The organism is Burkholderia catarinensis, assembly GCF_001883705.2.
GTDB classification, from domain to species: domain Bacteria; phylum Pseudomonadota; class Gammaproteobacteria; order Burkholderiales; family Burkholderiaceae; genus Burkholderia; species Burkholderia catarinensis.
In genome coordinates this window covers 57,672-115,342 of sequence record NZ_MDEQ02000020.1, presented here as the reverse complement: position 1 = coordinate 115,342, position 57,671 = coordinate 57,672, and the positions used below count along the sequence as shown (strand labels likewise).

Genomic DNA, 57,671 nt, shown 5'->3' with positions numbered 1-57,671 from the left:
CCGCGCCGCTTTCTTTCCGAACCTCGTGCTGACGGCGGACGGCGGGCTGAGCAGCAGCGCGCTGTCTCGCTTCCTGTCGAGCCCGTTCGCGAGCGTGGCCGCCGCGCTCGCCGCGCCGATCTTCGACGGCGGTGCGCTGCGCGGCCAGTTGCATGCGAGCGAGGCGGCGTCCGCGAAGGGCATCGCCGATTACCGCCAGACGGTCGTTGCCGCCCTCCAGGATGTGGAGGACATGCTGTCTGCCGCGTCGCAGCAGCAGCAGGTCGAGGCCGCCGATCAGGAGGCCGCCGACGCCGCCCGCAAGGCCGCGCAACTGGCCGATGCGCAATTCCGCAGCGGTACGGTCGATTTCCTCACGGTGCTCGATACGCAGCGCACGCACTATCAGTCCGAAGACGCGCTCGTGCAGACGCGGCTTGCCCGGTTGCAGGCGTCGGTCGGGCTGTTCCGCGCGTTCGGCGGCGGTTTCGGCGTGACGCAAACGCCGCCCGCCCTGGCGAGCGTGGCCGCTCCCGCTTCGTCGCCCATCACTCCATCGTCTTCCCTCGCGCCATGAATCACATCGCCGATCTTCCCCCGAGACAGCCGCCGCCGCGCGGCCGCCGATTTTCGTCGCGGCTCGTCGCCTGCGCCGCCGCCGCGCTTGCGCTGCTCGCGTGGTGGCAGTGGCCGAGGCACGCCGCACCGGCCTCCACGCCGGCGGTGCCCGTCGTCGCCGGGCATCCGGTGCTGGCCGATTTCCCGATCCGGGCCGTCGCGGTTGGCACCGTGCAGGCGCGCAATGCCGTTGACGTGAAAGTGCGCGTCGATGGCCAGCTCCAGAGCGTGCAGTTTGCCGAAGGGCAGGACGTCAAGGCCGGGCAAGTGCTCGCGCGGCTCGATCAGGGGCCGCTCACCGCGCAGCTGCGCCAGGCGGAGGCGACGCAGAACAAGGACCAGGCCAGCCTCGAGAATGCGAAACTCGATTTCGAGCGCTACTCGAAGCTGGTCGGAATCGGTGCGGCAACGACGCAGAGCGTCGATACGGCGCGTGCCCAGGTCAAGGCGCTGACGGCGACGGTGGCCGCCGATGCCGCAATCGTGCAGAACGATCGTCTGCAGCTCGGCTTCACGACGCTCACCGCGCCGTTCGCCGGGCGGGTCGGCGCGCGCGAGGCCGACGTCGGCGCGATCGTTCATCCGGGCGACTCGACAGGCATCGTGACCATCACGCAGATGGAGCCGATCGACGTACAGTTCTCGGTGCCGCAGGACGTGCTGCCCGAGCTGCTGAACGGACAGGGCCAGGCGCCGCTGCCCGTCACCATCACGGCACGTGCCGGTGGCGAGCCGCTCGCGCAGGGCACGTTGAGCTTCATCGATAGCCAGGTAGACCGGACCACCGGCCAGATCAAGCTGAAGGGTGCGTTCGCCAATACCGATCGCAGGTTGTGGCCGGGCGAGCTCGTCAACGCGCGGGTACTGCTGCGTACCGATCGCCAGCGTCTCGCCGTGCCGGGCCGCGCGATCGTCAACACCCAATCCGGCCCGCAGCTCTATGCGATCGATGCATCCGGCAAAGCGCGATTGCGCGCGGTGCAAACGGGGGTCACGGTCGACGGGATGACAGAAATTCGGAGCGGTGTCGTTGCCGGTGACCTCGTTGTGTTCGAGGGCCAGAGCCGCCTCAATCCGGGCACGCTGGTAGCCGCGAAGCTCGTCGGTGCACGCGAAGAGGCCGCCGCGCCCGCGCCGGTCGCGACGCTGGACACATCGTCATGAGCCTGCTCGAACTGTTCATCCGGCGTCGCGTCGCGACGTCGTTTCTTGCGATCGCCGTGCTGCTCGTCGGGCTGGTCGCGTATTTCATGCTGCCCGTCGCGCCGCTGCCGCAGGTCGATTTCCCGACCATCCAGGTGGTTGCGAAGCTGCCGGGCGCGAGCGCGGACACGATGGCGACCTCGGTGGCGACACCGCTCGAACGACAGTTGTCGAACATTTCCGGCATCACGCAGATGACGTCGTCGAGCTCGCTCGGCACGACGTCGATCGCGATCCAGTTCGACCTGTCGCGCGACATCAACAGCGCGGCGCAGGACGTCCAGACCGCGATCAACGCGGCGGGCGGCACGCTGCCGAAGAACCTGCCGAATCCGCCGACCTATGAAAAGGTCAATCCGGCAGACTTCACGTTGCTGTCGCTTGCGCTGACCTCGCCGTCGCTGACGCTGACGCAGCTCGACAGCTATGCGGAGAATTTCCTGGCGCAGCAGATCTCGCAGATGCCGGGCGTCGGTCTCGTCGATTTCCACGGGCAGCAGCGGCCTGCGGTGCGGATCCGTATCGATCCCGACAAGCTCGCGGCGCGCGGGCTCACGCTGGAGGACGTCCGTTCGATCGTCGGCGTGCAGACCGTGAACGCGCCGAAGGGCAACCTCAACGGCCCGGACCGCTCGGTCGTGCTCAACGCGACCGACCAGCTCACCTCGGCGGCGGGCTACCGCAATCTCGTTGTCGCCTACAAGAACGGCGCGCCGGTCAGGCTCGACGATCTCGGCACCGTGATCGACGCGGCGGAGGACACGCAGCAGGCGGCATGGCTGCAGCACGAGCGCGCGATCATCATCGACGTGCACAAGCAACCGGGCTACAACGTCGTCTCGACGATCCGCAACATCACGTCGCGCTTGCCGCAACTCGAGGCGTCGTTGCCCGCGGCTGCACACGTGCATGTCGTCGGCGACCGCACGCAGACCATCGACGCGTCGGTGCACGACGTGCAGTTCACACTGATGCTGACGATCGCGCTCGTCGTGATGGTGATCTTCTCGTTCCTGCGCAACGTCTGGGCCACCGTGATTCCGAGTCTGACTATCCCGTTGTCGCTGGTGGCGACGTTCGGCGTGATGTACCTGCTTGACTACAGTCTCGACAACCTGTCGCTGATGGGGCTCACGATCGCGGTTGGCTTCGTCGTCGACGATGCGATCGTCGTGATCGAGAACGTGATGCGCCACATCGAGGAAGGCGTGCCGAAACTGCGCGCCGCGCTGCTCGGCGCGCGCGAGGTGCGCTTCACGATCGTGTCGATGACGATCTCGCTGATCGCCGTATTCATTCCGATCCTGATGATGGGCGGCATCGTCGGCCGCTTGTTCCGCGAGTTCGCGGTGACGGTGAGCGTCGCGATCGTGATGTCGGCGCTGGTCTCGCTGACGATAACGCCGATGCTGTGCGGATGGCTGATCCGCCCGCCGGGCTCGGACGGCGGCAGGCTGCGCACGCTCGAGCGCTGGCTCGAGGTCGCGTTCGTCGCGGTCGAACGGCGTTACGAGCGTGGTCTCGACTGGGCGCTCGCCCATCGCAGGACGATGCTCGCTGTGACGCTCGGGACAGTCGCGCTCACCGCCGCGCTGTTCGTGTCCATGCCGAAAGGTTTTTTTCCGCAGGAGGATTCGGGGCTGATCCTGGGCGTCGCGCAGGCGGCGCCGGACATTTCGCCGCAGGCGATGGCAGCGAAGATGCAGCAGCTCGGCCGCATCGTCGAAGCAGATCCCGCCGTCGACAACGTGTATTACTGGATCGGCCCGAACCCGACGGTGAGCCAGGGCCGCATGATGATCAACCTGAAGCCGTTCGGCCAGCGCACGGCGGGCGCGACGCAGGTGCTCGCGCGATTGCGGCCGCAGGTCGCGAAGGTCATGGGCATCACGCTGTCGATGCAGGTCCGGCAGGACATCCAGGTCGGCGGGCGAATCAGCGCCGCTCAGTATCAGTACACGTTGCAGGACGCCGACGTGCAGGAGCTGAACCTGTGGGCGCAGCGCCTCACGAAGCGCTTCGCCACGCTGCCGCAACTGACCGACGTGACATCCGACCAGCAGGCGTCGGCGACGAGCGCGACGCTCGTGATCGACCGCAATACCGCGTCGCGCTTCGGCATCACCGCGCAGGCGATCGACGACACGCTCTACGACGCCTTCGGTCAGCGCCAGATCGCGACGCTGTTCACTTCGCTGAACCAGTATCACGTAGTGGTGGAGGTCGATCCGAAATTCCAGCTCACGACCGACGCGCTCGCGCACCTGTATGTGCGTTCGCCGCTGACCGGCGAACTCGTGCCGATGAACGTGCTGGTCGGCATCGAGAACAACGTGTCGCCGATATCGGTAAACCACCAGGGGCTGTTCCCGTCGGTGACGATTTCGTTCAACCTCGCGCCGGGGCAGTCGCTCGGCGATGCCGTGACCGCCATTCGCGCGGCCGAGGCGGCTGCGGCCAAGCCGGACACGCTCACGGGCACGTTCCAGGGTACGGCGCAGGCGTTCCAGGCGTCGCTCGCGAGCGAGCCATACCTGATTCTTGCCGCGCTCGTCGTCGTGTACCTCGTGCTCGGGATGCTCTACGAGAACCCGATCCATCCGCTCACGATCATCTCGACGCTGCCGTCCGCGGGCGTGGGCGCGCTGCTCGCGCTGCTGCTCTGCAAGCAGGACCTGTCGATCATGGGCATGATCGGCATCATCCTGCTGATCGGCATCGTCAAGAAGAACGCGATCATGATGATCGACTTCGCGCTGGTCGCGGAACGCGAGCAGGGCCTGCCGCCGGTCGCGGCGATCCGCCAGGCATGCGTGCTGCGCTTTCGGCCCATCATGATGACGACACTCGCCGCGTTGTTCGGCGCAATGCCGCTCGCGATCGGACACGGCGCGGGTGCCGAGCTGCGCGTGCCGCTGGGGATCGCGATCGTCGGCGGGCTGATTCTGTCGCAATTGCTGACGCTGTTCACGACGCCGGTTGTTTACCTGTATTTCGATCGGCTGGCGCGGCGCTTCGAGCGGGGTGCTCACAGCGATGATTCGCTGCTCGAGCCGGTTGCCGAATCGGAGCGGTCGCCGTGACGGTTGCGTAGGGTAATCGTCCTTTTCGCGCATGTATGGACTGACCATGGCTCATATAGTGGTCTGTGGCCGCCTTCCTTTGTTCTGCCGAATAGCGACGCCTCAAGCAAATACGTTCCCTCGTCAAATCTAGACATCGCTCGGACGTGTGATACCAACGTTCGAGAGATTTCGTTGTGGGGTAGCCTAATTGACGAACGGTCGCGGTAAGGCGCTTTCCAAGCTTCAAGTAGAGCTTGACCGCTCGGATACGGTCTTCGTACGAATACATGGACTAGCTCCCAAATAGTCCAAGGGCAGCACTGCTCTGATTCGCTCTGCAAGCAAGGGGCTGACGCACTCAGACGCTCGAGCATGCGTAGATTGGCCGGCACGGATATGTAACGATACATCGGAGTTTCAGTGTTGTGGATGCGGTTGCCGTCGGCTCCCACGGCATGTTACGGCGCTGTCATGCCGGAGCGGCACTGAGGCGGCAAGCAGCGTGGATTCTGGTCGGAAACGTGCGCACTTGCGTCATCGCTCGGAACGTCTCGCGTCCGTTTTTTTTGTCTATTTAGTGTTCGGACGGGATGGTGCAAATTTTGTTTACGGGGACGGAACGGAAAGCTTTTCAGGAATTGGCGTACAGCACCGGCACGATCCAAAATTAAATGAATTGTGATGGTTGTCCGGGTGGTGCGCCAAGGTCCGCTGAAATTCGCCCGAGCCCCGTCTAAAAATGGGTTTTTCGGGAAGTTGATGGTCCACCAACTTCCGCGGAAATCCTCTACGAGCCGCGGTGGTTCAATTGTGCGGGGCTATTGCGAAGGGGAGCGTTGACGGCAGCGAAAGCGGCTGCGGATGCATTCGACGCGGCTTTGCGCACGTACTCACCCGCATGTCGGCAACGAAATCGGTCGAGGGTTTTCGACCGACCGACCGCCCACTGGCTCTGCCTCGGACTCGCACCGTCAAGCCCGCACGCGGAAGAGCAATGCGCCTATCGGCGGTAAAGCCGAGATTCCCGGGTTACCCCGCACATGGCAGCGATCTGCCCCTCCCGGATACCGTCTATGGCTGACGCGCGTTACGGCGTGTCGTTACGTAACGTGTACGAACGCTGCCGTTGCGCAAACGTTGCACAGGATTATTTCGATTTATTCATACCTTTCCGTTTCCAGACCTAGGTCATTGGTTTATCGAGGATTTTCCGCGCTGCAGCAAGACAGCAGGCCTCGGTGGCACGGATCGTGCGATGAATGTCATATGCCGAAGTAGTTAATAACCAAAACATTAGACCGATCATGAATCAAATCCACATTCCGATATCCGGACGCGACGCGGGGGCGAAGCGGTCGATTCCGGGCATTCATTTGCTAAATCGCGTCCATGTGCCAACCCATTCAGCGTGGCTCGTGCGCGGCATTCCCATTGCCATACCGGACGGTGCAGATACGTCCTTGCGGCGCCCATGCATCGGCGCGGGGGCGCGCGCCCAAGCAACCGGCAGTTCGTCCATCGCCTGGATTCCCGGCGGGAATTGAACCGGTCGTTCGATAAAGGCGCGTTCCATTTCATATAGGAATGCGTAGTTATCAATTGATTCATCGATGGACGAATGACGTCCTGGATGAATGTTTTCGATGCATCGGGATACCGAGGGCGGAGCACGCCCGGTGTCAGCCGGGAATGTCCGTCCGCGAGGTGATTGGCGCGAAGCACCGAAAGCGGGGCAGTGCCGAGGGTTCATCGCGTGCGTAAAAATCGTGTGATTAGGAGTCCATGAAATGAGCGCAATCGAGTTCGTCGACGTTTCGTGCCGTGCCGAGCCTGGGGCGCAGGATCGCCGCCACGTCGCCGCATGCGCGGTTGTGCCGGTGGTCCTGGCCGGCGGAGCTGGAACCAGGCTGTGGCCCATGTCCCGCGAACAGCACCCGAAGCAACTCACGCACCTCGTCGGCGAGGAAACGCTGCTCGAATCGACGCTGCGCAGGGTGAGCGGGCTCGGTACGAAATTCGACCTGGCCCATGCGCAGGTCGTATGCGGCGATGGGCATCGGCACGTCACGGTGCGGCAGCTCGCGGCGAGCGAGCTTCGCGCGCGGGTGGTCGTCGAGCCGGCGCGTCGCGATACGGCGCCCGCGATGACCCTCGCGGCCGTGCTCGCGCGGGCCGAGCACGGGGACGCCGTACTGGTCGTGATGCCGGCCGATCACGCGATTCACGACACGTCCGGATTCGAACGCGCGATGGAAACGGCATTGCGCTACGCGCTACTGGGGTGCGTGGCGACGCTCGGCGTCCGCCCGACGCATGCCGATTCCGGTTTCGGCTATCTGCGTACCGGCTTTCCGCTTGCATTGGAGGGTGTCGCGGGCGGCTACCAGCTCGATGCGTTCGTGGAGAAGCCGGCACCGGAAATCGCGGCGCAATACGTCGCGTCGGGATCCCATTTGTGGAACAGCGGAATTTATGTGGTCCGCGCGAGTGTCTGGCTGCGCGCGATCGAAGGACTTGCACCGGATATCTACGCGGCGTGCGTTGCCGCGATCCGCGATGGCAATGCCGATGGCGGCTGCTTTCGCCCGGCCGCGGAGCCATTCGCCGCGTGCCCGTCGGATTCGATCGACTACGCGGTCATGGAGCGGCTGTCCTCGATGGCCGAACCGCCGGTGACCGTTGCCGTTCCGCTGGATGCGGGCTGGTCCGATCTCGGGTCGTGGGATGCCGTCTGGGCTGCCCTCGACAAGGATCGGGACGGCAACGCCGGGCGCGGCCGCGTGATGTTCGAGGACGCGGCCGGCTGCTTTGCCCATTCGGAAGGCCGACTTGTCGCGTGCGTCGGCGTCAGCAACCTCGCCGTGGTGGAGACCCCCGATGCCGTGCTGGTCGTGAACCGGCAGCACGTCCAGGGCGTCAAGTCGCTGGTATCCAGGATCAAGGCCGAGCATGGCGCGGAAGCCGAGACGCACCGGCTCGTGCGGCGCCCGTGGGGCTGGTACGACTCGGTCGACCGCGGCGAACGCTTTCAGGTCAAGCGGATCGTGGTGGACCCTGGCGCGCGATTGTCGCTGCAGATGCACCACCATCGCGCCGAACACTGGACCGTCGTGAAAGGCACCGCGACCGTCACGCGCGGCGACGAGCAATTCCTGCTCGGCGAAAACGAGTCGACCTACATCCCGATCGGCGTGCGGCATCGCCTTGAAAACCCGGGGCGGTTGCCGCTGGAAATCATCGAAGTGCAGACCGGCAGCTATCTCGGGGAAGACGACATCGTGCGCTTCGACGATGCATACGGACGCGTTTGACGGCAAATGCGGCGCCACCGTGCGCTGCCGGGAGAAGATCCATGTTCGGAGTTCAGTCGATTGTTGCGCGCCTGCTCGATGCCCTCGTCGTCGTGCTGGGAGCGGCTGCCGCATCGCATGTGCGGTTCGATGACGATTCGCTCGGCCGACCGGACCCGATGGTCGTCCCGTTTGTCGCGATGCTGACGCTCGCCGTCTTTCCGGCATTCCAGGTGTATCAGTCGTGGCGCGGGCGATCGTGGATCGCGATGATCAGCCGCATCAGTGCCGCATGGGTCACCGTGCAGGCATGCAACCTCGTGCTGCTGTTCGCGATGCATCGCGCCGATCAGGTGTCGCGGCTGTGGTTCGTCTACTGGACGGGCCTCGCGGGATGCGGATTCATCGTCATCCGCCTGGTCGCCTATTCGATGCTCGCGCACGTCAGGCATGCCGGCCTGAATCTTCGCAAGGTGGCGATCGTCGGAAGCGGCGCGCATGCGGTGCGTGTGATCGAAACGATCGCGCTGTCCCCCGCAAGCGGGTTTCGCCCGGTCGTGCTCCACGATCCCGCGGGGTCGTCCAACGGCATCATCCCGGCGATCGCGGATTTCGCCGAGTTCGCCGCAGCAGTGCGCGCCGAAGCCGCGACGGAAATCTGGCTCGCATTGCCGATCTCCGAGGAACGGACGATCCGGCGCGTGCTGAAGACGTTCGGCGACGATCTGATCAATATCCGTTTCATGCCGGACATGTGCAGTATCGCGTTGCTCGGCGGAACGATGATGGATCTCGTCGGCATGCCGGCGATCAACCTCGTTGCATCGCCGATGTCGCATCGCGCATTGATGCAGAAAGCGCTGTTCGACCGGGTATTCGCTGCGGCGGCGCTTGTCGCGCTGGCGCCGCTGCTTGGCGTGATCGCGCTGGCGGTCAAGCTGTCGTCCGCGGGCCCGGTGCTGTTCACGCAGCATCGGAAAGGTGCCGACGGCCGCGAGTTCACGATCTACAAGTTCCGCACGATGCGCGTGCACGCCGAACAGGCCGGCATCGTGCGCCAGGCAACACGCGGCGACGCGCGCATCACGCGCGTCGGCGCTTTCCTGCGTCGCACCAGCCTCGACGAGTTGCCGCAATTCTTCAACGTGCTGCGCGGCGACATGTCGGTCGTCGGGCCGAGACCGCACGCCATCGAGCACGACGATCTGTACCGGCCGCTCGTCGAGGGCTACATCCATCGTTACCGGATCAAGCCGGGCATCACCGGATGGGCGCAGGTCAACGGCTATCGCGGCGAGACGGATCACCTCGACAAGATGGTCGGCCGTGTCCAGCACGACCTCTATTACCTGCGCAACTGGTCCTTCGGGCTCGACATGAAGATTGTCGCCGCCACGGTGCTGAAGGGCTTCGTCCATCCGAACGCCTACTGAGCCCGGCCATGATCGAACGCATTCTGGTCGTCTGCGACGGCAACGCATGCCGCAGCCCGATGGCGAGCGTGATGCTGGCACGCGCACTGCCGTCCGTGCAGGTGCGGTGCGCGGGACTGATCGCGCTGGCCGGCCGTCCGGCCGCGCAGGCGGCAATCGACGTCATGCGCGAACGCGGCTTCGACATCACGTCGCATATCGCGCAACCGGTGCATCTCGGCCACGTGCGCACCTCGCAACTGATCCTCGCGATGACGCTCGTGCAATGCCGAGAGATCGAGCGCCGCTATCCGTTCGCGCGCGGTCGCGTATTCCAGCTCGACCACGCCGCGAAACGCGATATCGCGGATCCGGTCGGCAAGCCGGCGGAAGTGTTCGACGCCGTGGCGAGCCACATCCAGCACGCGGTGGCGCATTGGATCACGCGGATTCCCGCGGCTATCGCACGGGAGCACTGCTGATGCGACGCCACGTCGGTCAACTCGCCATGCTCATCGGCCTGTCGTGTGCGTCGGCTGCGCAGGGCAGTGCGCCGGCCGCGCGCCCTGCGACGAACGCGCCGCGGCGGATCGCGGATCTCGCGGATCTCGCGGATACCGCGTCCCGAACGTCGAATCCGTGGCGAGGGTCGACCGCGAAGCCGGCGATCGAGCCGGGCGTCTCGGCACCGTCGGCCGGCAACTACGCGCCGCTGCCGATCGAGCGGCAGATGCGCGCGCTGTCGATCGACGCGCTGGGCATGCCGGCGGTGCATCGCACGCATGGCGTGCCACGCGTCCGGATTCGGCAACGCGGCGGGAACGACACCGCGACAGGCGGTTGGCCGGGCATGGAGCCGCCCTGGTCGGGTGCGTCATGGTGATCGGTCGGGCAGCACGGGATGGGGGCGAAGCGAGCGGCCCCATCACGCGACGAAATGAAAACGGCCGTGCGCAGGGTGCCACGGACGGAATTGACGATAGCGCGACACACGAGGCAGCAATGGGCAACTTGTTTGACGACACATCGACCGGGAGCAGACGGGGCCGCACGCTGGCCCCGCTCGTGCTGTCCGTGTTCCTGACGGCATGTGCCGTCGCGCCCGGCATGCGGATGACCGGTTCGCAGGAATTGCCGGTGGCCAGTGCGCGCAACGGCGAACCGGCACAGTCGCTCGATGTGCCGATTCGGGAAATCGACGTCAACCTGCTGAAATCGCTGCGCGACGACAGCGAAGCGACCGGGCACGTCGACGCGCTGCTGCGCGAGCGCGCGAAGGTCGGCTATCGGATCGGCGCCGGCGACGTGTTGCAGATCACGGTGTGGGACCACCCCGAACTTTCCGCGGCGGCGCCGACGAGCCAGTCGTCGTCGACGCAACGGCAGAGCGACCCCGTCAGCGGCTTTGTCGTCGATGAAACCGGCAGCGTGCAGTTTCCCTATGTCGGCACGCTCCCGGTCTCCGGCAAAACGACGACCGAGGTGCGCGATGCGTTCCGTGTCGCGTTGACGAAAACCTTCCGCGACCCGCAAGTCACCGTGCGCGTCACGTCGTATCGCAGCCAGCAGGTCTACGTCGAAGGCGAGGTGCGCAGTCCGGGCGTCCAGCCGATCAACGACGTGCCGATGACGCTGATCGAGGCGATCGATCGCGCGGGCGGGCTTCAGCCCACGGCTGATCGAAGCCGCATCGAGCTGATGCGCGGCGACGAGCATTACGTACTGAACCTGTCCGAGCTCGTCGCACGACGTATCGACCCGAGCCGCATCCTGCTGCGCAACCGCGACGTGCTGAGAGTGCAGTCGCGCGAGGACAACGGTGCGTTCGTCATGGGCGAGGTCGCGAAGCCGACGCTCGCGCTGCCGCTCCGCGATGGCTCGTTGACGCTCGGCGATGCGTTGCAGCAAGCCGGCAGCTTCAACAACGGCACCGCCGACACGGCGCAGGTCTACGTGATTCGCGGGCGCGGTTCGAGTACCCCCGACGTGTTTCATCTCGATGCGAAGTCGCCGGTTGCGATGGTGCTCGCGAACGACTTCCGGCTGGCCCCGAAGGACGTCGTCTATGTCGACGGCAACGGGCTCGTCCGGCTCAGCCGCGTGCTGTCGCTGCTGTTGCCCGCCATCAATGCCGGCATGACCGGCGCGCTGGTCGCGAAATGAACCGCCGGACCCCGATAGACACTGGATTTGCCATGACCGACCTTTCCGAAGCACGGCTGTACGACGCGGCGTTGTATGACGAGGCGCCCCTTTCGTCCTACGTCGACATCGTGCTGGCCCGGTGGCGCATGGTGCTGGGCATCGCGGCAGGCGTGTTCCTGCTGGGGCTGCTGTATGTCGTATTCGCGACACCGGTCTATCGTGTCGACGCGACGATCCAGGTCAACGAATCGACGACGGCAGGCAATTCGCCGCTGCACGACATCGCTGCGTTGCTCGACAACGGAAGCACGACCGCGGCCGAACTCGAACTCGTGCGCGCGCGCATGGTGATCGACTCGGTCGTCACGAAGCAGCATCTCAACATCATTGCCGAGCCGCGCTATGTCCCGTTGATCGGCCGCTGGCTCGCCCGTCGCTATCGGGACGACGGCGTGGCGCAGCCGCTTTGGGGGCTGTCGCGGTTTGCCTGGGGCGGCGAGCGATTCAACGTCGTCACGTTCGAGACGGCCGGCAAGAAAAGCCACGACGGCATCGACGTGCTGGACGGGCTCTGGTTCGACGTGACCGCCGAAGGCGGGGGCCGCTACGTGGTCAGGGACGAGGACGGTGACGTCGTGCTGAAAGGCGAGGTCGGCGTGCCGGCGCACGGGCAGTACAAGGCGCAGCCGCTGACGCTGCTGGTTGCCGCCCTCGATGCCCGCCCGGGCACGGCGTTTCGGCTCAAGCGTATCCCGCAGCTCGAAGCGGTTTCCCAGCTACAGGATGATCTGACCGTCGAGGAAAAGGCCAAGCAATCCGGCATCCTGACCGTCACGCTCGAGGGCGACGACCGGACGCGCATCAGGGACATCCTGCGGGCCGTGGTGGACGGCTACGTTCAGCAGAACAAGGAGTATCGGAGCGAAGAGGCCGCCGCGACGCTGGAATCGCTCAAGAGCAGCATGCCGACGGTCATGAAAGCGCTGAAGGACGCCGAGGACAGATACGCGACGTTTCGCGCGCGCACGGGCACGGTCGACCTCGACGAACAGGGCAAGCTGCTGCTCGGTCAGGAAGTGGACCTCGAGACGCGCAAGCTCGAACTCCAGCAAAAGCGCGTCGACCTGATCGCGCGGTTTGCCGACGGCCATCCGGCCGTGCAGGCGCTCGACGAAAACCTGGCGGAGCTGGCGGGCAAGGCGAAGGAACTGAGGACACGCGAAGCCAGGTTGCCCGATACGGAGCGGGAAGGCCTCGGCGTGCTGCGTGACGTACGCGTCAACACCGAGCTGTATACGAACCTGCTGAACACGGGACAACAGCTCGAGATCGCCAAGCGAAGCGAGATCGGCAATGTCCGGGCCGTCGACTTGCCGGTCCTGCCGGTGAAGCCGGTCAAGCCCAAGCGCCTGCTGCTGGTCGCGCTGTCGTTGTGTCTCGGGATTGCCCTTGGCGTGGCCGCCCCGTTCGCGCAGCGGGCGGTGTGGGGCCGCGTCGAGCACTCCGAGCATCTCGAGCAGGCGCTAGGCGTGCCGGTCTATGCGGTGGTGCCGCATAGCCGGGAGCAGCAACGCCTCGTGCGAAACCGGCAACGGGCGGGACAGGGCGCGCATGTGCTCGCATCGGAAATTCCCGAGGATGTGACCGTCGACGCGATCCGCAGCCTGCGCACGACGCTGCAGTTCACGATGTCCGAGTCGGGGCATAACGCGATCATGGTGACGAGCCCGCAGCCCAATGCGGGCAAATCGTTCCTCTGCGCGAATCTGGCGTCGCTGTTCGCGTCGGGCGGCAAGCGCGTGCTGCTGATCGACGCCGATATCCGCCGCGGCCAGGCACATCGTCACTTCGGGCTGCCGGCGGCGCCGGGTCTGCCCGACGCGATCGCGAGCGGCGCGCTCGAGCGCGGCGTCCAGCGATCGGCGATCGCCGGCGTCGACGTGCTGGCGCGCGGTGCTGTCGCGCGCACGTCGGAGCTGTTCAACGACGGCCGCTTCAAGATGCTGCTCGACACGGCGTCGCGTCTCTACGACATCGTCATCGTCGATACGGCCCCGATCCTCGCGCTGCACGATGCGGCGACCATCGGCCGCCACGGCGCCACGACGCTGCTGTGCGTCCGGCATGGCCGCAGTTCGATGCCGGAGATCCGCGAGGCGGAGCGTCGCCTGCGCAACGCCGGTATCGCGATCAGCGGCGTCGTGCTGAACGACGTGCCGCGCCGTCAGGCCGTCTACGGGGCGTACGGCGAAGGGAAATACGCGTATGAAACCGAGCACTGAGCCCGCGATGCGCGACATCGTGCTGCGTGCCGCGACCGACGTCGCGCCGCACGGCGGCGAGCGGCTCGGTACGCGCACGGCGCGAAGCCTTGCGTGGGCCCTGGTGCAGGCATGGGGTGGCAAGCTGGTCACGCTCGTCACGTATCTGCTGGTCGCGCGCTGGCTCGGGCCGGCCGATGTCGGACTCGCGGCCGCGGTCACGCTGTCGCTGTCGCTGGTCCTGATGATCGCCGAGGGCGGCCTCAGCGACGCGCTGGTTCAGCGCGCGTCGCTCGACGACGACGATCTCGAATGGCCGTTCGTGTTCTCGATCGGCATGGCGGTCGTGCTCGCAGCCGCGCTGTTCGCCTTCGCCGGGCACGTTGAAACCTGGCTGGGCGTACCCGGCCTGGCGCCGTATCTGCGGGTGGCCTGCGCGTTCGTTCCGATCGGCTCGGCGAGTGCATTCCAGGAGGGGCTGTACAAGCGGCGGCTGGATTTCCGTACGTTGGCCATGCGTCAACTCGCTTCGGTGAGCGTCGCGGGCGCCGTCGCGGTCGCGCTGGCGATCGCGGGCGCCGGTGCGTGGAGCCTGATCGCGCAGGCGGGGGCCTTCATGACGATGTCCGCGCTCTGGCTCTGGCGCAGACCGGTCTGGCGTCCGTGCGGCCGCCGGAACGCGTCGACGTTCTGGCCCATTGCGCGTTTCGGCGGTCACGTCGTCGCGTCGAGGCTGCTCGACTGGTGTGCGACGCGAACCGTGGACCTGATCGTCGTCGCGCTGTACGGCGCGGCCGGGCTGGGCATCTACGCGATCGGCGCGAGACTCTACCAGACGGCGCTGGAACTGCTGTGCCGTGCCGCGACCGACGTCGCGCTCGCGGTGCTGTCGCGGGTCGCGCACGACGCCGGGAAGATGGCGTCCACCTACCTCGACGTCACGGGGCTTGCCGCGATGGCCGCGGCACCGCTGTTCGTCCTGATGGCGGTGTTGAGCCAAGACATCACGACCGCGCTGTTCGGCGCCCGATGGGCCGGCAGCGCCGCGATCATGACGCCCCTGATGGGGCTCGGCGCGATTCAGACGGTCCAGTTCGTCAACGGCGCATTCCTGTCGGCACGCGGCCGGCCGAACGTCACGATGTGGTTGACGGTCGTCAAGCTCGTCCTGGTGCTGGGCGCGATGGTCTGCCTGCCGTCGCACGACGTCGCCGGGCTGGCGTGGCTGTATGTCGGCGCCGTGCTGTTCGTCACGCCGCTCAGCTTCGGCGCCGTGGCCGTCGAGCTGTCGGTCGATCCCGGCCGCCTGCTGGGTCGGCTGGTGCCGCCGTATCTGATCGCGCTCGGCTGCGCGCTGATCGTCGCACGGCTTGGCGCGCACCTCGGCGGCGTGCCGGTCATGGTCAGGTTGCCGCTGCTGATCGTCTGCTTCGGCGCCGCCTATGTCGGCGCAACCTGGACGTTGCGTCGTCAGGCCGCCCGGCAGACCGTGTCGATACTGATCGCATTGCGTGACGCGAGGAAAGGGACATGAGCCGCCTCGTCCAGCAGGTGCCGCGGCAATGTGCGCCGTCGTCCGATTCGGCGGCTGTCGGACCGCATGTGCGCTTCGACCTCGCGGACAGCGTATTGCTCGCGCTGCTGCTGCTGAATTCGATCCAGTTCCTGAAGATCGGCGGCGCGCAACTCGGTCAGCTGTTCGCGGTGCTCGTGCTGCCGGTGCTGCTGGTGCGGCGCCGGATCCCCGTCGGCGCATGGGAAATCTGGACCTTTGCGCTGTTTGTCGGCGCCGCGCTGTCGACGACGTTCCTGTCCGGCTATCCGCACTTCAAGGCGGCCGAGCAGATCCTGAAATTCGTGTTCGTGATGCCGGCGTTCTATCTGATCGGCCGCTATTACGGCGCGCGGGCGCGCCTGCGGCCGTTGCCGTTCGGCTATGTCGCGATTACCGGGTTCCTGGCGTTTCAGTACGCGCTGCAGTATTTCGACGTTCCGGTGCTGTACGAGAAGGTCGATTTCATGCAGAACGCGATTCACGGTTCGTTCAAGGAGCGGAACTGGTTTGCCGCGTTTTTCTTCCTGACCGCGTACGCCTGCTTCCTTCAGTCGCCGCGCCGCATTCCCGACGTCGTGAAATTCGTTGCGCTCGCACTCGTCGTGACGCTGCTGAGCGAATCGAAGACGGTGTTGATCGCATGCGCGATCGTGATCCTGCTCCAGGTGCGCGGCCATTTTTTCGCGAAAGTGCTGACGATGGCCGCCGGGGCCGGGTTCTATCTGTACATGTTCACGCGCGAACTGACCGGCGACCAGCTTCAGGTCCGGCTGCAACAGGAGCGCGGGCTTGCGTTCACGGAATCGATCAAGCTGGTCGGCCGCGACTGGATCGGCCACGGCTTCGGCTTCGTCGAGCATTACTTCTCGCACTCGGCCGTCGCCGTCCGCGGGCTCGGCGAGGGCACGAGCGCCGTCTTCTGCGCACCGCTGGACCTGATGCTGGTCGCCGGCCCGATCGGGCTGCTCGCGTGGGCCGTGTTCTTCGCCGGTCTCGGCCAGGGCCGTCGCGCGATGGTCATGCTCGCGCCGATCGCGGCATGGTCGCTGATCAACCCGATGCACCAGAGCGAAACGTCGTACCTGTTCGTCGGCTATCTCGCGTCGTTCGCCTTCGCTCCGCGGGCGGCCCGCCGGACAGCGCGCACCGCGCCGTGCGTCCTGCGGCCCCGATCCTTCTTCCCGTCCGGACACACTCGATGAAATTCTCCCTCATCATGGCGACGCTCGGCCGTAGCGACGAGATCGAGCGCATGTTCGATTCGCTGCTGCTGCAGGCCTACGCCGACCTCGAAGTCATCGTCGTCGACCAGAACCCGGACGACCGGGTCGAGCGGATCGTCGACCGGTATCGCGACCGGCTGACGATCGTTCACCTGAGATCGGAGAAGGGGAAGTCGCGGGCGACGAACGTCGGGCTGAAGGCCGTGACGGGCGACGTGGTCGGGTTCCCCGACGACGATTGCTGGTATCGGCCCGGGACGCTCCATGCGGTCGCGGCGCGCCTGTCCGCCGACAGGATGCTCGACGGCGTGACCGGCATGAGCATCGACGCCGCGGGCCGGCCGTCGCAAGGGCGGTGGGCAACCTCGGCGCAGACCGTGAACCGCTTCAACGTATGGGTGTGCGCGACGTCGTACACGATCTTCCTGCGCCGGTCCGCCGTGAGTGCGGCGGGGCAGTTCGACGTCGATCTTGGCGTGGGCGCGACCAGCCGCTGGGGCGCGGGGGAAGAGGTGGACTTTCTCGTGCGCGCGCTGCAGGCGGGGTGCCGGATCGACTACGACCCGCATCTGCGCGTCCATCATCCTGAACCGCTCGCCGTGCTCGACGAGCATGCGTATGCACGCGGGCGGCGCTACAACCGCGGGTTCGGGCATGTGCTGCGCATCAATCGCTATCCGCTCGCGTACGTCCTTTACATGATCGCGCGGCCTGTCGCCGGCTGCGTGCTGTCGTGCGTGCGCCGCAATCCCCGGCGTGCGAAGTATTACTGGATCGCCGCGTCGCATCGGCTGCTTGGCTGGATGGACTGAACGATGAGCACGATCTTCTCCGCATCGACGGAACGTGACGAGCACGCCGACCGCGCTGAACGCGCGCCCCTCACGGTCTATGCCGACACGCGCTGGCCGGTCGGAACCGGCATTTACAACGTGATGGCGGCCTATGCCGAGCGCGCGCCTTCGACCGTCCGCATCGATCCGCTGCCGATCGGCGGCGGGGTCGCGCACCCGCTGTCGCCGCTCGCGTTGGGTCGCGCGCTGAGGCGGCTGCCGTCGCGCAACGCCGTGTTCTGGAATCCCGGGTTCGTCCCGGCCGCGTTGCCCGGCTGCCCGTCGGTCGTCGTGGTGCACGACCTCACGCATCGCCACTTCTACACGCGCGCGCACCGCTTGTACTACGACACGGTGCTCCGGCCGCTGTACCGGCGTTGCAGTGCGATCGTCTGCGTCTCCGCGTTCACGCGCGACGAATTCCTCCGCTGGTCGGGCATGCCGCCGGAGCGGGTTCACGTGATCCACAACGGCACCGACGCTGCGTACCGGCGCAACCGCGACACGCTCGGCTATCCGTTTCCGTACGTGCTCTACCCGGGCAACCGGCGCAACTACAAGAACCTGCATCGGCTGATCGAGGCGTTCGGCGCGAGCGGCCTGTTGCCGCTCGGCGTGCGTCTGATGCTGACCGGCGAACCCGATCCGTCGCTGCTTGCGCACGCCGCGCAGCACCGATGCGCTGACGGACTCGTATTCGCGGGGGTATTGCCGAACGATGCGATGCCGAAACTGTACCGGGGCGCGCTGTTCGTCTCGTTCGTATCGCAGTACGAAGGGTTCGGCCTGCCGATCCTTGAAGCCATGGCATCCGACGTGCCCGTGCTGACCTCGACCGTATCGGCGATGCCGGAAGTGGCGGGCGCCGCCGCGATGCTGGTCGACCCTTTGTCGGTCGTCGATATTGCGGTCGCCATGCGCCGGCTCGGCACGGAGGCCGTGTGGCGCGATGGGCTCGTCGCGCGAGGCCGGGAGCAGATCCGCCAGTTCGACTGGGACCAATCGGCACGAAAGTTCTGGCGACTCATCGAGCAGGTCGGCGCGTCGGCATGACGCGCACGCAACGCACAGAGCCGGGCAAACCGGCCGACACAATCCACCACGGCGCGGGGTATCACGATGGAAACCGAAGGAAGAATCAGCGTCATCGTCGTCAATTACGGCACGCCCGACCTGACGCTACGATGCGTGGCGTCATTGACGTCGTTGCGCATTGCGCTCGCCGATGACATCGTCGTCGTCGAGAATGCGTCGCCCGACGACTCGTACACGCGGTTGCGACGCGAATTGCCGCGCGGCGTCAGGCTGCTGCACGCCGCATGCAATCGCGGCTTCGGCTCCGGCGTGAACTTCGGCATGGCCGCCTGCCGATGCGACTACGTGCTGGTGGTCAATCCCGATACGCGCTTCAGCGAGAACGGGCTGGCGAAGGTGCTGGATCTGTTCGAGGCACGGCCGGAGGCCGGGCTCGTCGGGCTCGACCTGCAGTATCCCGACGGCCGGCGCCAGTACTCGGCACGACGGTTCTACAGCTGGCTCGACATCGTCGCGCGACGCACCGCGCTCGGCCGCTCGGATCGCTTTCGCGACCGGATGGCCCGGCACCTGATGATCGATGCATGGTCGTGCGGCAGCCCGTTCGATGCCGAATGGGTGATGGGAACGGGCTTCGTGGTGCGACGCGACCTGTTTGAATCGCTCGGCGGCATGGACGAATCGTATTTCCTCTACATGGAGGATGTCGATCTGTGCGCGCGGACCTGGCTTGCCGGCTATCACGTGCTCGGCATGCCCGGCGTCACGCTCGTGCACGAACATCAACGGCAGTCCGCGGCGAGCCCCGTCTCGCGCGTGGGACGACATCATCTGCGCAGCCTGTGGCGGTTCTACCGCAAGTTCCACGTGCCGCTGTCGTTGCCGCCCGGAATCTCCCGGATCGCGCGGTAATGAACCGTATCCGGTCGTATCGTGTCGCCGTGCGTGTCGCGACCGCCGCACTGTGTGCGATGGCCGCGCACGGTGGCGATTGCGCGCCGCCGGCGACGCCGTCGCACGATCGGCGCGCAGCCGACGGAAACCCGCCGGCAGCCGCGCCGCGCGTGCTGCTCGCGCAGGATGGCGTCGCGCGCTATGTCGTGCGGGCCGGTGCGGCGGATGCCGTGACGCGACATGCGGCGGACGAGATCGCAGACTACCTGTCGCGGATCAGCGGCGCGCCGTTTGCCGTGTCGGACGACGGGCAAGACCCGGCGCCCGCCATTGTCGTCGGCGGGGAGCATGCGGTGGAGCGATGCCGTTCGGCCGGCGCGGCGCCGCTCGGCAGCGACGGCTTCGTCATCTGCCGCAGCGGCGGCGATCTCGTCATTGCCGGCGAAGCCCCGCGCGGCACGCTGTTCGGCGCGTACTGGTGGCTCGACCGCAAGCTCGGCGTGAAGTGGCTCGCGCCCGATGCGACGGAGGTGCCGCAACAGGCCGAGCTGCGCGTCGACTCGGCGCCCGTCCGGCAGGTTCCCCGCTTCGCGTATCGGGAGGTGTTGAGCGCGGAAGGGGAGGACAAGGCGTTTCGCGCGCATAACCTTCTGAACGGCGAGTCGCACGGCACGTCGTATCGCGCGTCCCCGCCCGGTATCGACATGTGGGATCACGGCTGGCTCGCGCGGGACGGCGATGCCGATTTCTGGACCCTTGTGCCGCACGACCGTTATGCGGCCGCGCACCCCGCCTGGTACGCCGGCGGGCAACTCGCGATGATGTCGCCCGACGTTCGCGCCGTCATGGCGGCCGAGATCGTGAAGCGCCTGAAGCGGCGCCGCGACCCGGCCGGCATCTGGTTCGGCATCCGCGACATGGACTGGGGCTGGGACCTGGACGCCGCCAGCCGCGCGTTCGCCGATGCGCACGGCGGTGCGCCGTCGGCGGCGTTTCTCGATATGGTGCGGGACGTGTCGGCACGGGTCCGGGACGAGATTCCCGGCGCGCGTTTCGCGATGCCGGCCTATCACTGGGGTTTCACGCCACCGGACGGCATGCAGGTTCCGGATCACGTTCGCGTGTATCCGATGACGATCCAGGTCGATTACAGCGTCGCGTTGAACGAGGACCGTAACGCGTCGCTGCGCGACGGCCTGAAGCAATGGAACGACATCGCACGGCACGTCACCGTGTGGGATCACGTCGTGAACTTCGGCGGCTACATCCAGCCGACGCCGAATCTCTATCCGGTCGGCCGCAGCATCGCGTGGCTCGCCACGTTGCCGAACGTCGATGGCTACTTCGCGGAAGGCGACTGGCAGTCGCGCGGCGGCGAATTCGCGAGCCTGCGCGTGTGGTTGATCGCACGACTGCTCTGGACGCCGACCGCCGACCCGCAGACGCTCGTTCGCGCCTATTGCGACGCCTATTACGGCGCGGCCGCCCCGGCCGTCATGCGCTACATCGACCGCATGCACGCCGCGCTGCACGCGAGCGGCGACGTGCTGGCCGAGCAGACGCCGCTCGGCATGTCGATGTACACGTACGACTTCGTACGCCAGTCGGAACGCGATTTCGACGCGGCCGCCCGCGCGGTCGACGGGGATGCCGTGCGTAGCGCGCGCGTGCGCCAGGCGCGCATGCCGCTCGATTTCGTGATCCTGGCGCTGCGCGACCGCTACGCCGCGCGCGCCGCCAAGGAAGGCTGGGATCTCGATATCGGCGCGCGGCGCGCACGTTTCGACGCGGCGATCGCGGCAGCGGGCGTCCGTCAGTATCGGCAAAGCGGCAGTCTCGCGGCACTCGGCGCGTTGCTCGATATCGACCGGCATCCCGTCGTTGCGCCGCCGCTCGTGGCGGGCCTTGCCGACCGCGACTGGCGCGCGATCGATGTGTCGCGCACGAATCTCTACGACAGTGCGCGCATGGTGGCCGACCCCGGTGCGGCGGACGGCGCCGCGATCGCCATACGCGGCGATTCGGGCGTCTGGGCGGTCCAGCTCAAGCTCGACAAGCTGCCGCGCGACGGGCGCTGGGATCTTTACGCGTCGGTGCGTGTGCCGGACGGCGACGGTGCGGGCGCCGCGACGGTGCGGGTGGGCGCATACCCGCCGATGACGCTGCGCACCGATACGCCAGCGCGCGCGCTCGACGACGTGCGATTCCGGTGGCTGCCTGTCCCGGGCGGCCCGTTCGCGTATGACGCCGATCACGAGAAAGGCATCTATGTCCACGGCGTCGGATTCGCGCGAGGACAGTCCGTGCGCGTGGGTGCCTTCATCGCCATTCGTCATCGTGCGCCGGGCAGCACTTTGCCGTCGGTTCCGCTCAAAGGAAACGCCTCATGAAAGTCGCCATCGTTTCGCCCATTCCGCTGTTTCCCGTCAACGCCGGCAACCGCAGTCGCGTGCTGAATCTCGCCCGGGCGGTCAAATCGCTCGGCTGCGACGTGCATTTCGTCTACCTCGAGGCGCGGCAGACGGGCGGCATGGACCTCGAAGCCCATCGCCAGGAGTTCGGCACAGACCATGTGTCGATACTGCGCCGCGCGGGCCTGGCATTGGCGCTGTATCGACTCAAGCGGGTCGCGTGGCTCGTGCGTCGCGTCGCCGCGAAAGCGGCCGGCAGCCGGCACGCGTACTACACGGGGCTCGACGAACTGTTCAGCGAGCGCTTCTCCGCGCAGTTGCGCGCGCTGCAGCAGCGCCACGCGTTCGACGCCGTGTTTGTCGAGTACGTTTTCTATTCGCGCGCGCTCGACGCGTTTCCCGATACGGTCGTCAAGGTCATCGACACGCACGACATCTTTGCGGACAGGCATGTTCCGTTCATCGGCCGCCCCGGCGCGAAACGCTACATGTTTTCGATTCCGCCGGAACGGGAGTGCGATGGATTGCGCCGTGCGCATGTCGCGCTGGCCATCCAGGCCGAGGAGGGCGACATGCTGGCGGCGCGCCTCGGCCGCGGCGAGACACCGTCGGTCGCGGTTCTGAGCCACTTGCTGGCGTTTCCGCCGCAGGTGGACTGTGCCGGGCATGCCGACGCGACTTTCCTCGGCAGCGACAACCAGCCGAATCGCGACGCCGTCAGGTACTTCGTCGACGAGATCCTGCCGCATATCGTGGCCCGGCTGCCGGCGTTTCGCCTGCATCTCGCCGGCACGATCGCCGCGGCCGTGCCGGACGGGCCGTCCATCGTCAAGCGCGGCCCCGTCGCCGAGCTCGGCGACGCATTCGCCGTCGCACCGATCTCGATCAATCCGATGCTGCTCGGCACGGGCATCAACATCAAGTTGCTCGAAAGCATGGCGCTCGGCGTGCCGATCGTCACCACGCGGACGGGCGCGCGCGGTCTCGCCGTCCACGATCTGCGCGGAGCGATCATCGTCTCCGACGACGATCCTGTGGGTTTTTCGGACGCGGTCGTCCAACTCGCGACGGACCGTGGGCATCGTATCGCGCAGGGTGCGGCGGCGCGCGATGCCGCGCGAGCGTGGCACGAAACGCAGCTGCGCGTGCTTCGCGAGACGCTGCAGCGGCGGCTGCCGATCGCGGCGCACGCTTGACGGATGCATTCATCGAACCACTCGAGGGAATCGAACATGTCGAAACTGGCCGATCTGAAGCAAAGGCTTCGCGTGTGGCTGTATGTCAAGCGACTGACCATGCAATGGCGTCGCGAGGCCGCACAATGCGCCGCGGGCAACGACGCCGCTCCCGGCGCCCATCTGCTGATACTGCCGTGCGATCCGTGGACGCTGGTCGGCTCGAAAGGCGACGAGGCGATGCTGCGCGCGGTCGTCGACCGGTTGCGTCTTGCCAACGACGCGTTGCAGGTGTCGGTCGTCACGGCCACGCCGGAGGCGGCGGACGCCGCGACCCGGCTCGGCTTTCATGCGGTCGACGCGTGGCGCGAGCCATGGCGCCTGACGGACACGGTCGAACGGCTCGCCGCACTGCGACCCAGCGCGGTGGTCGTCATCGGCGCCGACGTGATGGACGGCTACTATTCGCCCATGACGTCGCTGCGGCTGCTGGCAACGGCGGATCTGCTGGTCAGGCGCGGCGTGTCCGGCACGATTCTCGGCTTCAGCTTCAACCGCCGGCCGTACAGGCAGCTGAGGCACGCATTCGATCGAATCGACGCCCGGCTGCTGGTCAATGTCCGCGACGGCGTCTCGCTCGATCGATTCAGGCGTTTCAGTTCCGCGCCCGCGGAGCTCGTGGCGGATTCCGCCTTCATGCTTCAGCCGGACGACGCGTCGGATTGCGTCAGGGAGACGGCGGCGTGGGTCGAATCGCGGCGCGCGGCCGGCGACGCGGTGATCGCATTCAATCTTCACCCGATGCTGATCCGTCGGGCCAGCGACGCCGATCTCGCTGCGCTGGTCGCGTCGGTGCGGGACGCGATTCGCGCGCTCGCCGAGCATCGTCGGGTCAGCATCGTGCTGCTGTCCCACGACTATCGCGGCCGGGACGGCGACGATACCTGTCTCGAGCCGCTGCATCACGCCTTGACCGAGACGCTGAGCGAGCGGCTTTGCTACCCGCGCGCCAGGATGTCGGCGGCGGAACTGAAGGCCATTTCAGGGCAGGTGGACGGCGTGGTAACCGGGCGCATGCATCTCGCGATTGCCAGTCTTGGAATGGGGGTGCCTGTCGCGGCGCTGACCTATCAGGACAAGTTCCACGGGCTCTTCGGTCATTTCGGCCTGTCGGACTCCTTTCTGTTGAAGCCCGAGGAAGCCATGCGCGCCACGCATCTGACGGCGGTACTGGACCGGTTCGTGTCGGAGCTTCCGCAACTTCGCGACCAGGTGCGCGCCGCACTGCCACGCGTGAAGGAGGCTTCATGCAAGAACCTGCGCGGGGTGATCCATGCGATCCGGCCTTCGTGAGCGGCTTCCACGATATTTCCCCCATTCGTCGCGGCGCATCGCGCTCGCGTGGTCGATCGGCAGCATCTCGAGTCACTCCGGGACGACATAAATGAAGAGCCCCACCATTCGCGAGCTTCAGCAGCAACTCGGTCAGCTGAACCTGATCGTCGAGGAAGTCAGGCAGAAGGAGAAGCAGGCCCGGCTCGGGGAGATTGCCGAGCATGTCCGCCAGTTCAACATCACCGAAATCGAATTGCTGCGAGCGGCGGGTTTCGTCAAGGCCAGGCAACAGAAGGCGCCGGCGAAATACTACGACCCGAACTCCGGTCGATCGTGGTCCGGCAAAGGTGCGCGTCCCAGGTGGCTGGTCGGCAAGAACCTCGACGACTATCTGATCCGGGAAACGCCGCAGCCATGGTGGCCGCAAACACGCTGATCGACGGGACAGCCACATGCTTCCGGCCGCAACGCCGGTCATGCCGGCGTGACTCGAATGAGCCGAACTCCAGGGGCAATGTTTCACATGCGGAATCCAGACACGGACCCGGTTGATCGCGACGACCCGGGACCCAGGAAAAAAACGAGCTATCGGGCGCCGGCGCTCGAGAAAGGCCTCGATATTCTCGAGTTGCTCATCGATCGCCAGTACGGAATGGCACAGGCGGACATTTGTCGCGCGTTGAAGCGCAGCCGGAGCGAACTGTATCGGATGATGCAGGTGCTCGAGGAGCGGGGTTACATCTACAGAGTGGATCGTTACGACCGTTACGCGCTGACCATGAAGCTCTATTTTCTCGGGCAACATCATGCGCCGACGCGATCGCTCGGCGCGCTTGTTACACCGCTCTTGCAGCAGTTCGCGTTGCAGACCGTCCAGTCGTGTTACCTGACGGTATTCGACGGCGACAAGATGATTGTCATCGCAACGGCCGGCGCTGAAACGGAATGGAACGTGGCGGTCCGGGTCGGCACGCGCGTGCCGCTGCACCGCAGCGCCGCGGGAGAGATGTACCTCGCTTTTCAGGACGAGGACGTGCGAACCCGATTGCTCCGGGCCACCGGGCACGATGTCGAGTCGTGGAACCCGCCAGGCAGCGCTGAAGCTACGCCGGCCCATCGGGTTGACGGCTATATCTGCCGCCCCAATGAGCGGATTCCCGGCATCACGGATGTCGCGACGCCAATCGTGGACAAGTCGGGTTCGGCAATTGCGATTCTCGCCTGCCCATACCTCGCGCTTTCGGGAGAAGCCGCGGCGATGTCGATCAAACAGATCGGTGTCGCGCTGTGCGAAACGGCACAACGCATCTCCGCGATGGTCGATCAACGGTTCATGCAATCCGCCGTCGCGTAAATCGGCGCGAAGTGCGCGGTGAGGGAATCACGGATATTCCGACGGTGCTGCCACCGTACGTGCGACAACACACGGTGTGGGAGACGACACGATCCGCCGCATGGATTGCGGCCCGGCAACATCGATATCGACGCCACGTTGATGGCCGAGGCGCCGGGCGCGCCGTCGTGGCACGCGGCACCCGCCCGATCCGGAGGCCGGTCAACGGAAACCGGCAGCCGCGGCCCGGGCAATCACGGATTGGGCTGCGCCGAAAACGTGAGCGGCCATGCAAAGGTCCCATCCTTCGCCTTCGGTGCGAACACGAAGCGATAGGTCAGCGTGAAGGTCGTGTTGAGCGCCGAATAGGGCACGGCGATCGTGCCGCCCGTCGCGGGAAGCACGACCTTGCTGCCGAAGCCGGTGATCTCGATCGAACTGAACTGCGACTGGCTGGCGGCGGCAACCTGCACCAACACCTTGTACCCGGCCCGGTCGTTGGTCTGAACATCAAGCGTCGTGCCCGTTTTGTTGTTGGTATTCGTCACGGTCATGTAGCCGATGCTCGTGTCCTTGTTCGCGACCATGAGCTGCGCCGGATTGGTCGCCTTGATGCGCACGTACGGCTGGACCGTCGCGCCAACCGGCATCGATCGGTTGGCCTGCCTGGCATGGGTCGAGCCCGGCGCGGCGCCGATCAGCCCGAGCGAAAGCGCGGCCGTCACGGCGAACAGCCGGGTTGCCCGGCGAGCGGCGCGCCGCGGCGCGACAGATGCCGCACGGTCCGGCTCGCGTTGCCCGCGCCGCGATGCGGCGGCACTCGCTGTCTCGGTTCGATTCATGGTCTGCACCTGTTGTCTGAGTCGGTCATGGCGATCGATGGCGGCGCGATCGTGCGCACGCCGCGTCCGCGCCTAGTAGTTGAACAGGATCGTGATGCCCTGGTCCGCGTATCCGCCGGGCACGACGTTCTGGCCTCCGCGGATCAACCCGTAGACGGTCGCGCTGAAGGTGCCGGCGCCGTTGAGCTTGCCCCACGAAATCATCGACGTACCGCCGGTGCCGTCGCCCCAGATCGTCGTGTGCGCGCTGTCGAGATACAGGTTGTAGCCCAACGTCTGGGTGCCGCCGGTGCGAGCCATCAGGCGATTCGCATAGGCACCCTGGCCCGCGCTTGCCGAGATCGTCGGCGTGAAGCTGCCGCTGCCGGTGCAATTGATCGAGATCGTGACGGCGGAGGCGGCGGCGTTGATCGTGTCGTACGTGCCGAACACCATCGTCGACGGTGCGTTCATCGTGCAGGTGGTCGCCGCGCTCGCGGGCGGCGCCGCGAGCAACGCCACGCCGGCCGCGATAGCGGCGACGGCGATGGCGGCGCGAAAGCGCATCAGCCGGGTCGGCCGCCCGGCAGGCTTGCCATGTCTCATGGTGTCACTCCCTTGCAAAGATGGGTACCCAGGTCCGGCAGCGGATCGCTGCCGGCAGGAAAGCGCACGGTCACGTCGCACTGCTGACCGTGCCACGTCGCGCGCAGGCTGTTCTGCTCCGTCAGTCCGGTGAGATAGACGACGCCGTCGTGGCCGACCGGGAAGGCTTCCTGCTGCCCGGCGACCGTGACGATCGCGCCGGCCGGCAGATGCGTGCCGTTGTCGAGGTCGAGCGTGAGCACGGCGCCGTGCGAACGGGAGATCGGGAATTCGAGCACCATGCCGCTGCGGAAATACGGCACCGCGTCGAGTTTCAGCGTGCCGATCTTCGCGTCGAACGGCAGGTCGGCCTGCTCGATCGAGATCGGGTTGCCTTCATACGCGCGCAGCCGCGGCAGCAGCGCGACGCCGTTGGCGTCGGTATGCGCGACGACCTGGTTGTCCGCCAGGACGCTGACGTTGGCGAAGCCCGGCACCTTGACGAGCGCGAAGCTGTCCGTGATCTGGCGCGACAGGCGCGCGGCGCCGTCGACGAACGCGACGCCGCCCGCCACGCTGGCCCGTACGCCGGCCCGGCCGCGATAGGACGCGGCCTCGACGCTGTAGGTGCCGGTCCGGGTCTGCAGCGTGGCGCTCGCATCCTGCGTGTCGTTGCCGGCTTGCAGCGAATAGCCGAATCCGTCGCCTACCGGCAGGCTGCGCTGCACCTGCGCGAGCATTTCGGTGGCGCCCTGCTGGTGCGTCATCGTGACGGACCCGCTCGTGCGGTTGTCGATCGGCATCGTCCAGGCCACCCCGACGGTCGTCGCGGCCGATCCGCTCAGCGGCTTGCTGACGCCGATGTTCAGGAAGCCGGCGCGGCCGAGCTGGACGTTGTAGCTCAGCGACAGCAACTGGATCGTGCTGTGGTCGCGACTGGAGACGAATACGTGCGCGAGCCCGAGCGAGCCGAAGCGGCCGATCCCGACGCCGACGTTGAAGCTCGTCAGGAGTTTCGGCGCGGGCGTGCCCGGATCGAGTCCGATTTGCGCGAAGTGCGGCGTCGCCCATTGCGCGTGCGCGCCGATGTCGATCGCGCCCGACTGGCTCTCGACACCGAGCATCGCGAGGGCGCCGGGGCCGTCGGCGCTGCGGCTCGCCGCCACGGACGCATTGACGACCCCGAGCGGGCCGGCCAGCGCCACGGCGCCGACGCCGAGGTTTTGCCGGGACGCTTCGACTTCGGCGTGGACCTCGCCGGTGAACCAGTCCGTCACGCCGAGCCGATGCGTCGCGCTGGCGAACCATCGGCCGTAGTCGTTGCTTGCCAGGCCGAAATCCTGCCGCTCCGCGCCGATCTCGTACGAGAAATCCTGCAGTCCTTTCTTGAGCAGGTTCGCGCTCGCGTAAAACGACTGGGTGATCACCTGCTCACGGCCCATGACGTCGCGTACCACGACGCGCACGTCACCCTGGCCCGTGACGATGGGCACGTTGTTGATCGAGAACGGACCGGGGGCGACCTCCCGCCTCGACGTGAGCGCATTGTTGACGTAGACGTCGACGGTCGACGGCAGCGCGGCCTGCCCGCTCACGCCCTGCAGCGGAATGGTGACGAACCCGGGCTGCGTGGCGAAGTTGGTCGCGTATTGGATGCCGCCGAAGCGGATTGCGCGGCCCCACATGCCGGGGCGGCTGATCGCGTCGCCGATGCGCAGGCTGGCGAGCCTGCCCGGCTGATCGGTCGTCCAGGTGGTTTCGAGGCGCGTCAGGCGCCGCACCGGTCCGGACTCGTCCGCGAGGAACGTGCCGACGCCGACGCCGAAGCGGTTGAAGAAGCCGAGCTCGAACAGTCCCGAGCCGTGCGTCTGGCCCGCGGCCTGCTCGACCAGCAGGTCGTAATTGAAGAAGCCGCCGATGCCCGGCTTGACCGCGCCCGCACGGTTCTTGTCCGTCTCGTCGAAGGACGCGCCCACGAACGCCTGGGCCGGCACGCTGATCTCCATCGTCAGGTTTTGCTCGTCGACCGTGTACGAGAGCCCCGCGATCGATCTCAGCGGATAAAACGGCGTGTCGTTGCCGGCCAGCGGCGGGACGTCCGGCAACTTGAGCCGCCAGCGTTTCAGGTCGTCGGCGGAGGCATAGAATTCGCCGTTGCCCGCCTTGATCAGCAACGCGGTTTCGTCGAGTGCCTGCCGATTGATGTCGATCTGATACAGCAACTCGGCCGCGCCGCCCGCGGCGTCGTGCGTCGCGGTCGCGGTTGCGGTTGCGGCGGCAGGCCGCTGTTGCGCGAATGCCATCTCGGCGCTCATGAGGATCGCGAACAGGATCGCTGCGTTAGCGATCGTTCGGCGCGACGGCGGAGTCGATGTTGCCCGCATCGGAGTAGCCGACCAGGTGCAATCCGGAGGCCGTAGCCGGTGCGGCTCCGGAACCGGGTTTGAACATCAGCTGCCGCGACTGGCCCGGCAGGACGTAGGCAAATTCCGCGTGCGTGGCGACGGGGCGATTGCTGCCCGGCGCGAGGAGCGTCAGGTCCGCCACCTGGGCATGCGCGGTGCCGTCGTTGGTCACGCGCAGCGCGAGCATGCCGGCGCCGTTCGGGCGAGGGTCCGCGCTCCAGCGCAGGAGAGGGGCCGTCTCGGCGGCCGGCTTGACGAAGATCGGCAGGCTCATTTCGAGCGCGATCTGCACGCCGGCGAAGCCGGGCTTCGGCGCGGCCGGCACTTCTCGCAGATAGAGCCGGTAGTCGGTTTCGCGATCCGCGCTCGGCGCGTGTCGCAGGCCGATGCGCACGACTTGCGAGGCGCCCGGCGCAATCGTGAAAATGGGCGGCGCGGCAAGCAGGTCGCCGGTCGACGCATACACGTCGTCGCCCGCGTTCTGCGACCACGCGACGGTGCTCAGCTGAACGACCACCGGTTCGTCGGGCGACTCGTTCCTGACCGTGAGCGCGACGCTCTTGCGTGCCGCGGACAGTTCGACCCGAACGGGAGACACGGTGAAGTTCGTTGCCTGGGCGTCGATGCATGCCGCGGCAAGCGTGACGGCGGCGATCCATTTCGCGAGTTCGCGTACGTTCTGTTTCATGGTGGGTCCCCTGGCGAGCTTCGGTTGGCAACGCGGCGCGGCGCGCGGGAGCCGCAAGCGCGAGCGTCGCGGCCGCCGGCCGGCAGGGCTCGCGCATGGCGGATGCGTCGAGCCCGTGCGCCGCACTAAAACGTCACGGTGACGGTCACCGTATCGGCGTAGCTGCCCGGCACCGCATTGGGCTGATCGGGCACCTTGCCGTACACCGTCTTGGTGATCGCGTTGGCCATCGCCATGCCGGAGCCCGTGCCGGCGACGGTGTCGGTCGGCGGCGTGTTGCCCCAGACAACCGTGCGGCCCGAGTCCTGGTACAGCGAGTAGTTGAGCTGGTTCGAACCGCTCGTCATGATGCGGGTGGCGACGGTGGCGCCGGACGTGGTGCCCGCATTCAGGCCGATGTGGAAGTTCGTACCGTTCGTGCAGCGGACCGTGATGGCCGACTGCGCGGACTGATCGCCGGTGCCGGGCGTGTAGGCCGGGAAGGTCAGCGCGCTCGCCGAATCGATCAGGCAGGTGGCGTTGACCGTGGCGGACACGCCCATCGTCGAGGTGGCCTGTCCGGCCGATGCCGTGGCGGCCGCGACGGCGAGCAATGCGGCGACGGCCGCCGTGGTAAGTGAGGAGTACTTCATAATGGATTTCTCCTTTTGAAATTCGAAATGTGCAACCCGCATGTCGAGACCTTCCTGAGGAAGGCGGAACCCGATCATCCGGATGCGTGATGGTTCTTCACGTAGCGTTGGAAACGGATCGTTTTGCGGGTAGGCACCTCCTTCGGGTTGGTATGCGTCGGGTGAGGCGGCGCGCATCCTGGGCACGGGTCTGCCGACCTCGGGGCCTCGGGGGGCGCGACTTCACGCAGCCGTCTCCGCCCGCCCGGGACGTGCGGGGGCGGGGCCGGCGGCGATGCGATGTGAATGGGACGGGCGGTCCTCAGCGCATGCGTATGCCGGGCAATGGCTTGCCGGCCGGCGTGCCGAGGGCAGCGGTTTCGTGACGTTGGGTGAGGGGGCGAAGCGTGCCGGCGCATCGGGCGTCGATGGTGCAGAGTCGCGCTGTCGGCGGCATGGTCGTGCGATGCGTAACGGGAGCGGTGATGCGAGACAGCAGCCGCGTGAGGGCCGATATGAGTTTCGACATGATTTCCCCGACTTGCTTGACGAATGTTTATCGCCTGCATCGAACTCTTTGGCTGTGCAGGTCTGGATGCTTGCACGGCTGCAACAGCAAGTAGCGGGCCAGCGCGGGGGGAGCCCGGAGGATAGGGGATGTGCCGTCGCGGCTGGCGTCCGTGAAACGTCTCGGGCGCGGGTTTGTTTCAATCGCGAAACATGCGACAGCCGGGCCGGCGGGGGATGCTCAAGGCGCGAAGGGGCATTGCGGGATTGACGGGTATCGCCTCCGCGGCGCGACACCCAATCCGGTCGGGAAATTCTCATGAAGAATCCCGAAAAGTTTCAGCTTTGCAACGTGTGCGGAGCAGCGGCAGGAAGTTGTCGAGTTCGGTCCGAGCTCATGACGGATTGTCCTGCGCGCCGCATCGGTCGATCCGGACCGCATGCGGCCCGCGTAGTCGGTGCTCGACGAACAATGGCGCTACTTGACCGGCGTGAGGACCGGCGCGCCCTTGTTCTTGATCAGGAGCACGAGGAACTTGGCCGGCTTCGTGTCGCTGGCATTGCGTCCGACCGTGTGTATGTCGTTCGGGCCTTCGTGGAAAGTGTCGCCTGCGTGCAGCGTAACTTCCTTGCCGCCGTTCAGCCCCATCACGATGCTGCCTTCGAGCACATAGACAAACGCATGCGCGTCATGACGGTGAACGGGGTCGACGCTGCCGGGAGGGTAGTCGACGACGATCATCTCGGCTTCCTTGCCCGGATACTCGGGCAACGGTTCCGTGGTCAGTTGCGTGACCGTGGCTTGCGGCGCGGCGGCGGCAGGCTGCGCGACGGCCAGGAGCGACGACACCAGGGCCGCCAGAACGAACGTGATGCGTTGCATGTCGTTACTCCAGGTTGGCCTTGTCGAGACCGAACATCTTGTCGAACGAGCCGGGTACGGCGCGAAACGCGACATTGAGCCGGTTCCAGTGGTTGATCGCGCCCACGAGGAACGTGAGGTCCGACAGCTCCTTCTCCGAGTAGTGCTCGCGCACGCGCTCGTAGAGATCGTCCGGCACACCGGTGGCGGGAAGGTGGGTCAGGACGTCGGTCCATTCCAGCGCGGCCCGCTCGCGCGGCGAGAACAGCGTCGACTCGCGCCAGATCGCGACGTGGTGCAGGCGCAGCTCGCGCTCGCCGTGGATCCTTGCCATCTTGACGTGCATGTCGACGCAGAACGCGCAGCCATTGAGTTGCGACGCGCGAATCTCGACGAGCTCGCGAACCGGCGTCTCGATCGTCGTCTTTTGAAACAGCCCGTCGAGCTCGACGAGCTTTTTGGTCAGCTCCGGCGATTGCTGAAAGTAGTTGATGCGTTGCGTCATGACGTGTGCTCCTGGTCTGTCGGGGTGACGATCGGCACTGCGTCGTGACGCGCAGGGCCGGACTGGAGGGCATCGTAATCGCGCGCATGAAGACCCGGTAGAGCCGGGAAGGTGTGCACGCTGTTGCCGCTTCGGCACCAATCGCCCGTCGCGCGTGATGCATCGATCAGCAAGCCGCGCGCACGTGGGGCGTCAGCGGTCCATGCACGCACGCAGCGTACGCGCAAGGCGGCGTGCGTCGGCGGCATCGACGATGTTCGCAAATCCGATGACGAGCCCGCGTCGCGCGTGCGGCGTGCGGCTATTCGCGTACCAGATCGAAAGCGGCAGCACCACGAGCCCCGCGTCGCGGGCGCGCGCGGCCACCGCGACGTCGTCGACCGGGCCGTCCGGGCCCGGCGCGAACTCCACCGCGAACTGGATGCCGCCGGGCGGCAGCTCGACGATCAGCCGCTCGTCGAACGCCTGCTGCAATGCGTGCACGATCAGCATGCGCCGCTCGCCATACAGCGCGCGCATCCGCTTCAGATGCCGCGCGAAGTGCCCCTGCTCGATGAAATCGGCCATGGCCGCCTGCAGGAGCGTCGGCAAGCCGGCATTCATGCTGCAGGCGACGCGCTCGACGCGCTCCACCGCGCGCTCCGGCACGACCGCGTACGCGAGTCGCAAGCCGGGGTACATCACCTTGCTGAACGTGCTGCAGTAGATCACGTGATCGCGCCGGTCGAGACTCTTCAGCGCCGGCAGCGGGCGGCCCGTGTAACGAAACTCGCTGTCGTAGTCGTCCTCGACGATCCAGCTCGACGCCTTCTCGGCCCAATCGAGCAGCGCGATCCGCCGCGCGAGCGACAGCGTATGCCCGAGCGGGCTCTGATGCGACGGCGTGACCAGCGCGAAGCGCGCCTGCGCGTCCAGTTGCATGCCGCGCTCGACGTCGATGCCTTCGGCGTCCACCGGCACCGGAACGAGCTCCACGCCGGTCTCCGACAGGAAGCTGCGTGCGAGCAGATAGCCGGGATCCTCGAACCAGATGCGATCGTTCGGGCGCGCCAGGCTGCGCAGCACGAGTTCGAGCGTCGCGCGGTAACCGCCGGTGACGAACACCTGTTCCGGCACGCAGGTCACGCCGCGCGACAGCGCCAGATAGGTGGCGATGTGCTCGCGCAGCGGCCGGTAGCCGGCCGGATGCGGGTAGCCGAGCAGCGCGCGTTCGCCGCTGCGCGCGCGCTGCGAGACGAGCCGGTGCCACACCTTGCGCGGAAACGCATCGAGCGCGGGCAGGCCGGGCTGCAACGGGCGTGGCTCGCCGCTCAACGCGACGGCGAGCGGCGGCTGGCGCGGCGGCGGTTGACGATCGCGCGATGGGTCCGATGCCGCGGGCACGCCGGCTGCTTCGGCGTGTTGCGCTGGCCCGGCGGTTCGTGCGGGCCTGGGGTGGGTCAGCGATTCGGGCAGCGATGGCGAGACGAACGTGCCGGCCGCGCCGCGCATCTGCAGGTAGCCCTCGTCAACCAGGATCGTGTAAGCCTGTTCGACGGTGCCGCGCGCCGTGTTCAGCTGGGTCGCCAGGCCGCGCAGCGCGGGCACGCGATCGCCGGGCCGCAGGTGACCCGCGGCGATCGCGGTTCTGAAGCGTTCGCAGATCTGCAGGTAGACCGGCAGCTGATGCCGGCGATCGATTTCGATGGTGAGTGCGGGTGCGGGTGCGGGTGCGGGTGCGGGCGCTGGCGCGGTCATTACGGTCTCGCGGGAAGGGGGCCGGGTGGTCCAGGATGGATCAGTCCGATCGACGATTCTTGGCACTTATCGATAGGACATGATTCTTCCACACTTGCGTCAAGCGATGTGACGGCCGTGTCCGCCCCGATCCGACAAGGCGCCCGCCGCGCACCGCCCCCCGTTCAGTGAAGTCATTTCGTCAGGAGAATGTGCGATGAAGATCGTCGTAATCGGTGGTTCGGGCCTGATCGGCTCTCAGGTTGTCACGCTGCTCGGCGAAGCAGGCCATGAGGTGCTCGCCGCATCGCCGCGTACCGGCGTCAACACCATCACCGGGGAAGGCCTGACCGACGCGCTGACCGGCGCCGACGTCGTCGTCGACGTGGCCAATGCGCCGTCATGGGAGCCGCAGGCGGTGCTGGAGTTCTTCCGCATGTCGGCTCGCAATCTCGGCAAGGCCGAAGTGGCCGCCGGCGTGCGCCATCATGTTGCGCTGTCGATCGTCGGTTGCGACCGGATGCCGGAGAACGGCTATTTCGCGGCCAAGGTCGCTCAGGAACAAGCGATCGAAGCGGCGGGCGTGCCGTACACGATCGTGCGCGCGACGCAGTTCATGGAGTTCATCGGCGGCATTGCGGATTTCGGCACGGAAGGCGGCACGGTGCGCATCGGCGACGGCCTGTTCCAGCCGATCGCCGCGGCAGACGTCGCGGCGATCCTCGCAGAGGTCGCGCTTGCCGCGCCGCTGAACGGGACGGTCGAGATCGCGGGCCCCGGCCGCGCGCCGTTTGCGCAGATCGTCGCGCACTATCTGAAGTCGGTCGGCGACGCGCGCCCGGTGGTGACCGATCCCGACGCGCGGTACTACGGCGGGCGCGTCGAGGAAAAGTCGCTCGTGCCGCTTGGCGATGCGCGACTTGGCCGCATCGGTCTCGACCAGTGGCTCGAACGACGCTGATTCGGGGTTCGCGTTCGCAGCGGTCCGCCGGCAGGCGCCGGCGGCGAGCGATCGGGATGAACGGCATGTCTTGGGAGCATCAGCAATGAATCGATCGGATACATCGGAACATGGCCATCGTCTCGAGCCGCCGGCGCGGGCCGATGCGCTGTCCGCGAGCTTCGGGACGAGCTATGCGGGCATCCTCGCATTCGTCGCGGTGGCGAGCGAGGGGAGTTTCACCAAGGCCGCCGAACGCCTCGGAGTCGGTCGGCCGGCCGTGAGCCGGAACGTCCAGAAGCTGGAAGCGCAGTTGAGCACGCGGCTGTTCCAGCGGACCACGCGCACGACCGAGCTGACGATCGAAGGCCGGCGTTTCTTCGAGAACTGCCATCAGGGCGTCGCGCAAATCGTGGACGCGATGAACCAGATGCTGGATCTGCGGCAAGGGCCGCCGCGCGGCCTCGTCCGTATCAGTTCGGCGGTCGGGTTCGGCAGAAAGGTCGTGGCGCCGCTGCTGGACAAGTTTGCGAAGGCCTATCCCGACATCGTCATCGACCTGCTGCTCGACGACCGGCCGATCGACCTCGTGTCGGAACGGATCGACGTGTCGTTTCGCAACGGGCGCATCGAAGATTCCAGCATCATTGCCCGGCAACTGATTCCGATGCAGATGGCGTTGTGCGCGGCGCCGTCGTATGTCGCGAAGCACGGCCTTCCGCAGAGCCTGGAGGAGCTGGCCGAGCACGAGTGCATCAACTTCCGCTTTTCCAGCGGCCGCGTATTCGAATGGGAATTCAACGTCGCGGGCCGCGTGCGGAAGTACATGCCGACGGCGCGCCTCACGTTCAACGACGCCGACCTGGTGCTGCGCGCGGTCCTGAATGGAGCGGGTATCGCGCAACTGGCCGGTTATCAGATACGCGACCATGTCGCGTCCAACGAACTCGTCGTCGCGCTGGCGAACCATGTACCTGAAGATCGCGGCCACTACATCTGCTATGTCAGCCGGCAACATCTCCCGACGCGCGTGCGCATCTTCATCGATTTCATGACGGAGCAGATACGTGCGCTCGACCTGAACTGCATGACGCGGTTCAACGCGGACAGCCCGAATGCTTCGCCGGCAGGATTGGCGGCGTGAAGCATTGAATTCGCGACAGGAAAGACCGGCGCATCCGGTGTTGCGCCGATCGGCCCCGGTGGGTCTGCTTTCGGTGAAGACGGCAGCCTTTCGCGACCATGCCGGAATGATCTGAAGATTTCGGGGCGTCAGGCGGCGGCCTTGCGGGCGAGACGGCCGGGGGCATGTCCGGATGCTTCGCCGGCACGTTCAGTCTGTTTAGCGAAACATGCGAATCAATAATTTGTCTAGTCATCCTGACTAGCCGATCGCGTCGCATGCACCACATTCGTGCCGCGAATCCCCGCCGTGATGCACGTCAGAGCCCCGTTATTAGGGGATTTCCCGCGTTTACCCGGTTTTTTTTGATCAGCGCTTGTCGCTGGGTTTTTCTTCTTGCATGCTTGTATAGACAAATTCCTGAGGCAGCTTGCTTGACCGAAGGGATGACGAACTTCAACGCAAGGAGAACTCTCGTGAACGGCAAGCGCATCAAGTGGGCAATCAGGACGGTCGGCGTCATCGCGGCGGCAGCGGCAACGCTCTGCGCACCGGCGCAGGCGAAGGAATGGAAGACGGTGACGGTGGCGCTCGAAGGCGGCTACGCGCCGTGGAACCTCACGCTGCCGGGCGGCAAGCTCGGCGGCTTCGAGCCCGAACTGCTCGCCAACGTATGCGAGCGCATCAAGGTGCAGTGCAACATGGTCGCGCAGGACTGGGACGGGATGATTCCGGGCCTGCAGGCCGGAAAGTTCGACATCCTGATGGATGCGATCTCGATTACGCCGGAACGCGAGAAGATCCTGCTGTTCTCGCGCCCGTATGCGGCGACGCCGGCGACGTTCGCCGTCACCGACACCAAGATCCTGCCGAAGGCCGCGCCCGGCGCACCGATCGTCAAGCTGTCGGGCGACGCGAATGCCGACAAGCCCACCGTCGAAGCGCTGCGCAAGCAGCTGAAGGGCAAGACGATCGGCATCCAGTCGGGCACCGTCTATACCAAGTTCATCAACGACAGCTTCAAGGACATCGCGTCGATCCGCGTGTACAAGACTTCGCCCGAGCGCGATCTCGACCTCGTCGCCGGGCGCATCGACGCATCGTTCGACGACGTCACGTACTACGCGGCGAACAACACGAAGAAGGACAACGCGTCGATCGTGCTCGCGGGACCGAAGCTCGGCGGGCCGATCTGGGGGCCGGGCGAAGGGCTCGCGTTCCGCAAGCAGGATGCCGACCTGAAGACGAAGTTCGATACGGCGATCGGCGCCGCGCTCGCGGACGGCACCGTGAAGAAACTCGCCGACAAGTGGTTCAAGACCGACGTCACGCCGTAAGCGCCTGTCCGGCCGCGCGTCGCGCGGGCAATCCACGCGACGCGCGGCGGCGCACATCCTGCCGATCCAATCAACGCTTGCCGGGAGGCACGTATGGCGATCCTTGAAATGCTGGGCTTCGGAACCGAAGGCTGGGGCGGCGTGCTGCTGCTCGCCGCGCTGATGACGGTCGCGCTGACGCTCGCCGCGCTCGCGGTCGGCGCGGTGATCGGCGCGGCGATCGCGGGGGCCAAACTGTCGCGCCACCGCAGCGCCCGCTTGCTCGGGGAGCTCTACACGACGGTGTTTCGCGGCGTGCCCGAACTGCTCGTCATCTACCTGTTCTACTTCGGCGGCTCGACGCTCGTCACGGCCGTCGGCCAGTGGTTTGGCGCCGAAGGCTTCATCGGCGTGCCGCCGTTCGTGATCGGCGCGCTCGCGGTGGGGATGATCTCCGGCGCGTACCAGGCCGAGGTGTATCGCGCGGCCGTGCTCGCGGTGTCGAAGGGCGAGCTCGAAGCGGCGCGCGCGATCGGCATGCCGCGCAGCATGGTCCTGCGCCGCATCCTGGTTCCGCAGGTGCTGCGCTTCGCGTTGCCCGGCATCGGCAATGTGTGGCAGCTGAGCCTCAAGGATTCGGCGCTGATCTCGGTCACCGGGCTCGCCGAGCTGTTGCGCACGAGCCAGATCGCGGCGAACTCGACCCATCAGTATTTCGTGTTCTTCGTCGCGGGCGGCGCGCTCTATCTGGTGATGACGGGCCTGTCGAACCGCGTGTTCAACCGTGCGGAAGCGATCGTCGGCCGGTCGTTCCGCCGCAACTTCGCGCGCAACTGACGGAGAGCCCGCATGTCCATCGATTTCGCTTTTCTCCTCGATACGCTGCGCCAGCTGCTCGCGGCGGTGCCGACCACGCTCGGCCTGTTCTTCGCGTCGCTCGTGCTCGGCGGGCTGCTGTCGCTCGTGATCGTCACGATGCGCGTGTCGCCGCGCTGGCTGCCGAACCGCTTTGCTCGCGCATACATCCTCGTGTTTCGCGGCTCGCCGCTGCTGATCCAGATGTTTCTCGTGTACTACGGGCTCGGCCAGTTCGGCGTGATCCGCGAGAGCTTCATGTGGCCGCTGCTGCGCGAACCGTATGCGTGCGCGGTGCTGTCGCTCGCGCTGTGCACCGCCGGCTATACGGCCGAGATCCTGCGCGGCGGGCTGATGGCCGTGCCGGTCGGGCAGATCGAGGCCGGTTATTCGATCGGCCTGTCGGGCTTCGCGCTGCTGCGCCGCGTGATCGGCCCGATCGCGCTGCGCCAGTGCCTGCCCGCGTATTCGACCGAAGCCGTACTGCTGGTCAAGTCGACCGCGCTCGCCAGCCTCGTGACCGTGTGGGAAGTGACGGGCGTCGCGCAGCAGATCATCCAGCAGACCTACCGGACGACCGAGGTGTTCGTGTGCGCGGCCCTCATCTACCTGGGCCTGAACTTCATCGTCGTGCGCCTGCTCGGCGCGCTCGAATGGCGGCTGTCGGGCCACCTGCGCGCGCCGAAGCCGTCCGGCCCGCCGGCTACCGACGCGCGCAACGCCCGGCGCGTCGCATCCTGACCGCCTCCATCCTTCCAGGAGAATCCGATGAACACCGCTGCTCCCGTTGCCCTGTCGGTCAGGAACATCCACAAGTCGTTCGGCGATCACCACGTGCTGAAGGGCATTTCGCTCGACGCGCACGAGGGCGACGTCATCTCGATCCTCGGTGCGAGCGGATCGGGCAAGAGCACCTTCCTGCGCTGCCTGAACCTGCTCGAGACGCCCGACGACGGCTCCGTCGCGCTCGCCGGCGAGGAACTGAAGATGAAGCGCGCACGCGACGGCAAGCTGCATCCGGGCGACCGGCGCCAGGTCGACCGGATCCGCTCGCAGCTCGGGATGGTGTTCCAGAACTTCAACCTGTGGTCGCACATGACCGTGCTCGACAATCTCGTCGAAGGGCCGCTGCGCGTGCAGAAGCGCAGCCGCGCGGAAGCGGTCGAGGAAGCCGAGGCGCTGCTCGCGCGCGTCGGCCTCGCGGACAAGCGCGGCTACTATCCGGCGCACCTGTCGGGCGGCCAGCAGCAGCGGGTCGCGATCGCCCGTGCGCTCGCGATGCATCCGAAGGTGATGCTGTTCGACGAACCGACGTCGGCGCTCGATCCGGAACTGGTCGGCGAGGTGCTGCGCGTGATGCGCTCGCTCGCGGAGGAAGGGCGCACGATGCTGGTCGTCACGCATGAAATGGGCTTCGCGCGGCATGTGTCGAACCGCGTGATGTTCCTGCATCAGGGCGAGGTCGATGCGGACGGGACGCCCGGCGAGCTGTTCGGCGGTCAGTGCTCCGAACGCTTCCGGCAGTTCGTGTCGAGCCATCACGACCGCGCCGCGAACTGAGGCCGCCATGACCGTACTCCGTTCGGCACGGCCGCTCGACTGGCGGCAGATCGCGGCAGTGGCGGCCGGCGAGCCGCTCGCATTGACCGACGAGGCCCGCGGGCGGGTCGTCGCGGCGCGCGAGCTCGTCGACGAAATCGTCGCGCGCGGCATTCGCGCGTATGGCGTCAACACGGGCGTCGGCGCGTTGTGCGACGTCATCGTGTCGCCGGCGCAGCAGGGCACGCTGTCGCGCAACATCCTGATGAGCCACGCGGTCGGCGTCGGCGCGCCGCTCGGCGCGGCGGAAACGCGCGCGATCATCGCGGCCGCGATCAACAACTACGCACACGGGCATTCGGGCGTGCGCGCCGGCATCGTCGATCAACTGGTCGCGCTGCTCGACCACGATTGCCTGCCGGAAGTGCCGGCGCACGGCTCGGTCGGCTACCTGACCCACATGGCACACGTCGGGCTCGTCTGCATCGGGCACGGCCATGCGCGTCATCGCGGCGAACGCGTGCGCGGCGACGACGCGCTGCGCCGTATCGGCCGCGAACCGCTGGCGCTCGGCGCGAAGGAAGGGTTGAGTCTCGTCAACGGCACACCGTGCGTCACGGGGCTCGCCGCGCTCGCGCTCGCCCGCGCGGAACGGCTGCTCGACTGGGCCGACTGGGTGTCGGCGATGAGCTTCGAGAATCTCGGCGGCCAGCTTGCCGCGTTCGATCCGGCGTCGCTCGCGCTGCGGATCTCGCCCGGCATCGGGCAGGTCGGCGCGCGCCTGCGGGCGATGCTCGCCGACAGCGCGATGCTGGCCGCGGCGAACGGCCGGCATACGCAGGATCCGCTGAGCCTGCGCACGATTCCGCACGTGCACGGCGCGGCGCGCGACGTGCTGGCGGTCACGGCGGAAGTCGTCGATCGCGAGCTCGCGTCCGTCACCGACAATCCGATCGTCGCCGGCACGCGCGACGCGCCGGTCGTGCATTCGCAGGCGCATGCGGTCGGCGCGGGTATCGCGCTCGCGATGGACAGCCTGGCGGCCGCGATGGCGCAGGTCGCGGCGATCGCCGAACGGCGGCTCGACCGCCTCGTCAATCCGCTCGTGAGCGGGCTGCCGGCGTTTCTCGCGGCACCGGGCGGCACCTGTTCGGGGTTCATGATCGCGCAGTACACGGCGGTCGCACTCGTCGCGCAGAACCAGCGGCTGGCGGCGCCGGCGAGCCTCGATGGCGGCATCACGTCGGGCTTGCAGGAAGATCACCTCTGCCATGCGACACCGGCCGCGCTGAAGGCGCTCGACATCATCGAGAATGCGACGCGCGTGCTCGCGATCGAGTTGCTGGCTGCCGCGCAGGCGTACGATTTGCAGGAGAACGGCGCGTCGCGGGCCGCGTCGACCGACGCGCTGTGGCTGCACGTGCGCGAACGCGTACCGGCCTACCACGACGACCGGCCGCTCGCGGACGACATCGCGATCGCGGCTGGCATCGTCGCGGGCCCGCCGCCGTCGGTGCTGTGACGATGAGCGACGTGATGGCCAGGGTCATCCAACCTTCATTCGGTCGAGGGCGCATGAACGAAGCGGAACAATACACTCCCGCCCGGCCGGCGGGCGCACCGGGCGACGACGTACCGGCGCGCGCGCTGCCGGCGTACCAGCAGATCAAGCGCTACGTGGTCGAGCGGATCGCGAACGGCGACTGGAAGCCCGGCGGCGCGATTCCGACCGAGGCCGAACTGGTCAAGGAGTTCGGCGTGGCGCGGATGACGGTGTCGCGCGCGCTGCGCGAGCTGACCGCCGAGCGCGTGCTGACCCGCGTCCAGGGCGCAGGCACCTTCGTCGAGCGCCGCCATTACGAATCGACGGTGCTCGAGATCCGCAACATCGCGGACGAGATCGCCGAACGCGGCCATCGGCACAGCGCACGCGTGCTGATGATCGAAAGCAGCGACGATCCGGAAGCGATCGAAGCGCTCGGGCTTCGCTCGGGGCCGGTGTTTCATTCGCGCATCGTGCATTACGAGGAAGGCGAGCCGATCCAGTTCGAGGATCGCTACGTCAATCCGGCGCTGTTCCCCGCGTACCTAGAGCAGGATTTCACGATCGAGACGCCGAACCATTACATGGTGCGGCTTGCGCCGATCCAGCGCGCGGAATTCCGCATCTACGCGCAGAAGCCCGATGCGCAGGTGCGCCGGCACCTGGTGATGGAGATCGGCGAGCCGTGCCTGCTGCTGCGGCGGCGCACGTGGGTCGGCGAGGAGGTCGCGACGTCGGTGCAGTTGTGGCATCCGGCGTCGCGGTTTCATCTGGCGGGGAAGGTGTAGGGAAACCGGGGGATTCGCGCGGACCGGCGAACGAATGCGGCGTGTCGCATCCGACGATCGGCTGTGCCCGTTCCCGGATGGTTGCCGTCCGTTGCGCGCACCGCGCCCACTAGTGAAATACCGCCCGAGAGAGCCTTCCATGACGGACATATCCATCAGGCCTGCGAATATAAACGACGCGCAGGCGATCGCCGATTTTCACGTCAAGGTCTGGCGGCATACCTATCGCGATCTCGCACCGGCGCAAGCGCATGCCGTCCTCGACGAGCACTATCGCGGCGAAAAATGGCGGGAAAAGCTGTCCTCGAACGACGCGAGCCAGCTGGTGCTCATTGCGGAGATCGACCACACGATCGTCGGAATCGGCGCGGCCGGCGCGCCGTCGGAGCCGATCTTCGACGGCCGTGGCGAGATCAAATTCCTGTATGTCGATCCCGAGTTCAAGCGTCGCGGCATCGGCCGCACATTGCTTGCGCAACTCGCGACGCATTTGAAAAAGATGCGGTATCGGGGCGCAGCGTTGAGTGTCGTCAAGGGAAACGAGCCTGCGATCGCCTTCTACGCGTCGCTGAACGGCCGGCTGGCAGGTGAGTACGTCGATCCGGGGCCGATCTGGCGGTCGCACAACATCGTCATGGTGTGGGACGACCTGACGAGTCTCGTGTCCTGAGCCAGACCCGTCCGCGGCGACGGGCATCACGCCAGGCAGGCGCGCAGCCACGACGTGAACGCGGTCACGAGCGGCGTGTCGGCCAGCTCGTGACGCGTGACGAGATAGTACGCATGACGTGAGGGTCCCGTTGCGCTGAACGGCCGCACGAGCGTGCCGTCGATCAGGTCGTCGCGCACGGACAGGCTGTCGCCGAGCGCGACGCCTTGCCCGTGCACCGCGGCTTCGACGCCGATGTGCGCGTTGCCGATTTCGAGAATGCGGATGCCCGGCAGCTTGTCGGCGTTCGCTTCCGCCAGCCAGCGCATCCACGAACCCGCATGCTCGCAGAACAGCGTGCGTCCCGCGAGATCCTGCACCTTGCGGATCGCTTCGGGCCCGTTCATCAACGCCGGGCTCACGACCGGGAACAACGCCGGATGCGCGAGCAGCTCGACGCGCCGGTTGCGCCAGTTGCCTTCCCCGTAGCGAATGCATACGTCGACGTCCTGAGAATAGATCTCGCGCTCGTCGTTCGACGGAATCACTTTCAGGTGGATACCCGGATAGCGCTCGAGAAAATCGCCGATGTGCCGGGCGAGCCAGCGCGACGTCAGCGACAGCGGCGTCGACACGACGAGATCGCCGGCGGCGGTCGGCGAATCGAGGCTGACGGTCGCATTCGCGATCATGTCGAACGCGGCGCCGACCGGTTTCAGCAGCGCCTCGCCTTCGGGCGTGAGCTTCACGCGGGCCTTTGATCGGACGAAAAGCGCGACGCCGAGCGTGCTTTCGAGAATGCGGATCTGGTGGCTGACCGCGCTCGCGGTCACGTGCAGTTCGTCGGCGGCGGCCGACACGCTGCCGCGCCGGGCGGCGGCCTCGAACGCGCGAAGCGGGTTCAGCGGGGGCAGGCGGTTGCGCATCGGCGGGTTCGTCGAAGACGGCGGTGCTGAGAAAAATTTCATTTAAGCGGATTCAATTTCTCGCTACAACAAAAAAAATTGAATGCCTACAGTGGGGGCAATCCAACCGAGTCGAGGTCGACCGCAATGAGCCTTACCGAACCGATCGAGCGCCTGTGGGGCGGCCGCTTCCAGTCGAAACCGTCCGACGCGCTGCAGAACCTGTCACGTTCCGATCCGAGTTTCTTCCGCCTCGTGCCGTACGACCTGGCGGGCTCCCGCGCGCATGCGCGCGAGTTGAACCGGGCCGGCATCGTGAACGACGACGAACTTGCGCAGCTGCTGGCCGCGATGGACGGCATCGCGCGCGACTACGCGGCCGGCACGATCGCGCCGTCGCTCGCCGACGAGGACGTGCACACCTTCCTCGAGCGCGTGCTGACGCAGCGGCTGCCGTCGCTCGGCGGCAAGCTGCGCGCCGGGCGCTCGCGCAACGACCAGGCGGCGAACGACCTGCGCCTGTACCTGCGCGACAAGGCGCGCCAGCTCGTGCGCGGCGTGCTCGACCTGCAGGATGCGCTGGTCGGCCAGGCGAGCCGGCACGTCGACACGGTGACCGCCGGCTTCACCCATCTGCAGCCGGCGCAGCCGATCGTGTTCGGCCATCAGTTGCTCGCGCACGCGCAGTCGCTGTATCGCGACGCCGATCGTCTGGTCGACTGGGACCGCCGCACCGCGCGTTCGCCGCTCGGCGCGGCCGCGCTCGCGGGCTCGGCGATCTGCGTGCGGCCCGAGCTGTCCGCGCAGGAGCTCGGTTACGACGCGCCGTGCGAGAACTCGATCGATGCCGTGGCCGCACGCGATCACGTCGCCGAATTTTCGTTCGTCACGAGCATGCTGGCGGTGAACCTGTCCCGCCTGTCGGAAGAAGTGATCCTGTGGACGTCGCGGCAATTCCGCTGGGTGGAACTCGACGACGGCTATGCGACGGGCAGCTCGATCATGCCGCAGAAGAAGAACCCGGACATCGCCGAACTGACGCGTGGCAAGGCGGGGCGCCTGATCGGCAACCTGACGGGCCTGCTCGCGACGCTGAAGTCGTTGCCGCTCGCGTACAACCGCGATCTGGCGGAAGACAAGATCGCCGCGTTCGATGCGATCGACACGCTCGAACTGGTGCTGCCCGCGATGGCGGGGATGATTCGCACGATGCGCGTGAACGTCGACGAGATGCGTCGCCAGGCGCCGCTCGGTTTCACGCTCGCGACCGAGGTCGCCGACTGGCTCGCGCTGACGGGCGTACCGTTCAGCGAGGCGCACGAGATCACCGGCACGCTCGTGCGCGCGTGCGAGCGCGACGGCATCGAGCTCGCGGATGCGAGCGCGGCACAGCTGCAGGCCGTCGACGTGCGCCTCGCGCCGGCGGTGCGCGCGCATCTGACGCTTGACGCGGCCGTCGCGGCCCGCGGCGGGGCGGGCGGCACATCGCCCGCGCGCGTGCGCGAGCAGATCGGCCGCCTGAGCGACGCGATCGAACGCCAGGCTGCATGGGCGGCCGACTACCGGGGGCCGTCATGCTGAGTGCATCCGATTCGCGCCGTCTCGACGGCGCACCGGAGCCGGCCGGCTCCGGTGCGGACGATACCGCCGGCCTCGTGCGCGTGCGCCGGCGCTACTGGGGCCGCTATGTCGCGTCGATCGCGATCATTGCCGCGCTTGCCTATGTGGCCGCCGCGTTCGCGCGCGGACAGATCGAGTGGCGCGTCGTCGGCCAGTTCCTGACCGCGCGCTCGATCCTGACGGGGCTCGGCAACACGATCGTGATGACCGTCCTCGCGATGATGCTCGGCGTCGTGCTCGGCGTCGTCACCGCGGTGATGCGGCTGTCGTCGAACCCGGTGCTCGGGGCGATCGCGCAGGGCTACATCTGGCTGTTCCGCGGCACGCCGGTGATCCTGCAGCTGCTGCTGTGGTTCAACCTCGCGCTGGTGTTTCCGACGCTCGGCATCCCGGGCATCGCCGCATTCCGGACCGTCGACGTGATGACGCCGTTCCTCGCGGCGGTGCTCGGACTCGGCATCAACCAGGGCGCGTATACGTCGGAAGTCGTGCGCGCGGGGCTACTGTCGGTCGACACCGGCCAGTACGAGGCCGCGAAATCGATCGGCATGGCGCGCCTGCAGGCGCTGCGCCGGATCATCCTGCCGCAGGCGATGCGCGTGATCGTGCCGCCGATCGGCAACGAGCTGATCGGCATGGTCAAGCTGACGTCGCTCGCGAGCGTCGTGCAGTACGCCGAGATGCTGCACAACGCGCAGAACATCTACTACGCGAACGCTCGCGTGATCGAGTTGCTGATCGTCGCGGGCATCTGGTATCTCGCGGTCGTCACCGTGCTGTCGCTCGCGCAGGCGCGCGTCGAACGGCGCTTCGCACGCGGCGCGGGCCGCTCGTCCGGCCGCAAATGAACGACACGACCCTCAACCATCGGGAGAACGTCATGACCCATGCGGTCGTTCGCGCGGTCGACGTGCGCAAGTCGTACGGCGATTTCCAGGCGCTGCACGGCGTCACGCTCGACGTCGAGCCGGGCGAAGTGCTGTGCATCATCGGGCCGTCGGGCTCGGGCAAGAGCACGTTCCTGCGCTGCATCAACCAGCTCGAGACGATCAGCGCGGGCGCGCTGTGGGTCAACGGCGAACTGGCCGGCTACCGGCGCGCCGGCAGCCGGCTCCACGAATTGTCGGAGCGCCAGGTCGCGCGCCAGCGACTGGCGACGAGCATGGTGTTCCAGCGCTTCAACCTGTTTCCGCACAAGACCGCGCTCGAGAACGTGACCGAGGGCCCCGTGCAGGTGCTCAAGCGCCGCCGCGCGCAAGCGGAGGAGGAAGCGCGTGCGCTGCTCGCGCGCGTCGGGCTCGCGCACAAGTGCGATGCGTTTCCGGTCGAGCTGTCGGGCGGCCAGCAGCAGCGCGTCGCGATCGCGCGGGCGCTCGCGATGCATCCGCAGTTGATCCTGTTCGACGAACCGACATCGGCGCTCGACCCCGAACTGGTCGGTGAAGTGCTGGCCGTGATGCGCGACCTCGCGAAGAGCGGGATGACGATGATCGTCGTCACGCACGAGCTCGGGTTCGCGCGCGAAGTGGCCGACCGCGTCGTGTTCATGGACGCCGGCCGGATCGTCGAGAGCGGGCCGCCCGACCAGGTGCTGTCCGCGCCGACGCATGCGCGCACGCGCGAGTTCATCTCCGCCGTGATTGCGTGAACGGGCCGGGCGCCCCGTTGTGCAGCGCCCGAATGATCGAGCCGTCGACGAGCGCGGCGTAGTACCACATTACTCCATCATGACAAGGCGACATCCCATGAAAGCATCCGTCCTGACCCGCACGCTGGCCGCCGTCGCATTCGGCGCACTCGCGCTCCACGCATCGTTCGCCGCCGCGCAATCCGCGAGCGCGAAACGCACGCTGAACGTCGCGATCGTGCCGAACTATCCGCCGTTCGAATACAAGGACCCGGCGACCGACAAGCTGGCGGGCTTCGACGTCGATCTCGGCGAGGCGCTCGCCGCGAAGATGGGTGCGAAACTGAACTGGGTCGAAACGAGCTTCGACCAGATGATGAGCGCGGTCGCGACGCAACGCGTCGACATGATCCTGTCCGGCATGACCGACCTGCCGACTCGTCGCGACGCGGTGACGTTCGTCGACTACATCGAGACGGGCCCGCAGTTCTACACGCTGAAGGCGCGCGCCGGCGAATTCGCGCAAATGGGCGCGCTGTGCGGCAAGCGCGTCGGGTCGAGCCGGCGCACGTCGTTCCCGGACAACACGACCGCGTGGAGCGCGGAGAATTGCGTGAAGGCCGGCAAGCCGGCGATCGTCGTGGTCGGCACCGACGGCTCGGCGGACGCACGGATGCAGTTGCGCCAGAACCGCATCGACGCGGCCGTGCAGGGCGGCGAGACGCTGCCGTACCAGAACAGCCTCGAGCAGAACGCGTATGCGCCGGTCGGCAAGCCGTTCCTGTCGCAATACACGGGCATCGGTGTCGCGAAGAGCAACACCGCGCTCAGCAGTGCGCTGACGACGGCGCTCAACCAGACGATCGCGGACGGCTCGTACCAGAAGCTGCTTGCGAAGTGGGGGCTGCAGGAGCACGCGGTGGCGAAGGCGATGGTCAACGGCACCCACTGAGCGCGCGATGGCGGACCTGGCTCCCCGCTGGCCGGACGCGAAGCGCGCGTGCGTCGCGCTCGCGTTCGATCTCGACGGCCCGACCGGCGACGCAATGCTGAACGGGTCGATCTGGCGCAACCCCGCGTATTTCACGCTCGGCAGCTATGGGCCGTGGCGCGCGCTCGGCCGGTTGCTCGACATGCTCGCGTCGTTCGACCTTCCCGCGACGTTCTTCGTGCCCGCGTGGGTCGCGCGGACGTGGCCCGCGCAATGCGCGGCGATCGTCGAGCACGGCCACGAGATCGGCTATCACGGCTACCGGCACGAAGCGTTCTGGACGCTCGAGCCCGAGCGGCAGCGCGAGATCATGGCGCAGTCGGCCGACGTCTTCGCGCGCACGCTCGGCGTGCGGCCGGTCGGGTTCCGCACGCCGTCCGGCGACTGGAGCGACGCGACGGTGGCCGTGCTGCGCGAGGCGGGCGTGCGCTATTCAAGCTCGATGCGCGGCGACGACCGGCCCTACCTGCTGCACGGCGCGGACGGCGAGCCGCCGCTCGTCGAGATTCCCGGCCGCTGGGAGACCGACGACTACGCGTCGCTCGCGTATCACCGCAACCCCGACTATCCGGCCGGGCTCGACCGGATCGCCGGTTACGGCGCGACACTCGACAACTGGACACGCGAATTCGACGGCGCATACCGCGAAGGGCTGTGCCTGACGACGCTGCTGCATCCGAAGGTGTGCGGCAAGCCGGGGCGCATCGCGCTGCTGGAGGCGTGGCTTGGCCACATGCGCGCGCAGGATGGCGTATGGTTCGCGCGCTGCCGCGAAGTGGCCGACTGGTGGCTCGCGCAGGCCACGCGAGATGCGCAACCCGCGCAACGGAGCGGCAGGTGACGATACTTCCTTCATGGCCAGACGGCGCACGCTGTGCGGTCGCGATCACGGTCGACTTCAACGACATTCACGGCATCCAGACACGCGAGCCGCGCATCGTCGGCCGCGAGAAATCGCTGTCGGTGTGGCGGTACGGTGCGACACGCGGCGTCGATCGGTTGCTCGCGGCATTCGATGCGTTCGGCGTCCCGGCGAGCTGGTTCGTGCCCGGCATCGTCGCCGAAACCCACGCGGCCGCGGTCCGCGAGATCGCGGCGGCCGGCCACGAGCTGGGCGTGAACGGCTATCGTTGCGAGGATTTCGATGCGCTGCCGCTCGCCGCGCAGGTCGATGCGTGCCGCGCCGGACGAGCCGCGCTCGCGGATGCGACCGGTCGCGACGTGGAAGGCTTTCGTTCGTTCACCGGCAACTGGGCCGACGGTTTCGCGGATTGTCTCGTCGCGCAAGGCTTCACGTGGTCGTCATCGTGGCGCGGCGACGATCTGCCGTACGTGCATCCGCGCGGTGACGGCGGCGCGGGCGGCGCGCGGCTCGTCGAGCTGCCGCTGCACGACGAACTCGACGACGAGCCGTACTTCGCGTTCAACCTGTCTCCGCCCGTGCCGGCCGGCCAGCCGCGCATCGCGGCGTACCGCGACGTGCTCGACAACTGGCGGCGCGACGTCGACGGGTTCCGGCGCTTCGGGCTGTGCTGCGTGCTGCGCCTGCATCCCGAGATCATCGGCACGGCAGCGCGGATCGATTTGCTGCGTGCGTTGCTCGAGCACCTGAGCGGTGCGGGCGACGTGTGGTTCGCGACGGGGCGCGACATCGCGCGCTGGTGGCGTGCGCAAGCGCCCGTCAATGCGCCGGGACATCCGGTCGACGTGTTCGCGCGCTGCTTGGCTGAGGAATCCGCACGATGACGACGAATCCGGAAACGCGCGCAACGCGGCTCGCGGCGTTCGTTGCGCAGACGGCCGCCGACGCATTGCCGGACGACGTCGTCGCGAAGGCCAGGCGTCATGTGCTCGACACGCTCGGTGCCGCGCTGGCGGGCACGTTGGCCGTCGAGACGTGCAGTGCCCGTACGCTGGCCGGCGACGTTGCGCGTGGCGGCGCATCGCTATGGGGCACGCGCCGGCGCGCAGGTGCGCGCGACGCGGCGTTCGTCAACGGCATTGCCGCGCATGCGCTCGAACTCGACGATTCCGGCGGTTGCGATCATTCAGGGGCGGTCGTGCTGCCCGCCGTGCTTGCCGCGCTTTCGTGTGCGGACCGCCCCGTGACGGGACGCGAATGCGTGGCGGCGATCGTACTCGGCTACGAGGTCGGCCGGCGCGTGCTCGAGGCGGCCGGCGGCTACTCGGCCCACAACGGGGCGGGCTGGCACTCGACGCTCAGTTGCGGCGTGTTCGGCGCGGCGGCCGCAAGCGCGCGCGTGCTCGGGCTCGATGCCGCGCGCACGCGCGACGCGCTGGGTCATGCGGCGAGTTTCGCGGGCGGCCTGTGGGGCTTCATCCACGACGGATCGCAAACGAAGCGGCTGCACGCCGGGCGCGCGGCGGAGGGCGGCGTGCTCGCGGCGCTGCTTGCACGCGCAGGCGTGAGCGGCCCCGCCTGGGTGTTCGACGACGTGTGGGGCGGCTTCTTCAACACGTTCGCCGCGCAGTCGCTAGCGCCCGAGGCATTGACCGACGGCCTCGGCGCGCAGTGGAAGCTGATGCGCTGCTCGATCAAGCCGCACGCTTCGTGCCGCAGCGCACATGCGGCTGTCGATGCGGCGCTGCAGCTCGCGGACGGTCGCACGTTCGAGGCCGGCGAGATCGAGCGGGTGGTCGTGCGCGCGAGCGCATTCGTGGCCCGCATGTGCGGCGGTCGCGATCTATCGACGCTGTCGTCCGCGCAGATGAGCCTGCCGTATGCGGTTGCGGCGGCGCTCGCGTTCGGCGACACGGGGATCGGCGTCTATCGCGCGGACCGGCGCACCGATCCGCGCGTCACCGCGCTGCTGGCGCGGATCACGGTCGACGTCGATCCGGCGCTCGGCGATCTCGACGAGCCGACGGTAATCCTGCATCGCCCGGATGGGGGGCGGGAATCGCGGCACGTGCCGATCGCGCTCGGCGATCCGCGCAATCCGTTGTCGGACACGGCGCTGTCGGCGAAATATCGTGCGCTGGCGGGCATGGCGCTCGACAGCGCGCATGTCGATGCGTTGAGCGACATGTGCCTGTCGCTGGACCGGCAAGCAGATGCGCGCGTGCTGAACGACCTGCTCGCAGGCGATGCCGAACGTCGTGGAAGCGATGCTCCGCAGGTCGACGTCGCATCAAGCCGGTAAGAGAGTATCCATCCGGGCGCTGGAGTGACCGCGTCCTTCCGGAAACCGTAAGAGCGGGAAAAGGCAGATATTCACGGGCCGGCAGCGTCGAAATAGCAGCGTGGTCGCATCCGGCACGTCCTCGATCGCCAGATCAATGCCTGCGAAGGCACGCATTGCAATACTGTCGTACAGCGCGTCTTCCAGCCCTTCGTCCGACAATCCGTACCACTGTTTTGCAGGAAGTAGATCCGCAGCATCCGTTCCAAGCCGATCGGCGGTCGGCCTCGCTCATCCTTCGTGTAGTACGGCTCGATGGCCGACAGCAAACGCTGCCATGGGACGACGTTCTCCATCTCTGCCAGGAAGCGCTGCCGCTTCGTCACACGCTTCTTCCCCGCACTTTCCGCTTCTGAAAAGCCCATCTGCCGCTTCATGGTCGTGGGTCCGTTCCGTGAGCTTCCTTTTACAACGTCCTCGGAACCATCATCGATGACCGCCGAGCCTGATAAATCAGTTTTAGTTAGCGGCTCCTAAGCCTTTTGAAATCACACATTCCGCGGAAAACGAGATCCTTGCTCCAGGAGGACAGTGCATCCGGGCTCGGGCCCCGCCGGTAAAAATCGCGACAGATGGCGAATGGAACGCAATCTATCCATCCGTCACCATTGAGGAAGATCGGAGCGTTCACGCGCCGCTTATAACGAATATTCCAATTGCACCGGAAAATAAAACGGAGAATCTAAAACTTATATAGCATTCCAATATCGGCGCAAGATTACTTCTTAACATTCGCTTGTGCGTGTCCTATGCTGACTGAGATCGAATGGAACATGCCGTTCGTTCGATCATTTTATTCCTTGACCGATATCGCATACTGCCGGCCTGCGCGCCGCGCGGTTCGTCGTCGATGCGATTCTTGAGCCATTCAGGAAGGAGCCGAACATGAACCGAAAAACCCGGGCCGTGCTGTGGTGGCTGTGCCTTTTCATCGCGCCGCTCGTGCTGGCGACGATCGAACTGTTTCATCCTGCCGGATTCACGCATGACCCCGGCATGTTCGATTACCTGTCGAAGCCCGAATACGATCACAACCACGACGCGCTGGCGTATTTCGGCCCCGCCTGGTGGTTTGCGCTGCACATGATCCAGACGCCGTGCGTCGTGCTCGTCTGCATCGGGCTGTGGCTGCTCGTCGGCGACGATCCGGGTCCGGTCGCATGGCTCGCGCGCCTGTCGACCTTCGTTTTCCTGGTGGCCTACACGGTGCTCGACGCGGTCGGCGGCATCGGGCTCGGGCGCTTGCTGCAGATCGCAGCGCAGATGACGCCCGACCAGCACACGGCCATCGCGACGCTGCTGAACAACTTCTGGGTCGACCGCTGGACGGGCGGTGTCGGGTCGTTCATCAGCCTGACCGGATCCTGGGCAGCGTTTTTCGCGACGGCGTTCGTCGGGCTCGAACGCTGGCTGCGCCGGCGCACGCGGGCCGCCGTGGTGCTCGGCATCCTGCTCGCCGCAGCGGGATACCTGCTGCAGATCAGCCATGCCGCGATGACGGGCCCCGCCGCGTTCGCGTTGCTGACGATCACCGCGCTCGCGATGCATTTCCTCGAAAGGCGCGAAAACGCGAAAGCGCCGCAAGCAGCCGCCGCCCCGCTCGCCGCGCCGCCGGACACGCGCCAGCCCGAGCTGGGAGCGTGAGCGCAGCCTGATGGAAATAGTCGAACCGGGTGCCCGGCAGCGGAGCGGCTCATGCGCCATTCTGCGGATCGGCGACCGTTCAAATACGGGACACGACCAGACTTGCATCGGACCGGAACAGTTTGTGTCGGCTTCGCACGAGGCCTTTACGCGTACCAATTCGACGCCTCGTGGCGCCCCGATGGTTTCCGAGCGCCTAGCCGAAACAACGCCGGCGCGCAAAGCCACGTGCCGAACGATCGGCAACGGCATTTTGAATGAATCGCCGGTTCATTCAATTTCGCAATTCAAGTTGCGCCCAAACCCGTTGAAATTAAAAACGATTAAAACAATTGATTCGGAATAAAAAACTCTGCAAATCGGGAAGTTTATTTTTCCGATTTTTGCGGATAAGGTCCGGTTCGGCGAAAGTGATTTGTCAGAAAGCGTGGCGACCAATAGTCGGTTGTCGCGGTCTCATGCGGCCGCCGCTTTTGCCGATCAGTGTGCGCGACGACACGTCGACAGGAATCGCTGTCCGGGATCTTGCGGCGCGCATATCCATTCCGACATCAATGCAGTGAGGGCTCATGAATCAGATCATCCGCAGATACGTTGCTTCCGTTATGCCACGCGCGTTGGCCGGCGCGGCACTGCTGGTCGCGGCGGCCGGTGCTCACGCGCACGGCCGCCTGACCGAACCGCCGTCGCGCATCGTGCTATGCACGCAAGGCCAGAACCCGAACTGCCCTGTCGACGCATGGCACGCGAACGCGATGGAGAACGGCAAGTTCTTCCCCGCGACGCAAAGCGGCCTGTCGGATCCGTTCGCGCCGAACGACGCGAAGAATGCCGCGCCACCGATGGACGGTGAAATCGCCGGCGCCAGCACGAATGGCCCGCTGCCCGTGCTGAACGAGCAGTCGCCGAGCCGCTGGCAGAAGATTCCGTTACGGCCGGGCGTGCTGCAGAATTTCAAATGGGAATTCAGCGCCGTGCACAAGACGCGTCGCTGGAACTACTTCATTACACGAGCCGACTGGAACCCGTCGCAAAAGCTGACGCGCGCGCAATTCGAGCCCACGCCGTTCTGCACGATCCAGAATCCCGGCCAGCCGTACTGGGATCCGAACGCGAACCTGGTGCCACTGCAGCCGACGGTCCACCAATGCCGGCTGCCGATGCGTGACGGTTACCACGTGATCCTCGCGGTCTGGGAAGTCGCGGATACGGCGATGGGCTTTTATCAGGTCGTCGACGCGATGTTCACCAACGGCGACACGATACGCAGCCCGTTCTGAACTCACTGCGACATCGCGCCCCCGGCGATGCCGGGGGCGTCATGGGCGCGGTCCGCCGCTGGCGGTATCCGGTACGAAGCGGTGAAGCACAGGAAGCGGGTGGGCCGGTTCGCCGATCGCATTCGGCAGTGCAGTGGCCGTCACGGCGCTGTGGCTCGTCACCGGGCCAGTTTTCCACTAGTAGGATGCATGGCAACGCGTCATCAATACCGGGACGACGATCATCACGTTCCTGATGGTGTCCTGCTGCAGCGCAACCAGAATCGCGACAGCGTCGCGATGCACCTGAAGCTCGACGAACTCGTCGCCGTCACGCACGCGGCGCGCGACCGGCTGATCGGGATCGAGGACGCATCGGGGAAAGAACTGCGCGCGATGGCCCGGACTTACCGCGACATGGCGACGCGGGTGGCCGCCGGGGAGGAAAAACAGGGTGCCGATCGCGATCGCAAGCTGGCCGATCATTTGCCTGAATCCTGACGGGCGGCAGCGATCTGCACGAGATCTGCGGCCGATTTTTCAAGCGCTTGTCATTTCTGTCCCGGCGTCGCAGCGTGAACAGGTGGCCCTGGCGATGAACGCGCGGCGGGATGCGCTGACGCCGTAGCTCGAAGGTCTGAAGGCGTTCGCACAGGGGCTCGCGCGCTTCAGCTTTTCGGTCGTTGCCGGCAGTTCGGTCTGTATTGCGTAGGCCGCCAATTCCAGGAGCCGACGCCGCACGCGCTGAGCCAGGCACGGAAATCGCTCCGATACGCAAACGAACGCTGCACCGACAAACGTCCGTCATTCAGATCGCCTGCATCGGTAAAAAATCTCCTGCACATGCGGGGAATCGCGCGCAGCGTGGAAAGAGCGCGGCTACGAAGCACAAGGCGCTTCACTCGGCGATTTCGCGATCTATTGTTAGGGGGCAACGCCATGCACGTATTCTCGAACCTGAGCCCATTGGTCTCGCTGATCGCTGGAATTCTTATTCTGGCGGTACCGCGCCTGCTGAATTACATCGTTGCGATCTACCTGATCATCATAGGATTGCTCGGGCTTTTCGGAGGACATTTCCACTGACGAGCACTCAGGCGTGTCGGAATCTACAGGTGTTCGACGCGTACCTCGGCTGAATCCTTGGGCACGGTCAATCGCGTGCGGCCAAGCAGTGCATCTGCGGGCGCGGTTCCGTCCGGGTTCAACGGCTTCACTTTGTTGAACGTGACGGAGAAGCAGTCCGGCGTGACGGTGGCTGACGCATAACCCTGCGCGTCGTGGTCGGCGTGGCACAGATCGGGGTTGTTCGCCATCAGGAAGCTGTCGAGTTTGGCAGGGGTGGCCGCCATCAACGCCAGCGGTGTACCGTTCCATGCGGCTTTCAGGTAGGAATAGAAGGACGCGCTGCTGATGCCGGCGCAGACGAAATCGACGATGACCGGCACCCCCGTCGCGGGATCGGGATCGTCCCGCACGACGCCGCACTGAAATGCATGCAGGTCCCCGGTGATCGCGACGACGTTATGGATCCCGTGCTCCCTCAAGTAAGCGAGCAGTTCGTGCTTGTGCGCGGGATAGCCGTCCCAGGCGTCGCAATCGGCCACCAGGCGGGCCGCCGGTGTCTTGGGTGCGCCCGGCATCAGCAACCACAGACGGTTCAACATCACCTCGTTGCCCCACACCTTCCAGGTTGCCGGCGAGCCCTTCATCGCGGCTTTCCACCATTGTGTCTGTTCCCGGCCGAGCATCGACGGCGGGCGACCAAGCTGCTCGGTATCGAGCGCCTCGTAACGTTGCAGCACGTCCTGCTTGACGAAGTAGCGCGAGCCGGCTGCGTCGTCCCCGTGCACCGGGTCGTGCCCGCGCGAGCGCGCGACAGCCGCCTCGCTGACGACATGGTCGTCGCGATACAACCGCTCGTCCGTCATCACCAGATGCATCAGCATGCCGAAACGAAAATCGCGGTAGATGCGAATGTTCGTGTACGACGGATTGTCCGGCTCGAAGCGCACATCGCCCCAATCTACCGGCATGTACTCCGCCCACGCGCGACTGGCGCTGCGGCGGCGCCGGGTTTCCTGCCGCTCCTCGTTGGTGTAGACCTGATGATCCTGCCAGCAGTCGTCGGAAAATTCGTGGTCGTCCCAGATCGCGATCATTGGCAGGCGCCGGTGCAGCGTCTGTAGGCGCGGATCGGTCCGATAGGTGCGATAGAGCGTCCGGTAGTCTTCGAGCGTTTCGGCATACGCGCGGCCGTCCGCGAGCAGCTTGCCGTCGGGCAAGCGCAGCGGAGGATGCGTCGGCTCGGCACGGCCGGGGGGAGAGGTCCCGACCGTTTCATAGATGTAGTCGCCCACGTGCACGACGAAATCGAGATCGCGTTCGTCGGCCAGCAGCGTCATCGCCTGCCAGTGGTTGACGCTCCAGTCCTGGCAGGTGAGCCACGCGAAGCGAACCTGTTCGTTGGCCTCGTTTGCCTCCGGCGCCGTGCGCGCGACACCCGTCATGCTGACGTCGTCGCCTGCGACGAACCTGTAGTGGTAGGTGGTCTTCGGCGAGAACGCCGTCACCTTTGCGCGCACGGTGAAGTCGTAGGTGGCCAGCGCCCTCAGCGGTACGCTGGCGACGAGCGTCGAGAAATCCGGCAGCGTCGATACATCGAGTCGTACCGGTACCGCGCGCGCGACGCCTTTTGCATCGTGCCGGACGCCCCTGGATACCGGCACGCATCGCGTCCAGAACACGATGGAGCGATCGCGCGGATCACCGCTTGCGACACCTTGCGGGAATCGATCGAGGTTCTTGCGCACGGCGCTGACCGGCAGGGCCGCCGGTGAAACGGCGTGGGTGGCGGTGGCAGCCGCAATGGTAAAAAAGGCCGACGACTTGAGGAAATGGCGACGATCCATTGATCCTCCCGATCGACATCCCGTGGATGCGGGAAGCACTGCAGCAGGCGTCCGCTCCTCTCGCTCGACAAGCTTGCCGCCGCCGCAAAGCGAGTCGATCCGGAACATTACTGCGAAGATCAATGCCTGAAAAGTCGTGAGAACCCCATTTCGAACTCACCCACGCTGGCGGCGGGCATCTTGTCTGCAATCCCTCAAAGTTCTTGCACCTGTAGCGGATGGTCCGGAAATCTGATTTCGCGGCATCTGTCCACTGCTCGCGCAAGCGCTCGGCAGGTCGGAACGTGATT

At 66.6% G+C, this 57,671-nt stretch carries 49 protein-coding genes and 2 pseudogenes (1 of these 51 only partly in view); 40 read left to right on the top strand and 11 right to left on the bottom strand.

Features of this window, described 5'->3' with window-relative positions; translation table 11 throughout:
• The 19 genes from BFF94_RS27640 to BFF94_RS27550 form a co-directional block, all read left to right on the top strand.
• A protein-coding gene (locus BFF94_RS27640) for an efflux transporter outer membrane subunit (RefSeq protein WP_158061914.1) crosses the window boundary here: on the top strand, positions 1–556 show its 3' end. 917 nt of this gene lie to the left of the window's left edge; 556 of the gene's 1,473 nt are visible here — the last part of the coding sequence; its start codon lies beyond the left edge, outside the window; its stop codon occupies positions 554–556.
• Entirely contained in the window at positions 553–1,761 is a 1,209-nt protein-coding gene (locus tag BFF94_RS27635) for an efflux RND transporter periplasmic adaptor subunit (RefSeq protein ID WP_219140087.1), read from the top strand. Before BFF94_RS27640 ends, BFF94_RS27635 begins: the two co-directional genes overlap by 4 nt.
• A complete protein-coding gene (locus BFF94_RS27630; protein WP_128842546.1) occupies positions 1,758–4,883 on the top strand; it encodes an efflux RND transporter permease subunit in 3,126 nt (1,041 codons plus the stop codon). The genes BFF94_RS27635 and BFF94_RS27630 overlap by 4 nt, the downstream gene beginning before the upstream one ends.
• Positions 4,884–6,652: 1,769 nt before the next feature.
• Complete coding sequence (locus tag BFF94_RS27620) at positions 6,653–8,176, top strand: mannose-1-phosphate guanylyltransferase/mannose-6-phosphate isomerase (RefSeq protein ID WP_128842544.1); 1,524 nt, start codon at positions 6,653–6,655, stop codon at positions 8,174–8,176.
• Positions 8,177–8,217: 41 nt separating this feature from the next.
• On the top strand, positions 8,218–9,588 hold the full coding sequence (locus BFF94_RS27615; protein WP_128842543.1) for an undecaprenyl-phosphate glucose phosphotransferase: 1,371 nt from the start codon (positions 8,218–8,220) through the stop codon (positions 9,586–9,588).
• 8 nt (positions 9,589–9,596) lie between these two features.
• Complete coding sequence (locus BFF94_RS27610; RefSeq protein ID WP_128842542.1) at positions 9,597–10,049, top strand: arsenate reductase/protein-tyrosine-phosphatase family protein; 453 nt, start codon at positions 9,597–9,599, stop codon at positions 10,047–10,049.
• Complete coding sequence (locus tag BFF94_RS27605; RefSeq protein ID WP_128842541.1) at positions 10,049–10,450, top strand: hypothetical protein; 402 nt, start codon at positions 10,049–10,051, stop codon at positions 10,448–10,450. Before BFF94_RS27610 ends, BFF94_RS27605 begins: the two co-directional genes overlap by 1 nt.
• A 119-nt stretch (positions 10,451–10,569) precedes the next feature.
• Entirely contained in the window at positions 10,570–11,730 is a 1,161-nt protein-coding gene (locus BFF94_RS27600; protein WP_128842540.1) for a polysaccharide biosynthesis/export family protein, read from the top strand.
• Between the two features lie 32 nt (positions 11,731–11,762).
• Positions 11,763–13,994 carry a polysaccharide biosynthesis tyrosine autokinase gene (locus BFF94_RS27595; protein WP_128842539.1) on the top strand — a complete coding sequence of 744 codons (2,232 nt, stop codon included), beginning with the start codon at positions 11,763–11,765 and terminating at the stop codon, positions 13,992–13,994.
• Positions 13,978–15,507: an oligosaccharide flippase family protein gene (locus BFF94_RS27590; RefSeq protein ID WP_128842538.1), complete on the top strand. Its 1,530-nt coding sequence runs from the start codon at positions 13,978–13,980 to the stop codon at positions 15,505–15,507. The genes BFF94_RS27595 and BFF94_RS27590 overlap by 17 nt, the downstream gene beginning before the upstream one ends.
• Positions 15,504–16,730, top strand: coding sequence for a hypothetical protein (locus tag BFF94_RS27585; protein WP_246637422.1), 1,227 nt, complete (start codon positions 15,504–15,506; stop codon positions 16,728–16,730). The genes BFF94_RS27590 and BFF94_RS27585 overlap by 4 nt, the downstream gene beginning before the upstream one ends.
• Entirely contained in the window at positions 16,727–17,563 is an 837-nt protein-coding gene (locus BFF94_RS27580) for a glycosyltransferase family 2 protein (RefSeq protein WP_128842537.1), read from the top strand. The genes BFF94_RS27585 and BFF94_RS27580 overlap by 4 nt, the downstream gene beginning before the upstream one ends.
• A gap of 3 nt (positions 17,564–17,566) precedes the next feature.
• Positions 17,567–18,637: a glycosyltransferase family 4 protein gene (locus tag BFF94_RS27575; protein WP_128842536.1), complete on the top strand. Its 1,071-nt coding sequence runs from the start codon at positions 17,567–17,569 to the stop codon at positions 18,635–18,637.
• 66 nt (positions 18,638–18,703) lie between these two features.
• Positions 18,704–19,531 carry a glycosyltransferase family 2 protein gene (locus BFF94_RS27570; protein ID WP_128842535.1) on the top strand — a complete coding sequence of 276 codons (828 nt, stop codon included), beginning with the start codon at positions 18,704–18,706 and terminating at the stop codon, positions 19,529–19,531.
• Positions 19,531–21,903, top strand: coding sequence for a DUF4838 domain-containing protein (locus BFF94_RS27565; RefSeq protein ID WP_128842534.1), 2,373 nt, complete (start codon positions 19,531–19,533; stop codon positions 21,901–21,903). The genes BFF94_RS27570 and BFF94_RS27565 overlap by 1 nt, the downstream gene beginning before the upstream one ends.
• Entirely contained in the window at positions 21,900–23,120 is a 1,221-nt protein-coding gene (locus tag BFF94_RS38005) for a glycosyltransferase (protein WP_246637421.1), read from the top strand. Before BFF94_RS27565 ends, BFF94_RS38005 begins: the two co-directional genes overlap by 4 nt.
• A 36-nt stretch (positions 23,121–23,156) precedes the next feature.
• Positions 23,157–24,452, top strand: coding sequence for a polysaccharide pyruvyl transferase family protein (locus BFF94_RS38000; protein WP_246637420.1), 1,296 nt, complete (start codon positions 23,157–23,159; stop codon positions 24,450–24,452).
• Positions 24,453–24,543: 91 nt separating this feature from the next.
• Complete coding sequence (locus BFF94_RS27555; RefSeq protein ID WP_128842533.1) at positions 24,544–24,870, top strand: H-NS histone family protein; 327 nt, start codon at positions 24,544–24,546, stop codon at positions 24,868–24,870.
• An 87-nt stretch (positions 24,871–24,957) separates the two neighbouring features.
• Positions 24,958–25,788, top strand: a complete 831-nt coding sequence (locus BFF94_RS27550) for an IclR family transcriptional regulator (protein ID WP_128842532.1) — start codon at positions 24,958–24,960, stop codon at positions 25,786–25,788.
• Between the two features lie 233 nt (positions 25,789–26,021).
• On the opposite strand, the gene BFF94_RS27545 is transcribed toward BFF94_RS27550, so the two are convergent.
• From BFF94_RS27545 to pdxR, 8 genes are all read right to left on the bottom strand, one after another.
• Entirely contained in the window at positions 26,022–26,609 is a 588-nt protein-coding gene (locus tag BFF94_RS27545) for a hypothetical protein (protein WP_128842531.1), read from the bottom strand.
• A gap of 72 nt (positions 26,610–26,681) precedes the next feature.
• Positions 26,682–27,194 (bottom strand): Csu type fimbrial protein, encoded by a 513-nt coding sequence (locus BFF94_RS27540; protein ID WP_246637419.1) that lies wholly within the window; start codon positions 27,192–27,194, stop codon positions 26,682–26,684.
• On the bottom strand, positions 27,191–29,488 hold the full coding sequence (locus BFF94_RS27535; protein WP_128842530.1) for a fimbria/pilus outer membrane usher protein: 2,298 nt from the start codon (positions 29,486–29,488) through the stop codon (positions 27,191–27,193). The genes BFF94_RS27540 and BFF94_RS27535 overlap by 4 nt, the downstream gene beginning before the upstream one ends.
• A 25-nt stretch (positions 29,489–29,513) precedes the next feature.
• Positions 29,514–30,266 carry a fimbrial biogenesis chaperone gene (locus tag BFF94_RS27530; protein ID WP_128842529.1) on the bottom strand — a complete coding sequence of 251 codons (753 nt, stop codon included), beginning with the start codon at positions 30,264–30,266 and terminating at the stop codon, positions 29,514–29,516.
• A gap of 125 nt (positions 30,267–30,391) precedes the next feature.
• Entirely contained in the window at positions 30,392–31,075 is a 684-nt protein-coding gene (locus BFF94_RS27525; RefSeq protein ID WP_246637418.1) for a Csu type fimbrial protein, read from the bottom strand.
• A gap of 787 nt (positions 31,076–31,862) precedes the next feature.
• Complete coding sequence (locus BFF94_RS27520; RefSeq protein ID WP_128842528.1) at positions 31,863–32,267, bottom strand: cupin domain-containing protein; 405 nt, start codon at positions 32,265–32,267, stop codon at positions 31,863–31,865.
• A 4-nt stretch (positions 32,268–32,271) separates the two neighbouring features.
• On the bottom strand, positions 32,272–32,751 hold the full coding sequence (locus tag BFF94_RS27515) for a carboxymuconolactone decarboxylase family protein (RefSeq protein WP_128842527.1): 480 nt from the start codon (positions 32,749–32,751) through the stop codon (positions 32,272–32,274).
• A 192-nt stretch (positions 32,752–32,943) separates the two neighbouring features.
• Positions 32,944–34,488 carry a MocR-like pyridoxine biosynthesis transcription factor PdxR gene (gene pdxR / locus BFF94_RS27510; protein ID WP_219140086.1) on the bottom strand — a complete coding sequence of 515 codons (1,545 nt, stop codon included), beginning with the start codon at positions 34,486–34,488 and terminating at the stop codon, positions 32,944–32,946.
• Between the two features lie 196 nt (positions 34,489–34,684).
• Here pdxR and BFF94_RS27505 point away from each other — a divergent pair, with 196 nt between their 5' ends.
• The 9 genes from BFF94_RS27505 to BFF94_RS27465 all read left to right on the top strand — a co-directional run bounded on the left by BFF94_RS27505 (position 34,685) and on the right by BFF94_RS27465 (position 43,241).
• Positions 34,685–35,428, top strand: a complete 744-nt coding sequence (locus tag BFF94_RS27505; RefSeq protein ID WP_128842526.1) for an SDR family oxidoreductase — start codon at positions 34,685–34,687, stop codon at positions 35,426–35,428.
• A gap of 85 nt (positions 35,429–35,513) precedes the next feature.
• Positions 35,514–36,551, top strand: a complete 1,038-nt coding sequence (locus BFF94_RS27500; RefSeq protein ID WP_128842525.1) for a LysR family transcriptional regulator — start codon at positions 35,514–35,516, stop codon at positions 36,549–36,551.
• A gap of 455 nt (positions 36,552–37,006) precedes the next feature.
• Entirely contained in the window at positions 37,007–37,867 is an 861-nt protein-coding gene (locus BFF94_RS27495; protein ID WP_128842524.1) for a transporter substrate-binding domain-containing protein, read from the top strand.
• Positions 37,868–37,960: 93 nt separating this feature from the next.
• Positions 37,961–38,683 carry an ABC transporter permease gene (locus BFF94_RS27490; protein WP_128842523.1) on the top strand — a complete coding sequence of 241 codons (723 nt, stop codon included), beginning with the start codon at positions 37,961–37,963 and terminating at the stop codon, positions 38,681–38,683.
• A gap of 12 nt (positions 38,684–38,695) precedes the next feature.
• On the top strand, positions 38,696–39,442 hold the full coding sequence (locus tag BFF94_RS27485) for an ABC transporter permease (RefSeq protein ID WP_128842522.1): 747 nt from the start codon (positions 38,696–38,698) through the stop codon (positions 39,440–39,442).
• Positions 39,443–39,469: 27 nt separating this feature from the next.
• Entirely contained in the window at positions 39,470–40,261 is a 792-nt protein-coding gene (locus BFF94_RS27480) for an ABC transporter ATP-binding protein (RefSeq protein WP_039353363.1), read from the top strand.
• A 7-nt stretch (positions 40,262–40,268) separates the two neighbouring features.
• Positions 40,269–41,762, top strand: a complete 1,494-nt coding sequence (locus tag BFF94_RS27475; RefSeq protein ID WP_219140085.1) for an HAL/PAL/TAL family ammonia-lyase — start codon at positions 40,269–40,271, stop codon at positions 41,760–41,762.
• Between the two features lie 53 nt (positions 41,763–41,815).
• Positions 41,816–42,571, top strand: coding sequence for a histidine utilization transcriptional repressor HutC (hutC, locus tag BFF94_RS27470; RefSeq protein WP_128842521.1), 756 nt, complete (start codon positions 41,816–41,818; stop codon positions 42,569–42,571).
• A gap of 112 nt (positions 42,572–42,683) precedes the next feature.
• Complete coding sequence (locus tag BFF94_RS27465) at positions 42,684–43,241, top strand: GNAT family N-acetyltransferase (protein WP_246637417.1); 558 nt, start codon at positions 42,684–42,686, stop codon at positions 43,239–43,241.
• Positions 43,242–43,267: 26 nt separating this feature from the next.
• Here BFF94_RS27465 and gcvA read toward each other — a convergent pair whose 3' ends face one another.
• Positions 43,268–44,146 carry a transcriptional regulator GcvA gene (gcvA, locus tag BFF94_RS27460; RefSeq protein ID WP_128842520.1) on the bottom strand — a complete coding sequence of 293 codons (879 nt, stop codon included), beginning with the start codon at positions 44,144–44,146 and terminating at the stop codon, positions 43,268–43,270.
• Between the two features lie 126 nt (positions 44,147–44,272).
• On the opposite strand from gcvA, the gene argH reads away from it, so the two are divergent.
• The 7 genes from argH (at position 44,273) to BFF94_RS27425 (ending at position 51,527) form a co-directional block, all read left to right on the top strand.
• Positions 44,273–45,706 carry an argininosuccinate lyase gene (gene argH / locus BFF94_RS27455; RefSeq protein WP_219140084.1) on the top strand — a complete coding sequence of 478 codons (1,434 nt, stop codon included), beginning with the start codon at positions 44,273–44,275 and terminating at the stop codon, positions 45,704–45,706.
• Positions 45,700–46,593, top strand: coding sequence for an amino acid ABC transporter permease (locus tag BFF94_RS27450; protein ID WP_219140083.1), 894 nt, complete (start codon positions 45,700–45,702; stop codon positions 46,591–46,593). Before argH ends, BFF94_RS27450 begins: the two co-directional genes overlap by 7 nt.
• Positions 46,590–47,393 (top strand): amino acid ABC transporter ATP-binding protein, encoded by an 804-nt coding sequence (locus BFF94_RS27445; RefSeq protein WP_128841444.1) that lies wholly within the window; start codon positions 46,590–46,592, stop codon positions 47,391–47,393. The genes BFF94_RS27450 and BFF94_RS27445 overlap by 4 nt, the downstream gene beginning before the upstream one ends.
• A 97-nt stretch (positions 47,394–47,490) precedes the next feature.
• Positions 47,491–48,324, top strand: coding sequence for an ABC transporter substrate-binding protein (locus tag BFF94_RS27440; RefSeq protein ID WP_128841445.1), 834 nt, complete (start codon positions 47,491–47,493; stop codon positions 48,322–48,324).
• A gap of 7 nt (positions 48,325–48,331) precedes the next feature.
• Positions 48,332–49,204, top strand: coding sequence for a polysaccharide deacetylase family protein (locus tag BFF94_RS27435; protein ID WP_128841446.1), 873 nt, complete (start codon positions 48,332–48,334; stop codon positions 49,202–49,204).
• A complete protein-coding gene (locus BFF94_RS27430) occupies positions 49,201–50,109 on the top strand; it encodes a polysaccharide deacetylase family protein (protein WP_246637416.1) in 909 nt (302 codons plus the stop codon). The genes BFF94_RS27435 and BFF94_RS27430 overlap by 4 nt, the downstream gene beginning before the upstream one ends.
• Positions 50,106–51,527 carry an MmgE/PrpD family protein gene (locus BFF94_RS27425; protein WP_219140082.1) on the top strand — a complete coding sequence of 474 codons (1,422 nt, stop codon included), beginning with the start codon at positions 50,106–50,108 and terminating at the stop codon, positions 51,525–51,527. The genes BFF94_RS27430 and BFF94_RS27425 overlap by 4 nt, the downstream gene beginning before the upstream one ends.
• An 84-nt stretch (positions 51,528–51,611) precedes the next feature.
• On the opposite strand, the pseudogene BFF94_RS27420 reads toward BFF94_RS27425, so the two are convergent.
• Positions 51,612–51,943 (bottom strand): annotated as a pseudogene (locus tag BFF94_RS27420) (transposase); the annotation flags it as partial.
• A 508-nt stretch (positions 51,944–52,451) separates the two neighbouring features.
• Here BFF94_RS27420 and BFF94_RS27415 point away from each other — a divergent pair.
• The 5 genes and pseudogenes from BFF94_RS27415 (at position 52,452) to BFF94_RS27395 (ending at position 55,555) form a co-directional block, all read left to right on the top strand.
• Positions 52,452–53,210 (top strand): hypothetical protein, encoded by a 759-nt coding sequence (locus tag BFF94_RS27415; RefSeq protein WP_219140081.1) that lies wholly within the window; start codon positions 52,452–52,454, stop codon positions 53,208–53,210.
• A 10-nt stretch (positions 53,211–53,220) separates the two neighbouring features.
• Positions 53,221–53,556, top strand: coding sequence for a hypothetical protein (locus tag BFF94_RS27410; RefSeq protein ID WP_219140080.1), 336 nt, complete (start codon positions 53,221–53,223; stop codon positions 53,554–53,556).
• Positions 53,557–53,815: 259 nt separating this feature from the next.
• Positions 53,816–54,490: a lytic polysaccharide monooxygenase gene (locus tag BFF94_RS27405; protein ID WP_128841449.1), complete on the top strand. Its 675-nt coding sequence runs from the start codon at positions 53,816–53,818 to the stop codon at positions 54,488–54,490.
• A 100-nt stretch (positions 54,491–54,590) separates the two neighbouring features.
• Positions 54,591–54,970 (top strand): annotated as a pseudogene (locus BFF94_RS27400) (low affinity iron permease family protein); the annotation flags it as partial.
• A gap of 438 nt (positions 54,971–55,408) precedes the next feature.
• A complete protein-coding gene (locus tag BFF94_RS27395; RefSeq protein WP_128841450.1) occupies positions 55,409–55,555 on the top strand; it encodes a DUF3096 domain-containing protein in 147 nt (48 codons plus the stop codon).
• Positions 55,556–55,578: 23 nt separating this feature from the next.
• On the opposite strand, the gene BFF94_RS27390 is transcribed toward BFF94_RS27395, so the two are convergent.
• Positions 55,579–57,381: an alkaline phosphatase D family protein gene (locus BFF94_RS27390; protein WP_128841451.1), complete on the bottom strand. Its 1,803-nt coding sequence runs from the start codon at positions 57,379–57,381 to the stop codon at positions 55,579–55,581.
• Positions 57,382–57,671: the final 290 nt, after the last annotated feature.

What these genes read in the sequence shown, in the direction of transcription:
- BFF94_RS27620 (WP_128842544.1), top strand. Translation starts at nt 6,653, where the DNA reads ATGAGCGCAATCGAGTTCGTCGACGTTTCGTGCCGTGCCGAGCCTGGG.
- gcvA (WP_128842520.1), bottom strand. Translation starts at nt 44,146, where the DNA reads ATGCGCAACCGCCTGCCCCCGCTGAACCCGCTTCGCGCGTTCGAGGCC.
- BFF94_RS38005 (WP_246637421.1), top strand. Translation starts at nt 21,900, where the DNA reads ATGAAAGTCGCCATCGTTTCGCCCATTCCGCTGTTTCCCGTCAACGCC.
- BFF94_RS27410 (WP_219140080.1), top strand. Translation starts at nt 53,221, where the DNA reads ATGGAAATAGTCGAACCGGGTGCCCGGCAGCGGAGCGGCTCATGCGCC.
- BFF94_RS27405 (WP_128841449.1), top strand. Translation starts at nt 53,816, where the DNA reads ATGCCACGCGCGTTGGCCGGCGCGGCACTGCTGGTCGCGGCGGCCGGT.
- BFF94_RS27515 (WP_128842527.1), bottom strand. Translation starts at nt 32,751, where the DNA reads ATGACGCAACGCATCAACTACTTTCAGCAATCGCCGGAGCTGACCAAA.
- hutC (WP_128842521.1), top strand. Translation starts at nt 41,816, where the DNA reads ATGAACGAAGCGGAACAATACACTCCCGCCCGGCCGGCGGGCGCACCG.
- BFF94_RS27570 (WP_128842535.1), top strand. Translation starts at nt 18,704, where the DNA reads ATGGAAACCGAAGGAAGAATCAGCGTCATCGTCGTCAATTACGGCACG.
- BFF94_RS27555 (WP_128842533.1), top strand. Translation starts at nt 24,544, where the DNA reads ATGAAGAGCCCCACCATTCGCGAGCTTCAGCAGCAACTCGGTCAGCTG.
- BFF94_RS27525 (WP_246637418.1), bottom strand. Translation starts at nt 31,075, where the DNA reads ATGCGCGCCGCCTCACCCGACGCATACCAACCCGAAGGAGGTGCCTAC.
- BFF94_RS27475 (WP_219140085.1), top strand. Translation starts at nt 40,269, where the DNA reads ATGACCGTACTCCGTTCGGCACGGCCGCTCGACTGGCGGCAGATCGCG.
- BFF94_RS27425 (WP_219140082.1), top strand. Translation starts at nt 50,106, where the DNA reads ATGACGACGAATCCGGAAACGCGCGCAACGCGGCTCGCGGCGTTCGTT.
- argH (WP_219140084.1), top strand. Translation starts at nt 44,273, where the DNA reads ATGAGCCTTACCGAACCGATCGAGCGCCTGTGGGGCGGCCGCTTCCAG.
- BFF94_RS27485 (WP_128842522.1), top strand. Translation starts at nt 38,696, where the DNA reads ATGTCCATCGATTTCGCTTTTCTCCTCGATACGCTGCGCCAGCTGCTC.
- BFF94_RS27635 (WP_219140087.1), top strand. Translation starts at nt 553, where the DNA reads ATGAATCACATCGCCGATCTTCCCCCGAGACAGCCGCCGCCGCGCGGC.
- BFF94_RS38000 (WP_246637420.1), top strand. Translation starts at nt 23,157, where the DNA reads ATGTCGAAACTGGCCGATCTGAAGCAAAGGCTTCGCGTGTGGCTGTAT.
- BFF94_RS27550 (WP_128842532.1), top strand. Translation starts at nt 24,958, where the DNA reads ATGCGGAATCCAGACACGGACCCGGTTGATCGCGACGACCCGGGACCC.
- BFF94_RS27610 (WP_128842542.1), top strand. Translation starts at nt 9,597, where the DNA reads ATGATCGAACGCATTCTGGTCGTCTGCGACGGCAACGCATGCCGCAGC.
- BFF94_RS27390 (WP_128841451.1), bottom strand. Translation starts at nt 57,381, where the DNA reads ATGGATCGTCGCCATTTCCTCAAGTCGTCGGCCTTTTTTACCATTGCG.
- BFF94_RS27445 (WP_128841444.1), top strand. Translation starts at nt 46,590, where the DNA reads ATGAACGACACGACCCTCAACCATCGGGAGAACGTCATGACCCATGCG.
- BFF94_RS27565 (WP_128842534.1), top strand. Translation starts at nt 19,531, where the DNA reads ATGAACCGTATCCGGTCGTATCGTGTCGCCGTGCGTGTCGCGACCGCC.
- BFF94_RS27630 (WP_128842546.1), top strand. Translation starts at nt 1,758, where the DNA reads ATGAGCCTGCTCGAACTGTTCATCCGGCGTCGCGTCGCGACGTCGTTT.
- BFF94_RS27435 (WP_128841446.1), top strand. Translation starts at nt 48,332, where the DNA reads ATGGCGGACCTGGCTCCCCGCTGGCCGGACGCGAAGCGCGCGTGCGTC.
- BFF94_RS27605 (WP_128842541.1), top strand. Translation starts at nt 10,049, where the DNA reads ATGCGACGCCACGTCGGTCAACTCGCCATGCTCATCGGCCTGTCGTGT.
- BFF94_RS27450 (WP_219140083.1), top strand. Translation starts at nt 45,700, where the DNA reads ATGCTGAGTGCATCCGATTCGCGCCGTCTCGACGGCGCACCGGAGCCG.
- BFF94_RS27585 (WP_246637422.1), top strand. Translation starts at nt 15,504, where the DNA reads ATGAGCCGCCTCGTCCAGCAGGTGCCGCGGCAATGTGCGCCGTCGTCC.
- pdxR (WP_219140086.1), bottom strand. Translation starts at nt 34,488, where the DNA reads ATGACCGCGCCAGCGCCCGCACCCGCACCCGCACCCGCACCCGCACTC.
- BFF94_RS27580 (WP_128842537.1), top strand. Translation starts at nt 16,727, where the DNA reads ATGAAATTCTCCCTCATCATGGCGACGCTCGGCCGTAGCGACGAGATC.
- BFF94_RS27520 (WP_128842528.1), bottom strand. Translation starts at nt 32,267, where the DNA reads ATGCAACGCATCACGTTCGTTCTGGCGGCCCTGGTGTCGTCGCTCCTG.
- BFF94_RS27595 (WP_128842539.1), top strand. Translation starts at nt 11,763, where the DNA reads ATGACCGACCTTTCCGAAGCACGGCTGTACGACGCGGCGTTGTATGAC.
- BFF94_RS27490 (WP_128842523.1), top strand. Translation starts at nt 37,961, where the DNA reads ATGGCGATCCTTGAAATGCTGGGCTTCGGAACCGAAGGCTGGGGCGGC.
- BFF94_RS27480 (WP_039353363.1), top strand. Translation starts at nt 39,470, where the DNA reads ATGAACACCGCTGCTCCCGTTGCCCTGTCGGTCAGGAACATCCACAAG.
- BFF94_RS27575 (WP_128842536.1), top strand. Translation starts at nt 17,567, where the DNA reads ATGAGCACGATCTTCTCCGCATCGACGGAACGTGACGAGCACGCCGAC.
- BFF94_RS27545 (WP_128842531.1), bottom strand. Translation starts at nt 26,609, where the DNA reads ATGAATCGAACCGAGACAGCGAGTGCCGCCGCATCGCGGCGCGGGCAA.
- BFF94_RS27530 (WP_128842529.1), bottom strand. Translation starts at nt 30,266, where the DNA reads ATGAAACAGAACGTACGCGAACTCGCGAAATGGATCGCCGCCGTCACG.
- BFF94_RS27415 (WP_219140081.1), top strand. Translation starts at nt 52,452, where the DNA reads ATGAACCGAAAAACCCGGGCCGTGCTGTGGTGGCTGTGCCTTTTCATC.
- BFF94_RS27590 (WP_128842538.1), top strand. Translation starts at nt 13,978, where the DNA reads ATGAAACCGAGCACTGAGCCCGCGATGCGCGACATCGTGCTGCGTGCC.
- BFF94_RS27505 (WP_128842526.1), top strand. Translation starts at nt 34,685, where the DNA reads ATGAAGATCGTCGTAATCGGTGGTTCGGGCCTGATCGGCTCTCAGGTT.
- BFF94_RS27540 (WP_246637419.1), bottom strand. Translation starts at nt 27,194, where the DNA reads ATGAGACATGGCAAGCCTGCCGGGCGGCCGACCCGGCTGATGCGCTTT.
- BFF94_RS27615 (WP_128842543.1), top strand. Translation starts at nt 8,218, where the DNA reads ATGTTCGGAGTTCAGTCGATTGTTGCGCGCCTGCTCGATGCCCTCGTC.
- BFF94_RS27535 (WP_128842530.1), bottom strand. Translation starts at nt 29,488, where the DNA reads ATGAGCGCCGAGATGGCATTCGCGCAACAGCGGCCTGCCGCCGCAACC.
- BFF94_RS27500 (WP_128842525.1), top strand. Translation starts at nt 35,514, where the DNA reads ATGAATCGATCGGATACATCGGAACATGGCCATCGTCTCGAGCCGCCG.
- BFF94_RS27600 (WP_128842540.1), top strand. Translation starts at nt 10,570, where the DNA reads ATGGGCAACTTGTTTGACGACACATCGACCGGGAGCAGACGGGGCCGC.
- BFF94_RS27440 (WP_128841445.1), top strand. Translation starts at nt 47,491, where the DNA reads ATGAAAGCATCCGTCCTGACCCGCACGCTGGCCGCCGTCGCATTCGGC.
- BFF94_RS27395 (WP_128841450.1), top strand. Translation starts at nt 55,409, where the DNA reads ATGCACGTATTCTCGAACCTGAGCCCATTGGTCTCGCTGATCGCTGGA.